56 protein-coding genes (1 of these 56 running past the window's edge) are annotated in these 54,019 nt (G+C 71.2%); 24 read left to right on the top strand and 32 right to left on the bottom strand.

Annotation, left to right across the window (positions count from 1 at the left end):
- Window positions 1-615, top strand: the 3' portion of a protein-coding gene (locus JJQ90_RS06110; RefSeq protein ID WP_216873550.1) for an ABC transporter permease. The gene continues 72 nt to the left of window position 1, outside the view; the window shows 615 of its 687 coding nt (coding positions 73-687); the start codon falls outside the window, past its left edge; the stop codon is at window positions 613-615.
- Between the two features lie 5 nt (window positions 616-620).
- Window positions 621-1,364 carry a GDSL-type esterase/lipase family protein gene (locus JJQ90_RS06105; RefSeq protein ID WP_216873549.1) on the top strand — a complete coding sequence of 248 codons (744 nt, stop codon included), beginning with the start codon at window positions 621-623 and terminating at the stop codon, window positions 1,362-1,364.
- Here the strand turns inward: JJQ90_RS06105 and JJQ90_RS06100 are convergent.
- The 4 genes from JJQ90_RS06100 to JJQ90_RS06085 form a co-directional block, all read right to left on the bottom strand.
- The gene (locus JJQ90_RS06100; protein ID WP_216873548.1) at window positions 1,342-2,151 is read right to left on the bottom strand and encodes an FkbM family methyltransferase; all 810 of its coding nucleotides are present in this window, start codon (window positions 2,149-2,151) and stop codon (window positions 1,342-1,344) included. The two genes, JJQ90_RS06105 and JJQ90_RS06100, sit on opposite strands and share 23 nt — an antisense overlap.
- Before the next feature lie 77 nt (window positions 2,152-2,228).
- Window positions 2,229-2,906, bottom strand: coding sequence for a hypothetical protein (locus JJQ90_RS06095; protein ID WP_216873547.1), 678 nt, complete (start codon window positions 2,904-2,906; stop codon window positions 2,229-2,231).
- A gap of 59 nt (window positions 2,907-2,965) precedes the next feature.
- Window positions 2,966-3,703: a Crp/Fnr family transcriptional regulator gene (locus JJQ90_RS06090; RefSeq protein ID WP_216873546.1), complete on the bottom strand. Its 738-nt coding sequence runs from the start codon at window positions 3,701-3,703 to the stop codon at window positions 2,966-2,968.
- Between the two features lie 278 nt (window positions 3,704-3,981).
- Window positions 3,982-7,038 (bottom strand): serine protease, encoded by a 3,057-nt coding sequence (locus JJQ90_RS06085; protein ID WP_216873545.1) that lies wholly within the window; start codon window positions 7,036-7,038, stop codon window positions 3,982-3,984.
- Window positions 7,039-7,055: 17 nt separating this feature from the next.
- Here JJQ90_RS06085 and JJQ90_RS06080 point away from each other — a divergent pair, with 17 nt between their 5' ends.
- A complete protein-coding gene (locus JJQ90_RS06080) occupies window positions 7,056-7,373 on the top strand; it encodes a CU044_2847 family protein (protein ID WP_216873544.1) in 318 nt (105 codons plus the stop codon).
- Window positions 7,374-7,428: 55 nt separating this feature from the next.
- Here JJQ90_RS06080 and JJQ90_RS06075 read toward each other — a convergent pair whose 3' ends face one another.
- From JJQ90_RS06075 to JJQ90_RS06030, 10 genes are all read right to left on the bottom strand, one after another.
- Window positions 7,429-7,899 carry a DUF2939 domain-containing protein gene (locus tag JJQ90_RS06075; RefSeq protein WP_377097950.1) on the bottom strand — a complete coding sequence of 157 codons (471 nt, stop codon included), beginning with the start codon at window positions 7,897-7,899 and terminating at the stop codon, window positions 7,429-7,431.
- A gap of 549 nt (window positions 7,900-8,448) precedes the next feature.
- Complete coding sequence (locus JJQ90_RS06070; protein ID WP_216873542.1) at window positions 8,449-9,063, bottom strand: ABC-type transport auxiliary lipoprotein family protein; 615 nt, start codon at window positions 9,061-9,063, stop codon at window positions 8,449-8,451.
- Window positions 9,060-10,076: an MlaD family protein gene (locus JJQ90_RS06065; protein ID WP_216873541.1), complete on the bottom strand. Its 1,017-nt coding sequence runs from the start codon at window positions 10,074-10,076 to the stop codon at window positions 9,060-9,062. The genes JJQ90_RS06070 and JJQ90_RS06065 overlap by 4 nt, the downstream gene beginning before the upstream one ends.
- Window positions 10,076-10,810, bottom strand: a complete 735-nt coding sequence (locus tag JJQ90_RS06060) for an ABC transporter ATP-binding protein (protein WP_329959395.1) — start codon at window positions 10,808-10,810, stop codon at window positions 10,076-10,078. The genes JJQ90_RS06065 and JJQ90_RS06060 overlap by 1 nt, the downstream gene beginning before the upstream one ends.
- A 53-nt stretch (window positions 10,811-10,863) precedes the next feature.
- Window positions 10,864-11,955, bottom strand: a complete 1,092-nt coding sequence (locus tag JJQ90_RS06055) for an ABC transporter permease (protein ID WP_230410349.1) — start codon at window positions 11,953-11,955, stop codon at window positions 10,864-10,866.
- A gap of 204 nt (window positions 11,956-12,159) precedes the next feature.
- Window positions 12,160-13,416: a flavin monoamine oxidase family protein gene (locus tag JJQ90_RS06050; RefSeq protein ID WP_216873540.1), complete on the bottom strand. Its 1,257-nt coding sequence runs from the start codon at window positions 13,414-13,416 to the stop codon at window positions 12,160-12,162.
- 14 nt (window positions 13,417-13,430) lie between these two features.
- Complete coding sequence (locus JJQ90_RS06045) at window positions 13,431-14,177, bottom strand: TrmH family RNA methyltransferase (protein WP_216873539.1); 747 nt, start codon at window positions 14,175-14,177, stop codon at window positions 13,431-13,433.
- Between the two features lie 29 nt (window positions 14,178-14,206).
- A complete protein-coding gene (locus tag JJQ90_RS06040; RefSeq protein WP_216873538.1) occupies window positions 14,207-15,319 on the bottom strand; it encodes a 2OG-Fe(II) oxygenase family protein in 1,113 nt (370 codons plus the stop codon).
- Between the two features lie 67 nt (window positions 15,320-15,386).
- A complete protein-coding gene (locus JJQ90_RS06035) occupies window positions 15,387-16,409 on the bottom strand; it encodes an Ldh family oxidoreductase (protein ID WP_216873537.1) in 1,023 nt (340 codons plus the stop codon).
- 19 nt (window positions 16,410-16,428) lie between these two features.
- Window positions 16,429-17,400 (bottom strand): Bug family tripartite tricarboxylate transporter substrate binding protein, encoded by a 972-nt coding sequence (locus JJQ90_RS06030; RefSeq protein WP_216873536.1) that lies wholly within the window; start codon window positions 17,398-17,400, stop codon window positions 16,429-16,431.
- Between the two features lie 137 nt (window positions 17,401-17,537).
- Between JJQ90_RS06030 and hemN the strand changes: the two genes are divergently transcribed.
- Complete coding sequence (gene hemN / locus JJQ90_RS06025) at window positions 17,538-18,875, top strand: oxygen-independent coproporphyrinogen III oxidase (RefSeq protein ID WP_216873535.1); 1,338 nt, start codon at window positions 17,538-17,540, stop codon at window positions 18,873-18,875.
- A gap of 152 nt (window positions 18,876-19,027) precedes the next feature.
- Here hemN and JJQ90_RS06020 read toward each other — a convergent pair whose 3' ends face one another.
- From JJQ90_RS06020 to JJQ90_RS06010, 3 genes are read right to left on the bottom strand one after another with little or no spacing between them, the layout of a single operon-like run.
- Window positions 19,028-19,597 carry a hypothetical protein gene (locus tag JJQ90_RS06020; RefSeq protein ID WP_216873534.1) on the bottom strand — a complete coding sequence of 190 codons (570 nt, stop codon included), beginning with the start codon at window positions 19,595-19,597 and terminating at the stop codon, window positions 19,028-19,030.
- A 52-nt stretch (window positions 19,598-19,649) separates the two neighbouring features.
- Window positions 19,650-20,795: a thiolase family protein gene (locus JJQ90_RS06015; RefSeq protein ID WP_216873533.1), complete on the bottom strand. Its 1,146-nt coding sequence runs from the start codon at window positions 20,793-20,795 to the stop codon at window positions 19,650-19,652.
- Complete coding sequence (locus JJQ90_RS06010; RefSeq protein ID WP_216873532.1) at window positions 20,792-21,184, bottom strand: Zn-ribbon domain-containing OB-fold protein; 393 nt, start codon at window positions 21,182-21,184, stop codon at window positions 20,792-20,794. Before JJQ90_RS06010 ends, JJQ90_RS06015 begins: the two co-directional genes overlap by 4 nt.
- A gap of 130 nt (window positions 21,185-21,314) precedes the next feature.
- Here JJQ90_RS06010 and JJQ90_RS06005 point away from each other — a divergent pair, with 130 nt between their 5' ends.
- A complete protein-coding gene (locus JJQ90_RS06005; protein ID WP_216873531.1) occupies window positions 21,315-22,079 on the top strand; it encodes an SDR family NAD(P)-dependent oxidoreductase in 765 nt (254 codons plus the stop codon).
- Here the strand turns inward: JJQ90_RS06005 and JJQ90_RS06000 are convergent.
- On the bottom strand, window positions 22,076-22,681 hold the full coding sequence (locus tag JJQ90_RS06000; protein ID WP_216873530.1) for a TetR/AcrR family transcriptional regulator: 606 nt from the start codon (window positions 22,679-22,681) through the stop codon (window positions 22,076-22,078). The two genes, JJQ90_RS06005 and JJQ90_RS06000, sit on opposite strands and share 4 nt — an antisense overlap.
- A gap of 136 nt (window positions 22,682-22,817) precedes the next feature.
- Here JJQ90_RS06000 and JJQ90_RS05995 point away from each other — a divergent pair, with 136 nt between their 5' ends.
- Together JJQ90_RS05995 and JJQ90_RS05990 are read left to right on the top strand one after the other, a co-directional pair.
- Complete coding sequence (locus JJQ90_RS05995; protein ID WP_216873529.1) at window positions 22,818-23,594, top strand: class II glutamine amidotransferase; 777 nt, start codon at window positions 22,818-22,820, stop codon at window positions 23,592-23,594.
- A gap of 224 nt (window positions 23,595-23,818) precedes the next feature.
- Complete coding sequence (locus tag JJQ90_RS05990) at window positions 23,819-25,411, top strand: ABC transporter substrate-binding protein (RefSeq protein ID WP_216873528.1); 1,593 nt, start codon at window positions 23,819-23,821, stop codon at window positions 25,409-25,411.
- Window positions 25,412-25,547: 136 nt separating this feature from the next.
- Here the strand turns inward: JJQ90_RS05990 and JJQ90_RS05985 are convergent, their stop codons facing one another.
- Window positions 25,548-26,585: a YihY/virulence factor BrkB family protein gene (locus JJQ90_RS05985; RefSeq protein ID WP_329959384.1), complete on the bottom strand. Its 1,038-nt coding sequence runs from the start codon at window positions 26,583-26,585 to the stop codon at window positions 25,548-25,550.
- 158 nt (window positions 26,586-26,743) lie between these two features.
- On the opposite strand from JJQ90_RS05985, the gene JJQ90_RS05980 reads away from it, so the two are divergent.
- From JJQ90_RS05980 to JJQ90_RS05960, 5 genes are read left to right on the top strand one after another with little or no spacing between them, the layout of a single operon-like run.
- Window positions 26,744-27,571, top strand: a complete 828-nt coding sequence (locus JJQ90_RS05980) for an ABC transporter permease (protein WP_216873527.1) — start codon at window positions 26,744-26,746, stop codon at window positions 27,569-27,571.
- Entirely contained in the window at window positions 27,568-28,251 is a 684-nt protein-coding gene (locus tag JJQ90_RS05975; protein WP_216873526.1) for a P-loop NTPase family protein, read from the top strand. Before JJQ90_RS05980 ends, JJQ90_RS05975 begins: the two co-directional genes overlap by 4 nt.
- A complete protein-coding gene (locus JJQ90_RS05970) occupies window positions 28,233-29,252 on the top strand; it encodes an MlaD family protein (protein WP_216873525.1) in 1,020 nt (339 codons plus the stop codon). The genes JJQ90_RS05975 and JJQ90_RS05970 overlap by 19 nt, the downstream gene beginning before the upstream one ends.
- Before the next feature lie 44 nt (window positions 29,253-29,296).
- Window positions 29,297-30,178: a hypothetical protein gene (locus JJQ90_RS05965; protein ID WP_216873524.1), complete on the top strand. Its 882-nt coding sequence runs from the start codon at window positions 29,297-29,299 to the stop codon at window positions 30,176-30,178.
- A 53-nt stretch (window positions 30,179-30,231) separates the two neighbouring features.
- Window positions 30,232-31,926, top strand: a complete 1,695-nt coding sequence (locus JJQ90_RS05960) for a dihydroxyacetone kinase family protein (RefSeq protein ID WP_216873523.1) — start codon at window positions 30,232-30,234, stop codon at window positions 31,924-31,926.
- 180 nt (window positions 31,927-32,106) lie between these two features.
- Here the strand turns inward: JJQ90_RS05960 and JJQ90_RS05955 are convergent, their stop codons facing one another.
- The gene (locus JJQ90_RS05955) at window positions 32,107-32,559 is read right to left on the bottom strand and encodes a GNAT family N-acetyltransferase (protein ID WP_329959383.1); all 453 of its coding nucleotides are present in this window, start codon (window positions 32,557-32,559) and stop codon (window positions 32,107-32,109) included.
- Entirely contained in the window at window positions 32,556-33,131 is a 576-nt protein-coding gene (locus JJQ90_RS05950; RefSeq protein WP_216873521.1) for an NUDIX hydrolase, read from the bottom strand. The genes JJQ90_RS05955 and JJQ90_RS05950 overlap by 4 nt, the downstream gene beginning before the upstream one ends.
- 139 nt (window positions 33,132-33,270) lie before the next feature.
- Between JJQ90_RS05950 and JJQ90_RS05945 the strand changes: the two genes are divergently transcribed.
- Genes JJQ90_RS05945 through JJQ90_RS05935 form a run of 3 tightly spaced genes read left to right on the top strand, consistent with a single transcriptional unit; the run spans window position 33,271 to window position 34,991 of the window.
- Complete coding sequence (locus JJQ90_RS05945; RefSeq protein ID WP_216873520.1) at window positions 33,271-33,717, top strand: YHS domain-containing (seleno)protein; 447 nt, start codon at window positions 33,271-33,273, stop codon at window positions 33,715-33,717.
- A gap of 52 nt (window positions 33,718-33,769) precedes the next feature.
- Window positions 33,770-34,363 carry an RNA polymerase sigma factor gene (locus JJQ90_RS05940; RefSeq protein WP_216873519.1) on the top strand — a complete coding sequence of 198 codons (594 nt, stop codon included), beginning with the start codon at window positions 33,770-33,772 and terminating at the stop codon, window positions 34,361-34,363.
- Window positions 34,350-34,991 (top strand): NrsF family protein, encoded by a 642-nt coding sequence (locus JJQ90_RS05935; protein WP_216873518.1) that lies wholly within the window; start codon window positions 34,350-34,352, stop codon window positions 34,989-34,991. Before JJQ90_RS05940 ends, JJQ90_RS05935 begins: the two co-directional genes overlap by 14 nt.
- Before the next feature lie 16 nt (window positions 34,992-35,007).
- Here JJQ90_RS05935 and JJQ90_RS05930 read toward each other — a convergent pair whose 3' ends face one another.
- Entirely contained in the window at window positions 35,008-36,723 is a 1,716-nt protein-coding gene (locus JJQ90_RS05930) for a DUF6311 domain-containing protein (protein WP_216873517.1), read from the bottom strand.
- 218 nt (window positions 36,724-36,941) lie between these two features.
- On the opposite strand from JJQ90_RS05930, the gene JJQ90_RS05925 reads away from it, so the two are divergent.
- On the top strand, window positions 36,942-37,694 hold the full coding sequence (locus JJQ90_RS05925; protein WP_377097930.1) for a superoxide dismutase: 753 nt from the start codon (window positions 36,942-36,944) through the stop codon (window positions 37,692-37,694).
- Window positions 37,695-37,730: 36 nt separating this feature from the next.
- Here JJQ90_RS05925 and JJQ90_RS05920 read toward each other — a convergent pair whose 3' ends face one another.
- Entirely contained in the window at window positions 37,731-38,063 is a 333-nt protein-coding gene (locus JJQ90_RS05920; RefSeq protein WP_216873516.1) for an NIPSNAP family protein, read from the bottom strand.
- Window positions 38,064-38,215: 152 nt separating this feature from the next.
- Between JJQ90_RS05920 and phnC the strand changes: the two genes are divergently transcribed.
- Genes phnC through phnE (JJQ90_RS05900) form a run of 4 tightly spaced genes read left to right on the top strand, consistent with a single transcriptional unit; the run spans window position 38,216 to window position 41,854 of the window.
- Entirely contained in the window at window positions 38,216-39,049 is an 834-nt protein-coding gene (phnC, locus tag JJQ90_RS05915; protein WP_216873515.1) for a phosphonate ABC transporter ATP-binding protein, read from the top strand.
- A gap of 51 nt (window positions 39,050-39,100) precedes the next feature.
- On the top strand, window positions 39,101-40,066 hold the full coding sequence (gene phnD / locus JJQ90_RS05910; RefSeq protein WP_216873514.1) for a phosphate/phosphite/phosphonate ABC transporter substrate-binding protein: 966 nt from the start codon (window positions 39,101-39,103) through the stop codon (window positions 40,064-40,066).
- A gap of 5 nt (window positions 40,067-40,071) precedes the next feature.
- A complete protein-coding gene (gene phnE / locus JJQ90_RS05905; RefSeq protein ID WP_216873513.1) occupies window positions 40,072-40,980 on the top strand; it encodes a phosphonate ABC transporter, permease protein PhnE in 909 nt (302 codons plus the stop codon).
- 43 nt (window positions 40,981-41,023) lie between these two features.
- Window positions 41,024-41,854 carry a phosphonate ABC transporter, permease protein PhnE gene (gene phnE / locus JJQ90_RS05900; protein WP_329959382.1) on the top strand — a complete coding sequence of 277 codons (831 nt, stop codon included), beginning with the start codon at window positions 41,024-41,026 and terminating at the stop codon, window positions 41,852-41,854.
- A 170-nt stretch (window positions 41,855-42,024) separates the two neighbouring features.
- Here phnE (JJQ90_RS05900) and JJQ90_RS05895 read toward each other — a convergent pair whose 3' ends face one another.
- Window positions 42,025-42,807 carry an enoyl-CoA hydratase/isomerase family protein gene (locus JJQ90_RS05895; protein WP_216873512.1) on the bottom strand — a complete coding sequence of 261 codons (783 nt, stop codon included), beginning with the start codon at window positions 42,805-42,807 and terminating at the stop codon, window positions 42,025-42,027.
- Between the two features lie 101 nt (window positions 42,808-42,908).
- Here JJQ90_RS05895 and JJQ90_RS05890 point away from each other — a divergent pair, with 101 nt between their 5' ends.
- Window positions 42,909-43,424: a pyridoxamine 5'-phosphate oxidase family protein gene (locus JJQ90_RS05890; protein WP_216873511.1), complete on the top strand. Its 516-nt coding sequence runs from the start codon at window positions 42,909-42,911 to the stop codon at window positions 43,422-43,424.
- Between the two features lie 44 nt (window positions 43,425-43,468).
- On the opposite strand, the gene JJQ90_RS05885 is transcribed toward JJQ90_RS05890, so the two are convergent.
- The 8 genes from JJQ90_RS05885 to JJQ90_RS05850 form a co-directional block, all read right to left on the bottom strand.
- Complete coding sequence (locus JJQ90_RS05885; RefSeq protein ID WP_216873510.1) at window positions 43,469-44,380, bottom strand: NAD(P)-dependent oxidoreductase; 912 nt, start codon at window positions 44,378-44,380, stop codon at window positions 43,469-43,471.
- A 9-nt stretch (window positions 44,381-44,389) separates the two neighbouring features.
- Window positions 44,390-45,349 carry a Bug family tripartite tricarboxylate transporter substrate binding protein gene (locus tag JJQ90_RS05880; RefSeq protein ID WP_216873509.1) on the bottom strand — a complete coding sequence of 320 codons (960 nt, stop codon included), beginning with the start codon at window positions 45,347-45,349 and terminating at the stop codon, window positions 44,390-44,392.
- A gap of 106 nt (window positions 45,350-45,455) precedes the next feature.
- Window positions 45,456-46,214, bottom strand: coding sequence for a potassium channel family protein (locus JJQ90_RS05875; RefSeq protein WP_216873508.1), 759 nt, complete (start codon window positions 46,212-46,214; stop codon window positions 45,456-45,458).
- 23 nt (window positions 46,215-46,237) lie between these two features.
- Entirely contained in the window at window positions 46,238-47,116 is an 879-nt protein-coding gene (locus tag JJQ90_RS05870; RefSeq protein WP_216873507.1) for a 3-hydroxybutyryl-CoA dehydrogenase, read from the bottom strand.
- Between the two features lie 183 nt (window positions 47,117-47,299).
- Window positions 47,300-48,226, bottom strand: a complete 927-nt coding sequence (locus JJQ90_RS05865; RefSeq protein WP_216873506.1) for an electron transfer flavoprotein subunit alpha/FixB family protein — start codon at window positions 48,224-48,226, stop codon at window positions 47,300-47,302.
- Window positions 48,227-48,228: 2 nt separating this feature from the next.
- On the bottom strand, window positions 48,229-48,978 hold the full coding sequence (locus JJQ90_RS05860; RefSeq protein ID WP_216873505.1) for an electron transfer flavoprotein subunit beta/FixA family protein: 750 nt from the start codon (window positions 48,976-48,978) through the stop codon (window positions 48,229-48,231).
- Window positions 48,979-49,250: 272 nt separating this feature from the next.
- A complete protein-coding gene (locus tag JJQ90_RS05855) occupies window positions 49,251-49,445 on the bottom strand; it encodes a twin transmembrane helix small protein (protein ID WP_216873796.1) in 195 nt (64 codons plus the stop codon).
- 60 nt (window positions 49,446-49,505) lie between these two features.
- Window positions 49,506-50,705: an MFS transporter gene (locus JJQ90_RS05850; RefSeq protein WP_216873504.1), complete on the bottom strand. Its 1,200-nt coding sequence runs from the start codon at window positions 50,703-50,705 to the stop codon at window positions 49,506-49,508.
- Window positions 50,706-50,825: 120 nt separating this feature from the next.
- Between JJQ90_RS05850 and JJQ90_RS05845 the strand changes: the two genes are divergently transcribed.
- From JJQ90_RS05845 to JJQ90_RS05835, 3 genes are all read left to right on the top strand, one after another.
- Entirely contained in the window at window positions 50,826-53,159 is a 2,334-nt protein-coding gene (locus JJQ90_RS05845) for a mechanosensitive ion channel domain-containing protein (RefSeq protein WP_216873503.1), read from the top strand.
- A 131-nt stretch (window positions 53,160-53,290) separates the two neighbouring features.
- Window positions 53,291-53,587 carry a hypothetical protein gene (locus JJQ90_RS05840; protein ID WP_216873502.1) on the top strand — a complete coding sequence of 99 codons (297 nt, stop codon included), beginning with the start codon at window positions 53,291-53,293 and terminating at the stop codon, window positions 53,585-53,587.
- Between the two features lie 51 nt (window positions 53,588-53,638).
- Window positions 53,639-53,881, top strand: coding sequence for a hypothetical protein (locus tag JJQ90_RS05835; protein ID WP_216873501.1), 243 nt, complete (start codon window positions 53,639-53,641; stop codon window positions 53,879-53,881).
- Window positions 53,882-54,019 lie beyond the last annotated feature (138 nt).

Genomic DNA, 54,019 nt, shown 5'->3' with positions numbered 1-54,019 from the left:
GCGCCGATGCTCTATGAGCTGCGGCTGCCCGATGGCTTCGCGCTGATCCGCTACGCCAACGGTCTCGATGGCCCGGCCTCGCTGCGGTCCGATTTCGACCTGCCGCGCGAACTGGGCACGGAGGATGCGGCGCGCATTTCCCATTATTTCGTGGTGGAGAATGCGGCGGGCAAGACGCTGGACCTGCGCATCACCCATGCCGGCGCCACCACCGCCCATCCCTTCCGGGTCAATGCCAATACCTTCAACACCGTGCTGCTGATGCGGGAGGGCAATCAGGTGGTGGCCCGGCTGCTGGAGGACACCACCGAATACAACCGGCTCCGCGCCCGGCTGACCTTCTACAACGCGGCGCCGAACTGCCCGACGGCAACGCTGGCCCTCGACCCCAGCGGGCGCGCCGTGATCCCCAATGTCCCGGTCCCCGGCATGCAGGCGCGCACGGTGGCGCCGGCGGCGGCCCGGCTGCGGGCGCAATGCGGGGCGCAGCGGGTCGGCCCGCTCGACCTCGGCCGGCTGGAGGCGGGGCAGATCGCCAGCCTCTGGCTGATGTCGCCGGGGGGGCGGACCATCCTGTTCACCTCCCGCGACCTTATCGCGCCGCCGGGCCGCTGAGCAGTATGCGCCGCGCCCTTGCCGCCCTCGGCCTTGTGCTGGGCCTGACCGCCGGTTCCGCTGTCGCAGCGCCGGGCTGCCCTGCCATTCCCGCCCCCGCCGCCTTGCCGCGGGAAGCGCAGGCGGAGGCGATGGAATTTCCCGGCTGGCGTGGCCGGGTGGCGGAGATCGACCAGTACCTGTCCCGCATCGACCGGAGCCAGGCCGATCTGGTGTTCCTGGGGGATTCGCTGACGCAATCCTGGGAACCCACCATGTATGCCCAGTTCTTCGGGCATCGCCGCGCGGTCAACCTGGGCGTCTTCGGCGATTTCACCCAGGGCATGCTGTTCCGCCTGCGCGCCGGGCAATGGGGCAATCTGCGGCCGAAGCTGGTGGTGCTGCTGATCGGCACCAACAATTCCGCCGCCGGTTCGCGGCCCGAGGATACGGCGCTGGGTGTGGCGGAGATCATCCGCTTCATCCATGGCCAATCGCCCCGCACCCGCATCCTGCTGGTCGGCACCCTGCCGCGCGGCGCCGATCGCAACGACCCGGTGCGGGCGGTGAATGCCCGGCTGAACGCGCTGATCGCCCGCTGCGCCGATGGCCGCAGCACCGTCTATATCGAGCCCGGCCCACTGCTGGTCATGCCGGATGGGCAATTGACCGAGCATGTGGCCTTCGACCGGCTGCACCTGACCATGGTCGGCTACGCCATCCTCGGCGCCGCCATTACCCCGCAGATCAACCGGATGCTGGCGGAGTAGAAGCCTCCCCCAGATCCACCAGCAACTGCTGCGCGCGGGCCGCGCGGCGGAGCGGCGGCTTGTCCTCCGGCACGGCCAGGAAGTCCCACAGGCCGGGGATGCTGTCGGCGCGCAGGAAGCGCTCCTTGGTCAGCAGCGGATTGCCGATGATGTCGAAGATCATGTAGCGGCGCTTCGCGAACCAGTCGAAGACCTCGCCGGGGTTCACGCCATAGGCGTCGTAGGAACGGTGGCCGAATTCGAAGCTGATCGCCGGGCGCAGCCGGTCCACCAGCCCTTCCGCCCCCCGCAGCGCGTCGAATTCACCACCCTCGATGTCGATCTTGATGAAGGCGAGCCGTGGCAGATCGCCCAGCAAGGTGTCCAGCTTCACCTTGCGCACCCGGATATGTTCCGTCCGCATATTCGGCTGGTCGTATTCGCGCTGCTGCAGGCCGCTATAGCCGGGGCTGTCGAGCGCCAGCACGTAGCCGGCCTCCCCATCGCTGTCGCCCACCGCGCATTCATGCAGCGTCACATGTTCCCGCCCTGGCCGGGCCAGGAAGGGGCGCAAGGCGGTGGCCATGCCGGGATTGGCCTCGAAGGCATGCAGCAGGCCGCCTTGGCCGCGAATGGCCTCGGCCATCGGCATGGTGTGGGTGCCCTTGAAGGCGCCGACATCCACCGCGATGTCGCCGGGCTTCAGGAAGCCGAGGTAGAAGCGCCGCAGCAGCCCCTCGAAATCCACCGGCCGTCCGGCTCTGCTGCGTTCCCGCAGCGCGGCATAGGCTTCGGCGAGGGAGGCCATGGCTTGCTCCTGCGGCGGTTCACGATCTGGACATTCGACAGTAGCGTGGCATGGGGCGGGCCGGGGGGCCTATCGTCCTATCGAAAGACCAGATTGACCAGGGCGCAGGTGTCGACGCGGCGGCGTTCCTCGTTGCGGCCGTCCATCCAGACGATGCGCACATCGTTGAGGCAGTCGTTCAGCGGCAGCCGGATCGCCAGGTGCCGCCCCGGGGGCAGAACCTCCGCGCCCAGCCGGTCGGCGCCCCAATTGTTCTCCTGCACCGAGGAGACATAGACCTCCCGCATCACCTGTCCGCCATGGTTGACCAGGTTGAAGGAGGGATTGCCGCTGGCGGAGGGGGGTGCCAATGGGGGCTGTCCGGGTCCGGGCCGGGCAGGGGCGCCGCCACCGAAGACCATCTCGGCCAGGGCGCAGGTATCCTGCCGCCGCCGTTCCTCCGGCCGTCCATCCGCATAGACCACCCGCACATCCTGCAGGCAGCCGGCGTCGGGACCGATGCGAATCGGGAAGCGGCCGCCTGAGGGCAGGACATTGCTCTCCAGCCAGTCATGCCCCCAGTAGCGATCCTCGGAGGGCGAGACATAGATCTCCCGGATCGTCTGGCCGCTGCGATTCACCAGTTGGAATGAGGGATCGACCTGGGCCTGGGCCTGGGCCAGCATCGATTGCGGCGCGCCGCATGCCAGCAGCAGCAGGCAGCAGAGCAACTGGGCCAGCCTGATCGGCAGGTGACGCAGGGCGAGGTGGCGCATTGCTTCAAGTCCGTCCCAGGATCCTGGCCAAGGCTAGCGCAGGCGCGGCCGGAGGGAAATCAGCCCGCCAGCGTCGTCGGCGCCAGCATGCCGCCCTGGGTGCCGCCGCCCCAGCCGGCCAGTTCCTCCAGCGCCTTGCGGTTCAGGATTTCCAGCCGGCCCTTGTGCAGCGTCGCCACGCCATCCTTGCGCAGCGCCGCCAGCGCCCGGTTGGCATGTTCCACCGAAAGCCCCAGCGCATCGGCCAGATGCGCCTGCTTCAACGGCACCGCCGCGCCGCGCGGGTCACCACCGCCGCGCCGCAGCAGCCGGCCATGCAGTTCCAGCAGCAGATGCGCCACCCGCCCGGCCGCGTCGCGCCGGCCCAGGCTGGTGAGCCTTTCCCGCATCCGCGCCCGGTCCCGGGTCAGCCCCTCGACATAGGACAGGGCCAGGCCGGGATCATGGCCCATGAAGGCGCAGAGCCGTTCCTTGGACAGGATGCAGAAGGAGGCATCGGTCAGCGCCTCCACCTCCGCGGCATCCTCGGTGCGTTCCACCAGGTCGCCGGGCAGGTGGAAATCCAGCACCTGGCGACGGCCGTCATTCGTCGCGGTCCAGGTGAAGGCCCAGCCGGCATACATGGTGAAGACGCCGTCCATGATGGCGTCCCCCGCCCGCACCAGCCGCACGCCGGAGCGGATTCGCGCAATCTCGCCCACCCTGGCCTGCGGGATCACCCGGAACAGCGCGAAGGGCCGCACCGTGCAGGCGGCGCAGCTTCCGGGCAGCGGTGTGAGGTTCGCGTTGCGGCTCATGAAATGGTGCGGTCCTGGTGGCGCGCGGCAGCCGTCCTAGAGTTGCAACCCTAGGCGCACCTACCCGCGATGGGAATATACAAAGCGGCATCGCAGGTGTGGATTGTCCGCGGCGCTGGTCTAGCCTGCGCGGAACAGGGGAGGAAAGACCGTATCCGGCTCCGGCTTCGGCCAGGATCGGCGGACAAGACCGTCCTTGACCGGGGACGGCGCCGAAAAGCGCGCGGAGGCGCGGTCGGCTTTCCCGGAATGGGCGCGCGCGGGGCCTCGGGGCGACGTCACGGGCCGGGCGGCCCAAGCCGAGCCAGCGCCGCCTCAATCTTGGGGATCCACTGTCGCCGCCGGTGATCCAACCGATCCGCCTCCGCCAGCGGCCGTAATATGGCCAGCGCCGCTTCCAACTCTGCCCGCCCCTCGGCACCGCGCAATTCCCCAAGACGCAAGAGCGGCACGACGGAGGCCAGACGTGCCTGGATGTCGCCGGGGTTCCGCCGTAGCGCAGCTTGGTAGATGTCCAGCGCCTGCGCGAAGCTCTCGGCCGCTTCTGCCCGGCGCCCCTCACGCACCTGCACATCGCCGATCTTTTCCAGTGAGACGGAGAGGTCGCGCTGCCATTCGGCATTCGCTGGGTCGGCGCGCGCGAGGCGCTCGCGCATGGCGCGGCTGTCCTGGAAGCGGGCGAGCGCGGCGGTGAGGTCGCCCTGCGCCATCTGCACCTCGCCTATCCTGTCCAGCGACAAGGAGAGGTCGTGCTGCCATCCGGCATTCGCCGGGTCTGCGCGCGCGAGGCGGTCGCTTATGGAGAGGCCGTCCTGAAAGCTGGCGAGCGCGGCGGTGAGGTCGCCCTGCGCCACCCGCACCTCGCCGATCCTGTCCAGGGAGACGGAGAGGTCGCGCTGCCATCCGGCATTCGCCGGGTCTGCGCGCGCGAGGCGCTCGCGGATGGCGCGGCTGTCCTGGAAGCGGGCGAGCGCGGCGGTGAGGTCGCCCTGCGCCACCTGCACCTCGCCGATCCTTTCCAGCGACAAGGAGAGGTCGCGCTGCCATCCGGCATGGGCCGGTTCGGCCCGCGCGAGTCGCTCGCGTATAGCGCGGCTGTCCTGGAAGCTGGCGAGCGCGGCGGTGAGGTCGCCTTGCGCCACCTGCACATCGCCGATCTTGTTCAATGAGACTGAGAGATCGCGCTGCCATTCGGCATTCGCCGGGTCTGCGCGCATCAGGTGCTCGCCGATGGCGCGGCTGTCCTGGAAGCTGGCGAGCGCGGCGGTGAGGTCGCCCTGCGCCACCTGCACATCGCCGATCTTGTTCAGTGAGACGGAGAGGTCGCGCTGCCATTCGACATTCGCCGGGTCAGCGCGCGCGAGGCGCTCGGCGATGGCGTGGCTGTTCTGGAAGCTGGCGAGTGCGGCGGTGAGGTTGCCCTGCGCTACCTGGACATCGCCGATTCTGTCCAGGGAGACGGAGAGGTCGCGCTGCCATCCGGCATGGGCCGGGTCGGCGCGGGCGATACGCTCGAAGATGGCGCGGCTGTCCTGGAAGCTGGCGAGCGCGGCGGTGAGATCGCCCTGCGCCACCTGCACATCGCCGATCTTGTTTAGTGAAACGGAGAGGTCGCGCTGCCATTCGGCATTTACCGGGTCGGCCCGCACGAGTCGCTCGCGTATGGTGCGGCTGTCCTGGAAGCTAGCGAGCGCGGCGGTGAGGTCTCCCTGCGCCACCTGCACATCGCCGATCTTGTTCAGTGAGATGGAGAGGTCGCGCTGCCATCCGGCACGGGTCGGGTCGGCGCGTGCGAGGCGCCCACGTATTGTGCTGCTGCCCTGGAAGCTGGCGAGCGCGGCGGTGAGGTCGCCCTGCGCCACCTGTACATCGCCAATCCTGTCCAGGGAGACGGAGAGGTCGCGCTGCCATTCGACATGAGACGGGTCGGCTTGCGCGAGGTGCTGGGTGATGGCGCGGCTGTCCTGGAAGCTGGCGAGCGCGGCGGTAAGGTCGCCCTGCGCCACCTGCATATCGCCGGTCTTGATGAGGGAGACTGAGAGGTCGCGCTGCAACGCGGCATGGGCCGGCTCGGCGCCCGCGAGGCGTTCGACGATGGCAAGGTCCGCCTGGAAGCTGGCGAGCGCGGCGGAGAGGTCGCCCTGCGCCACCTGCACATCGCCGATCCTGTTCAGCGCGGCCGCTTCATCGCGTCCGCCGGCTTCCACCCGCCGCGCAGCGGCCAGCGCGGCACGGAAGGTGGTCAGCGCCGCCGTCAGGTCGCCGGTCGTCACCTGCAGATCGCCCAGGTCGATCCAGTGCCACACCTCGTCCGGCGCGAGGTCCAGCAGTTGCCACAGCGTCGTCTTGGCGGCGTCGTAGTCATAGGTCAGCCGCTGGATCGCCGCCTTCTCGGCCAGTAGCGGCAGGATCCGCTGGCGGCGGGCGGCTTCCTCCTCGGCGAGCTTGTCTGACAGCGTGGCCAGCGAGCCCGCCGTGTCGAGCCGGCCCAGCTTGGCGCGCGCGGTGCTGAGCGTGGCGGCAATGTCGCCGCCGTCATTGGTAGGCGGCAGAGGGTCCGCCGCGCGCGCGCGCGCCGCTACAAACAACGCCTTCAGCCGTGCGGGCAGTTCGGCCACCGGCGTATCCGCGACCCAGGGCTGCTCCAGCGCCTCGGCGAGTTCCGCCCGACTAATGCCGACCTCCCGCGCCGCCGGCGCGGCGGCGATGCGTTCAACGTGCCGCCGGATCGCCGTGGCCGGGATCGCGAAGGCCTCCTGCAAAGTGCTCTTGCGATCGTTCACCCCGAGTTCGGACAGGCTCAGGATCGCCGCCAGTTGCTGCCCACCGCGCTTGAAGATCGGCGATCCGCTTGAACCGCGGACGAACCAGTAGCCCTGCTCCCGCATACCCGAGAATTGTCTTCGCCCGTCCGCGCCGATCCGCTTGCGCAGCGTGCCATCCACGGTCACTTCCAGCCACGGATCGCCGCCATCGTCGCGCGGGCGTGCGACCATCGCCTGCGCTTCCGCGTCGCCAGTCTCGAATCGGTCATGCATCGCTAGTTGCAGCGCTGGGACGCCACTCGGGATCGATTCCGCCCGCAGAAGTACGAGATCGATGGGTGGTCCGGATGTCGCCATGCAGGGGTCAGCCAGTTCCAGCCGTGTCCGAACGCGCTGGTCGCCATCCCGCCGATGGGCGAACTCGGCGACCGCTTCACAGCCCTCCGCCGTCGCATCGGCCCAGACATGACGGCAGGTCACGATATGGCTGCCCTCGATCAGCACGCCGCAGCCCACGAAGCCGCTGCGCGCGCCGGTGGCATGGATTAGGATGAGGGCTGCCTCGGTCATTACGGTAGGAGAGTCGAATGTCGGCACGCATGCAAGTGGAACTGCCGGACGGACGGCGCTTGTTCATTGGTGGCGGCGGAACAACGACCGGCATGGGGGAAGTCAGTGTCGGCGGCCGTGTCGCCGCGGCCAGCGCGGAGGTATTCGAGAAGGGCCTGTCGACCCTGGCGGACCTGTTTGGAATGCTGGATTCGGCCGTCAGCCGCCTGCCGAAGCGGCCCGACACGATCGAAATGGAGTTCCGCGCCAAGATCACGGGCGAATGCGATCTCTGGGTCGTCTCTGGCGAGGGCGAGGCGGAGTTCACCGTGAAGGTGACATGGGGCGCGAAATAGCGCCGATCTCCGCCACGAGCCCCACCCGCGCTACGCCGCTGAGCCTGCGCCTGTTCTACCGCAGCCCGGTGAAGCGCACTGGTGGGGCGGGTGGCACGCGGGGGCGATCCTCCAGCCGCACACCGGTCACCTGCCAGCGCGGCGCCAGGCCCTCACCGGTCAGTTCGATGCGCAGCGCCATGGGCGCGACGCCGCCGCCGAGTGGCATCTCGAAACGGGTCAGGCCGGTGGGCAGGGTGCTGCGCAGAGCCTCCCCCGCCGCCCCGGGGCGTATGCCGCGGGCGCGTGCCACCTCGGCCAGGGCGGTGGGGGCGGCCCAGGCCTCGGTCATTTCGGCGGTCATGGCGCGCAGGAAGGCGCGCGCATCCGGGCCATGACCCTCGCCCTGCGAGGCCTCCAGCGCCTGGCGCATGGTGGCCTGAAGCGCGGGGGCGTCCACATGGCGCGCCATTTCCGCGTGATCCCGGCCATCGATGGCATGGACCAACTGCCAGGCCGTGACATAGGGCGCGCTGAACCAGGCCACGATGAGGACCGGCAGCAACGCCAGGATGGTGCGGGCGCTGCGGCCCCGCAGGCTGGGGCGGGCGGTCGGATTCGGGGCGGCGTCGAAGCTCGGCCGGGGTGGCAGGGGGGTGGGCGATGGGGTCGCGGGCAGTGCGGGCGGGTTGCGGCGGTCATATTCCGCCCAAACCTCGTCCCAATCCGCCATCGCGCTGCTTTGCCGTGCGCTCACGTCACGCCTCACTCGGAATAGTTGTGTTGCCGGCTCTTCCAGCAGCAAAGACAACCTTAAGTTGCGTCGCAACCCGCAATGCGTCCTCTAGCGGGGGGTATGGGTGGCGGCTTCGCCAACCGTGACCGTTGCTCCGCGAGAGAGGTGCCTGTGGTTCCGTCTCCGCGGTCGGAGAATGGCGCCCGAGTTATGGGAAAAAGATTAATGGGAGATAGGGTTTCGTCGTTTTTCTGAGACTGTGCGCGATTTCCCGCGCTCCCACCCAAAAGAACGCCTGGGCCGACCCGTCCGGGCGACGCGTATCAACAGATCGTGAATCCGGACCTGGCGGGCCCCGCCTCAGCGGAAGCCGGCCCCCACCAGCGGCGCCAGCGCCTGTTCCAGCCGCCCCATCGCCAGGCCAAGCGCCATCGTCACGGCCTGCGCCATGGCCGGTGCCTCCGCATCCGGCGCCAGCGGCGCCACCGCGCCAACCTCCAGCGTCTCGATGACGCGGGAGGAAAGCCGTTCCTCCCGCAGCAGCAGACCCGACAGGCCGGCGCGGGCCTGGCCGGCACTGGGCACCGCCTCCAGCATCGTCAACTGCATCTCCAGCACCAGGTCCGCATCGGCGCGGCTGCCCTGCGGGATGACGGCGGTGAACAGGCCGGAGGCCTGGAGCCAGGCGCGCAGCGCCGAATCGGCCAGGTCGGAGGGCGGGGCGAGCCATTGCTCATAGGTCAGGATCTCATAGGACCCATCCGGCCGCAGCCGGCGCAGCCCGAGATCCTGCAGGCCGGGCACCGCCCGCACCCGCCGCACCAGCAGCACCGGCGCGCGCGGTGCCGCGCCGCGGGCATTCGGCCGCTGGGGGTTCAGCGGATAGCGCCGGACCGGCACATTGGGCCGGTCCGGCAGGATGGAGCAGCCGGCCGCCAGCAAGGGCAGGGCGGCCAAAAGGGCGCGGCGGTTCATCGGCGGCGATCCGGCGTCGGGGGCGCGCCGAACAACAATTGCGAGGGGGAGGATCGCAGCTGTTCGGCGGTGGCCCGCAGGTTGGCGGTGGTGGCGCGCAGGTCGATCAGGATGGGCAGCAGTTCCGCCTGCACATCCACCGTCGTCTCCCGCGCCGCGCGCATGGTCCGTTCCATCCCCTCCACCGCGCCGGGCAGGCGTTGCGCCACCCGGCGCAGCTCCGCCGCGGCGCCGGCGGCGTTCGCCATGGCGCCGCGCAGTTCGGGGCCGCCCAGCACCGCGCGTGCATCGGTGGCGGCGGCACGGAACTCGCCCACGGCGCCGGCCAGGTCGCCGTCCTGCACGGCCGCGCGCAGCAGCGCCATGGTGGTCGCGGCCTCACGCAGGATCTGCGCGAGGTCGCCCTCGCCGGTCTGCCGGTTCAGGTTGGAGAGCAGGCCGGCCACGTCCTGGGTGATCTGGTCCACCGGGATGTCGGCCAGGCGCTGCATCAGCGCCTCCGCCGCATTGGTCACCTGGGCGACGGTGGAGGGGATGCCTGGAATGACCGCATAGCGCGGCTGCCAGGGCGGGGCGATGACGGGGAAGCGCTGGGCCTGGACGAAGTCCAGCTCCAGGTAGTTCACCCCGGTGATGCCCTGGGCGGTGATCCGCGCCCGCAACCCGCGCCGCACCGCCTCGGCCAGGTCGGGCGTCTCCCCCACCTGGCTCAGGTCGAGCGCGAAGCGCAGGAACACCCGCTGGAACCCGGCGGAATAGGAAATGCCCTCCGCCCGCGGATACTCCGCCGCCACCAGCCCGATCTGCGTCACCCGCCCGATCGCCACGCCGCGATAGCGCACCGGCGCGCCGACATCGAGGCCCTGCACCGACTCGTCGAAATAGCTTTCGAACACCTGGGTCGCCTGCAACCCGCGCCCGCCGGCCAGGAACAGCACGAAGCCGATCGCCAGCACGACGCCGACGATGACCAGCGCGCCGACCCGGGCATAGAGTGTCTTGGAACTGGCCATCACAAGGCCTCCCGTAGGAAGAAGGCCCGGACGGTCGGGTGGGTGCCGTGGTCGCGCAGCTCGCGCGGGTCGCCTTCGGCGATCATCCCCTTGGCCTCCTTGTCCAGCATGATGCAGCGGTCGCCGATGGCCAGGATGGAGGCCAGTTCATGCGTCACCACCACAAAGGTTGTCCCCAATGAACGCGACAGGTCGCGGATCAGCGCATCCAGCCCCGCCGAGGTGATCGGATCGAGCCCGGCGGAGGGTTCGTCCAGGAACAGGATGGGCGGATCGAGCGCCAGCGCCCGGGCGATGCCGGCGCGCTTCAGCATGCCGCCCGAGATCTCGGAGGGAAGCTGGTCGGCGGCCGCCGACAGCCCGACCAGGCCGAGCTTGGCCCGCGCCACCTCCCGCCGCGCCTCGGCCGGCAGGGTGGTGTGCTCGGCCAGTGGCATCTCGACATTCTCCAGCAGGGTCTGCGACCCGAACATGGCGCCTTGCTGCCACATCACCCCGATGCGCTTCAGCAGGTCGAGCCGCGCCGCGCCCTCCGTCGCCCAGATGTCGGTGTCCAGGATATCCACCTTGCCCTCGGCCGGCGGCACCAGGCCGATCATCAGCTTCAGCAGGGTGGACTTGCCGCAGCCGGAGCCGCCGAGGATGACGAAGACCTCGCCGCGCTTCACCTCGAAGCTGACATGGCGGAACAGGGTGTTGGTGCCGAAGCGCGCGGTCAGGTCGGTGGCGGTGATGACCGGGGGGCCGAAGACCGGCTTGGTCTTTTCCGGCAGGCGCTGGGTTTCGCTCACAGGCCCAGCCTTTCGAACAGCACGGCGAAGGCGCCGTCCAGCAGCACGATGGCGACGATGCCGCCCACCACCGCGGCCGTCGCCGCATCGCCGACCGCGCGCGGCCCACGCCCGGCGCCCAGCCCCGCGCGGCAGCCGATGATGGCGATCGCCAGGCCGAAGACCGCCGCCTTGAACAGCCCGCCCAGCAGGTCCTTCAGGCTGACGAAGTTGATGAGCTGCTGCGCCACCGTGGTCATCTGGAAACCCAGGATGCGCATGATGAGCGCCATGCCCGCCAGCCCGGCCAGCGTCAGCACCAGCGACAGCACCGGCATCACCAGCATCCCCGCCAGCACCCGGGGCAGCACCAGCAGCGCCATCGGATCGATGCCCATGATGCGCAAGGCCGCCACTTCCTCATTCACGCTCATCGTGCCGAGCTCGGCGGCATAGGCGGAGCCGGTCCGCCCGGCCAGTACCACGCCGGCCATCAGCGGCCCCAGCTCCCGCAGCAGGGAGATTCCGACCAGGCTGGGCACGAAGATCTCCGCGCCGAACTGGCGCAGCGGGATCGCCGACTGGAAGGCCAGGATCACGCCGAGCAGCGCGCCCAGCAGCGTCGCCAGCCCGAAGGCGCGGGTGCCGGCCTCGTCCAGGTGGCGCAGCAATTCACGCCCGCGCAGCCGCCAGGGGCGGATCAGCGTGCCCAGCGCGACCACCAGCACCTCCCCCAGGAAGGCGAGCCAGTCCACCGCATTGCGCAGCGCATTCACCACCCGCCGGCCGACGCCGGACAGGGGGGAGAAGCGGTAGGGCACGGTCTTGGGGCGGGGGGCGGCCAGCGCGTCCCGCACCCGGTCCAGCACGGCCACCACGCCGGGGCTGGCGCCCTCGATGCGGGCGCCCTCGGTGGCGCCCTGGGCGGTCAGCAGCAGGGTGGCGCCGGTGGTGTCCACCGCCTCCACCTCCGCCAGGTCGAGCACCAAGGGCGGGCCGGGCTTGCGCGCCTCCGCCATCAGCTTCGTCCAGAGCGCTGCCGCCGCCATCGTGTCGACGCGGCCGGACAGCGCCAGGATGCGCGCGCCGTCAGCCTCCCGCAGTGTCAAGCTTTCGGCCAGAACCCTGTCTCCATTCCGCACACCCAGACCCGGCCAATCTGCCGCATCGGGGCTTAGAGCATGATGACCGAAGGTGCGAAGGCACCGAAGGTCTGAATCATGCGATCAAACAAAAGGTTAGAGCGTGGAGCGTGAACGAATTTCACGCACCAGGCTCTAACGCCGTTGCCGCCAAGTCGGTTGCATCTTGCCTCAGCCGAGGGCGGCCAGGGCGGCGGCTGCCGCGGCTTCGCCGGCATACCAGGCCCCGGCAACGGTGCCGGCGAGGCGCGTATGGCAGGCCTCCCCGGCCAGGCAGAGCCGCCCGCCCGCCATGGGTGCGGCCAGAATCTGCCGTGCGCCGGCCCGGCCCACCCGGGCATAGCTATACACGCCGCGCGCCCAGGGGTCGCGTTGCCAGGCGGTGACGATCGGATCGAAATGTAACGCGGCGGCGGCCCGGGCGCCGAAGCGCAGGGCCACCTCCGCCCGCATGAAGGCCTCCAGCGCCGCATCGCCCTCCGCCTCCAGCGCTGCCGCGATGTCGCCGCCGACATGGCAGGCCAGCAGGTCGCGGCCGAAGGGGCGGGCGGAGATGGCGACCAGCGGCTCCCCGGGCGCCACCTGCCGGTCGATCGAGCTGAAGGGCGGCAGGCCGAGCGCCGTGGCGCCCCGGAAGCCCACCTTGGCGACGCTGCCCAGCGGCAGGTCGGCCGCCGCCTGAAGGACCTCCGCCGGCAGCGGCGGGTCGAAGCGGATGGTCTCCGCCGCGATCAGGCTGGTGGGCAGGGTGGCGATCACGGCGCCGGCGCGGATGGTGCCGAACACGCCCTCCGCCACCGCCTGCCGCCCACCCCAGTCCAGGCGGGTGACCGGCGCCGAGAGCCGGATCGGCAGCCCCTCCGCCAGCCGCGCCAGCAGCGTGCCGAGGCCGTCCTCCACCATCCGGTTGCCGCCATCCAGCGCATTGGCGGTGAAATCCGCCAGGCTGATGCGCCCGGGCGGGGCGGCGGAGATGATATCGGCCTGCCAGGCGCTGACTGTGGCATCCCAGGCGCCGCCCTGGGGCAGGGCCTCCGCCAGGCTGCAATCGCCGGGCTGGGCGGCGCGGGCGGCGAGCGCCGCCGTGGCGCGGTCCCAGGCCTCGCCGTAATCCGCCTGCTCCGCCGGGGTGGCGGGACGGTCGCCGACGAAGCTGAATTCCCGGCGCAGCGCGTCGGAATCGGCCAGCGCCATGCCGAGCGACCCGGCCAGGGCCACCAGCGGATTGTCCTCCGCATTATGCAGCCAGGCGGCGCCATGGTCGAAGGGCAGGCCAAGCCGATGGTCGGTGAGCACGCGGCCGCCGGGCCGGTCCCGCGCTTCCAGCACCAGCACGCTGCGCCCGGCCGCCAGCACGGCCCGCGCGGCGGCGATGCCGGCGGCGCCGGCACCGATCACCAGCACGTCGGGCTCCGAGGGAAGGCGCATCACCTGAACCGCCGCTACCCCGCCAGGGCGTGGAGCAGCACGGCGGCGGCGACCGAGACGTTCAGGCTTTCCACCTTGCCGCTGCCGGGCAGGGTGACCCGATGGGTGCAGGCGGCGGCGGTCAGGCCGGGCAGGCCCAGCTCCTCATTCCCCAGCGCCAGCACGAAGGGCTTGTTGCGCGGCAGGTCCTGCGGCGCCATGCCGCCGGCGGCAACCGCCGCCACGGTGGTGAAGCGGGGGGCGAGGGCGCGCAGGGAGACGGAGGGATTGGGCAGGCGCAGGACGGAAAGATGCTCCAGCCCGCCTTCCGCGATGCGATAGGCGGCATCCGAAAGCCCGGCCTGGCGCGGATCATCCGACAGCAGCATGCCGGTGCAGCCGAAGAAGGCGGCGGAACGGGCGATGGCGCCGAGATTGTGCGGATTGCCGATGCCATCCAGCAGCGGCAGCACCTTCGCGCCCAGCAAGGCCTGGGGGAAGGGACCTCCGCCAAGCTCCGCCACCGGGCGCGGCACGGCGATGGCCACCACGCCGCCATGGTGTTCGGTGCGGGCGATGCGCACCAGCTCCTCCGGCGTCACTTCGCGGTAGGGGCGGCGGCCGCGGGCCATGACGGCGCAGATCGGCCCGACCTCCCGCCGCCGGCTGGCGGTGTAGAACAGGCGCAGCACATCGTCCGGACGCGTCGCGAAGGCCGCGATGGCCGCCGCCGGGCCGCAGAGCCGGTCGAGGTCCGAATCCCGCCAGCCGCGTTCCGGCATCTGGCCGCGGCGATCCTCCGGCCCCTTGTTCAGGCGTCCGTCGTAACCGCCGCCTGTGGCATCGTCTGACCCAGAAATCTCGCACCCTCCTCGCGCACCGCCGCGGCGGCATCATCATACAGGAACGGCAGGAAGGCGTATCGCCGTCCGCGCGTCACCGGGCGGGCCTCATGCAGCAAGGAGCAGGAAAACACCACAGCCCCGCCGCGAGGTGCCAGATAGGTGCGGGGACCGAATTCGGGGAAATTCAGGTCTCCGCCCTCGAAATCCCCACCGGGACGGCCATCGTTCAAATTGATGGTGACGGCGAAGCGGCGATGCGCGGTGGCCTTGGTGGTGTTGTCCCGATGCGCCCGGAAGAAGCCCTTCTCGGCCGCGTCGTAGCAGGCAACGACATAGCGTTCGAGGCGGGTGACCTCATACTGGAAGGCGCGGCGGATTTCCGGGATCAGCCGGGCGTTCAGCCGGGCGCGGATCTGCGCCTTCAGCGCCTCATCCTGCAGGAAGGCGTCCTTGCGGCGCTTATGGCTGGAATCCATCACACCGATGGTGCGGCCGTCCACGTCCCGCATGAAGCCGCTCTCGCCACCGCCGATCGCCTCATATTCCGCGATCAGGCGCTGGCAGAAACCGGGTTCGAAGACGCGCGGCAGCACCAGCACCGGGGCCACCAGCGGCACCCCGGCATGGTCGCCGGGCGGCGGCACGGCCGCGAGCGTGGCCATCGCCTCCTCACCCTGCTCCAGCGACCAGACGCCGAAGACGCGCAGCATCGGGTCCAGCAGCACCCAGCCGGGCGATAGCGTGCCATCCGGCGCGACGGCGCGGAAGGCGCGGCGGGCGCTGCCGTCATCGTCCCACAGCACCCGGCGGCCCGGGCCATCCGTCATGCGGCCGGCCGCCTCATCCGCCGGATCGGTGCCCAGGATGAACAGGTAGGCATGCGTCTGGTCCAGCAGATGGGCATGGGGGGCGACCATGGCGGCAAGACGCCCCGCCAGCCCCGGCGTTTCAAAGCTGCCCGGGATCAGCACCATCAGCCAGCGCCCGGCCGTGGTGTCGAAGGCGAAGCGGGGGTTCACGGCGGAGCGGGCGTGGAAGGGCGGAATGGGCTCCCCGAGGGAGAGGGCCGGGCTCGGCATCGCAGGCTCCGTCGTAATCATTGCAGTTAGTTCAGGAATGCTTTTGGCATGACGGGCGCGGCCGGCGCTACCCGGCCTTGGACGCCAGGTCCTGAAGCTGGGCCAGCAGCGGCGCCGGCACCTCCACCCCCTCGGCCGCCGCGCGGGCGGCGAGGCTGGCGCGGCGGCTGCCGGGCAGGCGCACGCCGGGGTCGCCCTGCATGGCGGCGAGCAGGAATTCCAGCCGTTCCGCAAAACCCTCCGCCCCGCCCAGCGCGCCGGGGTCGATGGCCAGCAGGGCATGGCCGAGGCGGGGGCGGTTGCCTTCCTCGGCGAAGAAGCTGTCGGCCTCGAAGCCGAAGGCGGCGCCGGTCAAAGCGCAGCACAGCAGTTCCACCACCAGGGCCAGCAGCGCACCCTTGGTGCCGCCCATGGCCAGCATGGCCCCATCCAGCGCCGCCTGCGGGTCGGTGGTCGGGTTGCCATCGGCGTCCAGCGCCCAGCCGAGAGGGATTTTCTTCCCCGCCTTGGCCGCCAGCATGATCTTGCCGCGCGCCACCTCCGACAGCGCCATGTCGATCACCAGCGGGTCGGCACCCTGGTGGCCCCCTTGGCGCGGGAAGGCGGCGGCGACGGGGTTGGTGCCCATCAGCGGCCGCCTGCCGCCCGGCACCGGCATGGCGGCCGGGGAATTGGTGAAGGCCAGCGCCACCAGGCCCTGCCGTGCCAGCGCCGCCACCGTCAGCCCCATGGCGCCGGCATGGTTGCTGTTGGTGACGCCGATGAAGGCGACGCCCTGCGCCCGCGCCCGCCTTGCGGCTTCCGCCACCGCCAGGTCCAGCGCGGGATAGGCGAGGCCATGCCCGGCATCGATCAGCGCCGCCCCGCCGCGCTGCGCCACCACCATGGGCACCGCCGCGCCATCGGCCCGGCCGCCGGCGAGGAAGCCGGCATATTGCGGCACCCGCGACAGGCCGTGCCCGCCTTGGCCCTCCGCCTCCGCCGCCACCAGCGCGGCGGCGGTCAGCCGCGCCATCTCGGCATTGGCGCCGGCCGCCGAAAGCGCGGCGGCGGCGAGGGTCTGGGCGTCAGCCAGGCTCAGTCGGGGCATGGGGCATCATCCGGTGGTTTCACGCATCGGGCTTGATCCCGGCCTCGGTGACAAGGGAGGCCCAGCGATCCGTTTCCCGCCGCACGAATTCCGTGGACCGCGCCCGGTCCCAGCCGAGCACCTGGAAGCCGCCATCGCGGGCGCGCTGGCTGGTGGTCGGGTCGTGGATCGCCGCCTGCACGTCGCGTTCCAGCCGCGCCAGGATGGGCTCCGGCACCGCCGCATTGGTCAGCACGGCGGTCCAGTTGGTGACCTCCAGCTCCGGCAGCCCGGCCTCCCGCACCGTTGGCACATCCGGCACCAGCGGGTGGCGCTCCGCGCTGGTCACGGCGAGCGCGCGCAGCCGGCCGCCGCGGATCTGAGCCAGGCATTCCGGCAGGTTGGAGACCATCATGTCCAGGTTCCCGGCGGCGAGATCGGTGACGGAGGGCGCGCCGCCGCGATAGGGCACATGCACGATCCGGTCCCCGGCGCGCGTTACCCGGCGGAACAGCTCCAGCCCCAGATGCGGCGGCGACCCGGTGCCGGAGGTGCCGCCATTCAGCGTCCGCTCCCGCGCCTGCGCCACCAGCCCGGCGAGGTCCCGCGCCGGATTGCGCTCCGCATTCACCACCACCGCGAGCGGCAGGGAGCCGAGCACGGAGATCACCGCGAAATCGCGCCGGAAGTCGTAGGGCGCATTCGGGAACAGCGTGGCGTTCACCGCATGGGTCAGGGTGATAGCCAGCAGCGTATGCCCATCCGGCGCGGCCTTGGCGGCGGCATCGGCGCCGATCAGCGCATTGCCGCCGGCCCGGTTGTCGACCACCACCGGCCGGCCCCAGCCCTCGCCGAGCTTCTGGGCCACCAGCCGCGCCATGATGTCGGTCAGCCCGCCTGGCGGGAAGGGGACGATGTAGCGGCCGTTGCGTTCCGGGAAAGTCTGGGCGCGGACGGGCATCGGCAGCAGGCCAGCGGCGGCGAGGCCGAGCGCGGTGCGGCGTTGGAACATGGATCCTCCCATTGCGTCTTGTTGCGCAGTCGGAGAGTGCCAGGGCCGACCCCTGGATCGCGAGGAAAATCCGGCATCGGCCCGCTTGCGACAGATCAAGGCCGTGCCGCCGGCACCCGGCCTATTCTGCGCGCACGATGCAGACCCAGCCCCCGACGCTCGACACCACGCGGCTCGCCTTGGCGGAGCGTGCGGTGCCCCGCTACACCTCCTACCCCACCGCGCCGCATTTCCATGCCGGCATCGGCGCGACACAGCAGGCCGAGTGGCTCGGCGCGCTGGTGCCGGAGGCGACGCTCTCCCTGTATCTGCACGTGCCCTATTGCGCCGCCATGTGTGCCTATTGCGGCTGCCACACCAAGGTGACGCGGCAACAGGCGCCGATCGACGCCTATATCGCGGCGTTGTTGGCCGAAATCCACCTGATCGCCGCCGCCACGCCGGCACGGCGGGTGACGCATCTCCATTGGGGCGGCGGCACGCCGAGCATGCTGGGCGTGGCGGGGCTGAAGCGCGTGATGGCGGCGATCGCCTGGCATTTCGACCTCGGCGCCGTCACCGAACATGCGATCGAGCTGGACCCGCGCAGCCTGACGCGTGAGCTGGCGGCCTGCCTGGCGCGCATCGGCGTGACCCGGGCGAGCCTCGGCGTGCAGGATTTCAATGCGGATGTGCAGCACGCCATCGGCCGGGTGCAGCCCTTCGATGTGGTGCAGGCCGGCGTCGGCTTCCTGCGCGAGGCCGGCATCGCCGCGATCAATTTCGACCTGATCCACGGCCTGCCGCTTCAGGGCACGGAGGGCCTCGCGCGCAGCATCGCGCTGGCGCATGAATTGCGGCCGGACCGCATCGCCCTGTTCGGCTATGCCCATGTGCCCTGGATGAAGAAGCACCAGCGGCTGATTGATGAATCCGCGCTGCCCGGCGTGGCGGAACGGCTGGAACAGGCGCAGTTGGCGCGGCAGATGTTCTCGGAATTCGGCTATGTGCCGATTGGGCTCGACCACTTCACCCGGCCGGAGGATCCGATGGCACGCGCGGCGCGGGACGGCACGCTGCGGCGCAATTTCCAGGGCTACACCACGGATGTGGCGGATGCGCTGATCGGCCTCGGCGCCTCCTCCATCGGCCGGCTGCCCCAGGGCTTCGCGCAGAACGAGACGGAGATCGGCGCCTGGCGCCGCCGCGTCGAATCCGGCCAGCTCGCCACCGCGCGCGGCCTGGCGGTGACGGCGGAGGATGTGGCGCGTGGCGCGGTGATCGAGCGGCTGATGTGCGATTTCACCGTGCGGCCGCCCGCCGATCTTCTGGCCGATGCCATGCCGGCGCTGCTGCCGCTGCAACAGGCCGGCATCCTGCTGGTGCGCGACGGGGCGGTGACGATGACGGCGGAAGGCGCGCCCTTCCTGCGCCTCGCCGCCGCCGCCTTTGACGCCTGGCTCGGCCAGGCCGGGCGGCATTCGAAGGCGGTTTAGGCGTTTTGTGCCCTCAGTCGTGCCAAGGCACGCCAAAGGCGTGACGGGCGCGGCCTCCGGCCGCTTGGCTCGCCGCACTTGCGGCGGGCCGCATTCGCGGCCTCGGCCTGCCTTGCAGGCCGCAGGTCACCCTGTCTCGAGCGTTGGCAAACCTACGCCGGAAAGCTTCTCTCAAGCTGCTCCAGCATCTTCGCCTCGGCAGGCGAGATGCGGGCGCCGAGGCCGAGGAAGCCGCCGGCGGCTTCCGCGACGCGCCGTGCGCGGCCGATCAGCGTGGCCTTCAGCAATTCCCGCGATTGCGGGTCCATGCCCGGGGCGCTGGCCTGGATATAGGCGGTCCAGGTCTCCAGCAGGCCGGGCGGCGGCGGCGCGGCCAGCCATTGGGTGAAGGACTCATGCGCGGCGCTGCCGGCGGTCACGCCGGATTCCGCCGCGGCCTCCAGCAGCGCCTTGCGCTCCGCCTCGTCCAGCGTGCCATCGGCCCAGGCCACCAGCACCAGCGGCACCAGCGACAGCGCCGCCAATGTCTCCGCCTTCACCCCCGCCGACACCAGCCTGTCGAGCAGCGCCGGTTCGCTGATGCCGGAGGCGGCGGCGAGCCTTTCGCGTTCGGATTGCGCGGCCGTTGCCGCGCGATGGCGTTCCCGCCATGCCGCCGCCTCCTGCGCGAAAAAGGCCTCTTCCAGCGCGCGGCGCCGGTCGTCGAGAAATTCCTGGCTCATTCCATCCTCCTGACAGGGCTTCACGGTCACAACGCATGAGATCGACGCGCGGTCAGTCCCGCCGCAGCACATGGCCCACGGCCACCGCGCCGAGGCCGATCATATGCGCCATCGCATATCTTGCGCGCGGCTGCTGGCGCCCTTCCGCCTCCCCACGCAATTGTCGCACAATCTCCACGATCTGGCCGATGCCGGTGGGGCCGATGGGATGCCCCATGCCGAGCAACCCGCCGGAGGGATTGACCGCGCAGGCCCCGCCGATCTCCCAGGCCCCGTCGCGCAGCCGCCCCGGCGCGGCACCCGGCGGGCAGAGGCCCAGCGCCTCGGCATAGACGATCTCCTCGATGCTGAAGGCATCGTGCAGTTCGACGATGTCGAGTTCCTCCGCCCCGATGCCGGCGGCCCGCAGCGTGTCGAGGCCGGAGCGGCGCACGATCTCCACCATCCCCACCGCGTCGCCCGCGACCGGACCTTCGGAACAGGCGGTTGAGGCGGTGACGCGGATGGCGCGCGCCCGGTCCAGCCCCAGCCGCGCGATGGCCTCCGCGCTGGCGACGATGGCCGCCGCGGCGCCTTCCCCGCGCGGGCAGCATTGCAGCGCGGTGAGGTCGCCCGCGACGGGGGCGGAGGCCAGCACCTGTTCCAGGCTGCGCGGCTTGCGGAACTGCGCGAAGGGGTTGCGCGCGGCATTGCCGTGGTTCTTCACCGCGACGCGCGCCATATCCGCCACCTCCAGCCCATGCGCGTCGCGCCAGTGCCGCGCCAGCAGGGCGAATTCCACCAGGGGTGAATCGGCGGTGGGCGACAGGCGCGGCAGCCCGTCCTTCTCCGCCGCGCGCTGCGCCGTGCCGTGCTTGTCCACGCCGAGCGCCAGCGCGATCTCCGCCTGCCCGCTCGCCACATGCAGGCAGGCCAGGCGGAAGGCAGAGGAGCCGCTGGCGGAGGCGTTCTCCACCTGCACCATCTCGATGCCCGTCGCGCCCATATGGCGCAGCATGACGCGGCCGGCGGCCATGCCGAGGGCGCCCGTGCCGATCATCGCCGCGCCGATATCAGCCCAGCTCAGCCCCGCATCCGCCAGCGCCGCGCGCAGCGCCGTCAGGCCGAGCGTGGGATAGGGCGTGTCGCTGGCGAACTGGTAGCGATGCAGGCCGATGCCAACGACATGCACCGGGCGCAACGTGGCCAGCCCGTTCATGCCGCCACCTTCCGGAAGCGGCAGGCGAGGCCACCCTCCGCCGGCACCAGCACCGCGCGCATCGGCGTGCCGGGCGGCAGCGCGGCCTCGTCCAGCCCTTCCACGAGCCCCTGCACGACCGGGCCTTCCGCCAGGCGCAGCCGCGCCACCAGGACGGGCGGCACCAGCCCGGGCAGCACCGGCTGGTGGATGGCGATGCAGGTCAGCAGGGTGGCGTGGCCGGACAGCGTCACCTCCTCCAGCGCCTCCGCCGGCCGGCCGGTGGTGGTGCAGCCGTAAGGGGAGGGCGGGAAGGTCAGCGCGCCGCTCCCCGGCTCGCGCAGCGCCCGCAGCAGGGCGAAATCCGCCTCTCCGGCGGGGGCGTAGAGGCGGGGCTCCAGCAAATCCAAGGCGTCTCTCCCGGCCGGTCGTGCTGCCGGCATGGGGCAGCATAGCCATGCCGGGCGAGGGGCAGGCAAGCCGGGCCTTGACCGCCCCGGAGGACGGCCGGATCGTGACGGCTGGCCGTGGGAGCAGGACATGCCGGATCCATCGCATCGCTTCGCCGGCCGCATCGGCCTGGTCACCGGCGCCGCCTCCGGCCTCGGCCGGGATGCCGCCCTGGCCCTGGCGGCGGAGGGTGCGCGGCTGGTGCTGTTCGATCTGGATGCGGCGGGGCTGGAGGCGGTGGCCGCCCGATGCCCGGGCGCGGTGACGGTCGCGGGGGAGGTGTCGCGCGCCGCGGATATCGAGCGTGCCGCGGCGGCGCTGGATGCGCTGGGGCCGGCCAGCCTGCTGGTCACCGCCGCCGGCCTGCTCGGCCCGACGCGGCCGCTGGCGGAGGTGGAGGAGGCGGAATGGGACCGGCTTTTCGCGGTGAATGTGAAGGGCACCTGGCTGGCGCTGAAGGCCCTGCTGCCGCGCATGGAAAAGGCCGGTGGCGGCGCGGTGGTGACGGTGGCCAGCGGCTCCGGCCTCGTCGGCAATGCGATCTTCCCGGCCTATTCCGCCAGCAAGGGCGCGGTGGTGCTGATGACGCGCAGCGTCGCCGTCAGCCACGCCATGCAGGGCATCCGCGCCAATACCGTCTGCCCCGGCCAGATCGAGACGCCGATGCTGCGCGGTGTCTTCGAACAGCTTGGCGAGCGCGCCGCGGGGGTCGAGGCGATGTTCCGCGCGAAAAATCCCTCCGGCCGTTTCGGGGAGGTGGGGGAGGTGACGGCGGCGGTGCTGTTCCTGCTGAGCGACGCCGCCAGCTATATCAACGGCGCCGCCCTGCCCATCGACGGCGGCAGGCTTGCCTAGGCGCGGGTTGCCCCGGATGTGCCCGGCGGGTCGAGCAGGCTGAGCGCCTGGCGCAGCGCGCCCTCCATCACCGCCCGGTCGGGCCGGCCGCGCGCCAGCACGCGCAGGCCGAGCAGCAGCGTCATCAGCAGCCGCGCCACATCGGCTGCATCGCGCCCGGCATCGATGCTGCCATCGCGCTGGCCGGCTTCCATCTGCCGGCGGAAGAACCCCTCCAGCTCCGCCAGCCGGGCGGCGACGACGCTGGCGATGCCGCGATCCCGTGGCGCCACTTCCAGCGCCGAATTCACCAGCAGGCAGCCCAGCCGGTCCCGCAGCGACCGCGCGATGATCTCCCGCAACAACCCCTCGATCGCCGCGCGGGGTGGTTGCGTCGCCTCCAGCTTGGCGATGCGTTCGCGCATGCCGAATTGCAGGTAGCGGTCCAGGCAGCGGGCGAACAGGCTGCGCTTGTCGCCGAAGGCGTTGTAGAAACTGGCCTGGCCGAGCCCCATCACCTGGCCCAGGTCGCGCACGCTGGTGCCGGCATAGCCATGCCGCCAAAAATGGCGCATGGCCACCTCGATCACGGCATCCTCGTCGAAGCTGCGCGGGCGGGACATGTCTGGGCGGATTGCCTCACGGCCGGTGCGGCGCAGCATAGGCGGCGGGCGGTGGCGCGGCAATCGGAGGCCGCTTGCCCTTCGCGCGCCGCGGCCGCACCCTGCGCGGCTGTCACCGCCCTGGATCGCCGCGCCGATGTGTCGCTTCCTCGCCTATCTCGGCGAACCCATCTTCCTGTCCGACCTGGTCTGCGCCCCGGCGCATTCGCTGATCCACCAGTCGATGCATGCCGATGAGGGCAAGACCCCCACCAATGGCGATGGCTTCGGCCTGGGCTGGTACGGGGAGCGGGAGGAGCCGGGGCTGTATCGCGAAATCCGCCCGGCCTGGTCGGACGAGAATCTACGCTCGCTCTGCGCCCAGGTGCGCTCCCGCCTGTTCTTCGCCCATGTCCGCGCCTCCACCGGCACGGCGACCACGCGCGCCAATTGCCACCCCTTCGGCCTCGGCCGGCAGATGTTCATGCATAACGGTCAGGTCGGCGACTATGCGCGGATCAAGCGGCGGATGGAGGCGCTGATCCCCGACACGCTCTACGAGCATCGCCTGGGCACCGGCGATACCGAGGCGATCTTCCTCGCCGCCCTGGCCGATGGGCTGGCGGAGGATGCGGTGGGTGCCACGGCGCGCACGCTGGGTCGCGTGCTTGGGCTGATGCGCGATGCCGGCAGCACGCAGGCGCTGCGCTTCGCCGCAGCGCAGAGCGACGGCACGGCGCTGACCTGCTTCCGCTGGTCCTCCGATGGCAGGCCGCCCTCGCTGTACTGGCGCCGCGTGGCGGGCAATGTGCTGGTGGTGTCGGAACCGGTGGATGAGCGCAGCGCCGGATGGGTGCCGATCGCGCCGAATCATGTGCTTGTGGCGCGGCCGGGCGGCGAGGTGCGGGTGCTGCCCTTCGAGGTGGCGGCCTAGGGGCTGTGGACAGTTGGGGCCGGGATGCGGCCGGCGAGGGATTTTTCGTGCTGGCAAGGCGGACAGCGGAGCCGATGGCTATCCATCGGCGAGCATGGCCAACGCAGCCAGCGCGGAAAAGCACCGCCGGACGCGCCCGCAACCCAACTGTCCACAGCCCCTGGCACTTGTCCCATCTGTAACACCCGGTCCATAAAGCGGAACAACCCGGGGGACCACCACCCATGCTGACCCGCTTCGCCGCCCTGTTGCTGGGCGCCGGCCTTCTCGCCGGCCCGGCCCTGGCGCAGACCATCCCGCCCGAGCGCGTGCTGCGCATGGTGCCGAACGCCGACCTGCAGACGCTGGACCCGATCAACACCACGGCCGGCGTGGTGCAGTCCCATGCGCATATGATCTACGACCAGTTGTTCGGCCGCGACGCGCAGCAGCGCCCGCAGCCGCAGATGGTCGGCGCCTACAGCGTCTCCGACGATGCCCTCGTCTGGCGCTTCACGCTGCGCGACGGCCTCGCCTTCCATGACGGCGCGCCGGTGACGGCGGAGGATGTCGTGGCGTCCCTGCGCCGCTGGGGCGCGCGCGACCCGCATGGCCGGCAGATCCTGGCGATCACCGTCAGCCTGACGGCGGAGGCCGATGGCAAGACGGTCGTCTGGACCTTGAACCGCCCCTACGGGCTGATGCTGGATGCGCTGTCAAAGCCCGCCGGCAACATGCCCGCCATCATGCCGGCCCGCATCGCCGCGACCGACCCCTTCACCGCGATTCGCGACGCCATCGGCAGCGGCCCCTTCATCTTCGTGCGTGAGGAATGGGTGCCGGGCAGCACCGTGGTCTATCGCCGCAATCCGAACTACGTGCCGCGCAGCGAACCCGCCTCCGGCACTGCCGGCGGCAAGGTGGTGCATGTCGATCGCGTGGAATGGCAGAACATTGCCAATGCGCAGACCTCGACGCTGGCGCTGATCCAGGGCGAGATCGACTACATCGAAAGCCCCGGCGTGGACTTTCTGCCGATGCTGCAGCGGCGGGGGATGCGGATTGTCCGCACCAATACGCTGGGCGCGCCGGGCATGATCCGGATGAACCACATCCACCCGCCCTTCAACGACCCGCGCGCGCGGGAAGCGCTGATGCTGCTGGTGAACCAGGAGGAAATCCTCCAGGGCATGTTCCCGGACCCGGCGCTGTATCAGGTCTGCCACGCCTTCTTCGTCTGCGGCAGCCCGCAGGAGACGAATGCCGGCGTCCCCGCCGGCCTCGGCAGCCCGGCGGCGCGGGAACGCGCGCGGCAGTTGCTGCGCGAAAGCGGCTATGACGGCACGCCCATCGTCATGATGGACCCGACCGACAATCCCTTCGTCCACACCGCGACTCTGGTGCTGGCGCAGCAGATGCAGTCCGTCGGCTTCCGCACCGATGTGCAGGCCACCGACTTCGCCTCCATGGCCGGTCGCCGCGCCAATCGCCGCCCGCCGAGCGAGGGCGGCTGGCATATCGGCCTGACCTTCTGGAACGGCCTCGGCGCCTCTGACCCGGTCGGCAATGTGCCGATGCAGGCGAGCTGCGACCGGGCCTGGCCGGGCTGGCCCTGCGACGCGGCGCATCAGGCGCTGATCGATGCCTTCCCCTATGCGGCGAATGCCGAGGAGCGGAAACGCATCCTGGATGAGCTGCATGCCAGCGCCTACCGACTGGTGCCCTATGTGCCCTATGGCCAGTGGTACCTGCCCTCCGCCGTCACGCCGCGCATCTCGGACGTGCTGGCCATGCCGGGCATCATCATCGCCTGGAACATCCGCAAGGCGGCGCGCTGAGCTTGTACCAGCGCGCCCGAAAAGGCTGACCTGCGGCTGGCGTCTCGCCGGCCGAGGCCGCGAATGCGGCCCGCCGCTTATGCGGCGAGCCAAGGCCCCGGAGGGGCCGCCCGGCGCCTGAGGGCCTGAAAAAGCATCACGCCACGCTATCCGCCATCACCGCGCCGCGCTGCCCCATGGGCTGCTCCGGGGCGGTGGTGGTGTCCTCTGCCGTCTGGTGCTCCATCTCGGCGTTCAGCTCCGCGCCCAGCAGCACCACGGTCGCGGAAATCCAGATCCAGGTCATGAAGCCCACCACGGCGCCCAGCGAGCCGTAGGTCTCGTTGTAATTGCCGAAATGCGCGACGTACCAGGAGAAGGCGGCCGAACCGCCGAGCCAGGCGAGGGAGGCGAAGGCGCTGCCCCAGCTCACCCAGCGCCAGCGCGCCGTCTCCCGGCTCGGGCCCCAGCGGTACAGGCAGGCCAGCACCAGGCTGGACAGCACCAGCAGCAGCGGCCAGCGGCCGAAGCTCAGCCAGGCCTCCGCCCGCCCATCCAGCCCGACGAAGCCCAGCACCACCGGCACCGCCACCACGCCGAGCATGGTCAGGATGGCGAAGCCGATCATGCCCAGGGTGAACAGCAGGGTGATAGCGGTCAGCTTGATGAAGCCGCGCTTCTCGCGTTCCTCGTAGACGATGTTCAGCGCATCGAACAACGCCTTGGCCGCCTTGTTGGACGACCAGAGCGAGACGGCAAGGCCAGCCAGCGCGCCCAGGCCCAGACTGCCGCCGGCGGATTGCGCCACGCGCTGCACCTGTTCCTCGATGATCTGCATGCCGCCGCCGGGGACGATATCCGACAGGGCGTTCAGATGCCCCTGAACCGTCGCCGGGTCGGCCACCAGCCCGTACAGCGAGACCAGCGCCGCCAGCGCCGGGAACATCGCCAGCAGCACGTAGAAGGTGATGCCGGCGGCCTCCATCATCAGCCGGTCCTCGCTGGCCTGGGACGCGGTACGGCGCAGGATGTGCCACCAGCCGCGCGGCGGAATCGCGGAAGGCCTGGCGGCTGCCTGCCCATTGGCCGGCGCGCTGCTGCCAGGGATGCCGCGTGGCATCGGCCTGGGCCGCGGCGCGCGCCGCGTGGAATCATAGGCCAGCAATCCTGCCAGCGCGGCGACCGCGATCAGCACGCTTCCATCCGCACCCCGTTGCACCACCTGCCGTCCCGGCATACCCACACCCCCGTCATCGAACCTTGCAGCACTAGAAGACGGCTGAAGTGGCATCGGTTCCGGAAACTTTCCGCGACCGCGGGCGCTGATCGAAACGGGCTGGCAGGGGAAGTGGGATGGCGAAGGCGAGGGTGACGGCGCAGCCGCGTCTGCTGCCGGTCTGGCTGTTGCTGGAGACGCTGGGCGGGCCGACCCGCCGCGGCTTCCAGCTTATCCTGGCCATTGCCGCCCTGGCACTCGGCGTGCTGCTGGAGGGTCTGCGCCCTTCGGTCTGGCGCCGCACCCTGCGCACGGAGCTGCGCCGCAGCCTGCACCAGGCCATCGCGGGCGGCTTCGGCACCGTCGTCATCACCGCCAGCCTGGTCGGCTTCGGCGTGGTCTATCAGGCGATCCGCTGGCTGAGCTTCGCGGGGCAGGAGGATTACACCGGCGGCCTGCTCGTGATCGTGCTGGTGCGGGAGGTAACGCCGGTGCTGGTCGGGCTGATCCTGCTGGGCCGCAGCGGCAGCGTCACCGTGGTGGAATGCGGCGCCGCCAAGGCCAGCGGCCAGCTCGATGTGCTGGAGGCCCAGGGCATCGACCCCTTTGCCCTGCTGGTGCTGCCGCGCGCGGTGGCCATGGCGGCGGCGGGCTTCACGCTGGGGGTCATCTTCCTGGCCGTGTCGCTGGCCTCAGGCTATCTCACCGGCGTCTTCTTCAGCCTGGTGCAGGCCTCGCCCATGGAGCAGCTCGACAATCTGCTGGGGGCGGCGGCGATTCCGGAATTCGTGCTCTTCGCGGTGAAGCTGGTGCTGATCGGGGCGCTGGTGGCGCTGGTCTCCAGCATCACGGGCCTGTCCTCCACGCCCGCCGAATCCCCCTCCCACCTCCTGCCCCGGGCCTTCGTGCGCGGGCTGCTCGGCATCCTGGCGATCAGCGCCGGCTTGAGCGTGGCGGTGGTATGAGCGCGGTGCTGGAGATCGAGGAGGCCCGCCCGGCCGCGCAGGCCTCGCCGATCACGGGCGCCGTCACCCTGCGGTTGGCGCCGGGCGAGTTGGCGCTGGTGCAGGCGGATGATCCGGCCATGGCGCGCGCGCTGGTGCTCCTCTGCACCGGGTTGACCCCGCTGGCCTCCGGCCGGGTGCGCTTCCTCGGCGAGGACTGGACAGGGCTGGCCCGCCCGGTGGCGGAGGGCCGGCGCGGCCGTATCGGCCTGGCGCCGGGCGATGGCGGCTGGCTTCAGCATCTGACGGTGGCGGAGAGCATGATGCTGCCGCGCCGGCACCACGACAAAACGCCGGACACGGATCTGCGGGCGGAGGCGGTGGCGCTCTGCCGGCATTTCGGCCTGCCCGGCCTGCTGCTGCGCCATCCCTCCGAAATCCCGCGCCCGGCCCTGGCGCGGGCCGGCTGTGCCCGGGCGCTGCTCGGCACGCCGGATCTGATCCTGCTGGAAAGCCCGCTGGACCGCGAGGTGGCGGATGCGTTGGCGGATCCGCTGCTGGCGGCGCTGCGCCCGGCGCTGGACCGGGGGGCTGCCGTGCTGTGGTCGACCCGGTCGCGGCGCGCCTGGCAGGAGCCGGGTTTCCCGGCCACGCAATGGTGGCGGTTGGAGGAGGAAGGGCTGTGTCCGGCAACGCCGTAACCCATGAGGACCGGGTCCGCCTGCGCCATACCGACCGCTGGGTGGGCGCGCTGGTGCTGCTCGCCCTGTTGCTGTTCCTCGGCGCGCTGGCGCAGCGCGGGGTGCTGCGCGACTGGTTCGACGATGGCAGCACGCTGATGGTGCTGCTGCCGGAGGAAGGCGTCGCTGGCCTGTCGGTGGGGGCGGATGCGGAGGTGCTGGGCATCCGCGCCGGCTCCGTCCGCCGCATCATCGTCGACCCCGAGCGCCGCATCCGCGCCGAGCTGCGCATCGAGGAACAGGCCAAGCCCTTCATCCGCCGCGATTCCACCGCCGTGGTGCGGCGGCGCTTCGGTGTCGCGGGTCCGGCCTATCTCGACATCCAGCGCGGCCGGGGGGAGGAGCTGAACTGGGACCGCGCCTGGATCCGCGCGACCAGCGAACGCGCCCCGACCGAGACCCTCGGCACGCTGCTGGACGAATTGCAGGAGCGTGTCTTCCCGGTGCTGGAGGAACTGCGCACCGGCACCGCCGCCTTCGCCGCCGCGACCCAGCGCCTGGAACGCGGGGAGGGCACGATCGGCCGCCTGCTGAACGACGACACCCTGATCCGGGAGGCCGAGGCGGCCACGGCCCGCGCCGCCCAGGTGATGGCGAATATCGAGGGCGCGAGCGTCGAGCTGCGCCAGCTCACCGCCGGGCTGCGCGGCGCCGATGGGCGCGGCGGGCCGGGCACGCTGCCGGGGCTGGTGGCGCGGGCCGAAAGGGTACTGGCACAGGCGGAGCGCGCCACCGCGGATATCGCCCGCGCCAGCCCCGCCTTGCCGCAGATCACCGCCAATGTCCGTGACGGCACGGATGGCCTGCCGGCCGTGATGGTGCAGGCGCAGGAGGCGGCGCGGCAGATGGAGCTGCTGCTGCTGCAATTGCGGCGGCACTGGCTGCTGGGCTCCGGCGGTGGCGAGGTGACCCGGCCTGTCGGCACTGTGGCCCGCCCGGCGGTGGAGCGGCTGCGACCGTGAGAGCGGATGCGGTTGCGACCGTGAGATCGGATGCGGCTGCGACCGTGAGAGCAGCGGTCCTTGCCCTGCTGGCGCTCACCGCCTGTGGCGGTCGCGCGCCGCCGCCCGGCCCGCCGCGCGATGCCGTGCTGGACCGCGCGGCCGATGCCGCCGGGGCGGCGCTGGACCAGGAACAGCCCCGGGCGGCGGCGCGGCTGTTTGCCCAGGGGCTGGAACGGGCGCGGCAGCGCGACGATCCCGCGGCGATCGATTCCATGGCCTTTGGCCAGGCCATCGCCGAGCTGGAGCACGGCCAGGCGCCGGCGGCGCTGAGGGTGGCCCGGCAGGTGCGGCTGGATCTCGCCCGGCGCGGCCGTGGCGCCTCCGCGGGGCTGATGCTGGCGGAGGCGACGGCGCTGTACCGGCTGGGCCAGCGGGCGGAGGCCGGGGTGCTGGCCCGCTTCGTCGCGGCGCGCGGGGCCGAAAACCCGGAGGCGGCGCTGCGGGCGCAGTTCCTGCTCGGCCTGATGGCAGCGGAAGCGCGCGACCTGCCGGGCCTGGCGGCGGCGCAGGCCGCCATCGGCCAGCCCGATCAGGCGGCCTACCAGGCCGATGCGGCGGAGCTGGCGGCCCAGGCGGCCCTGCTGCGCGGCGCGCCCCAGGCGGCCTGGTCGCTCGCCCAGCAGGCGGAGGCGCTGCGGCGCGACGCGCTGGATTATCGCGGCCTGTCACGGGTGCTGGCGCTGCGCGGCGCCGCGGCCCGGGCGCTGGGCGCCACGGCCGAGGCCGCCGACCTGCATCTGCGCGCGGCCGAAGGCGCGGCCGGGCGCGGCGAGGTGGCGGATGCCCGGCGCTGGCTGGCCGAGGCCGAAGTTTTGGGCAGTGGCGATCCGGCCCTTCTGGCGGCCATCGCCCGGGTGCGCGCGCTGCTGCCCGCGCCCGTTTGACGCCGCGCATGGGTGGGGCCGATCCTGCCCGCTGCAAATCAGGGGAAACGCCGATGAAAAAGCTCGTCAACGACCCGCGCAATGTGGTGCGCGAGATGCTCGAAGGGCTGGTCGCCCTGAACCCCGGCCTGGCGCTGTTGGAGGCGGAGGATGTGGTGGTGCGCGCCGGGCTGCCGGCGCCGGCCGATCGCCCCGTGGCGGTGATCTCCGGCGGCGGGGCGGGGCATGAGCCGGCGCATGCGGGCTATGTCGGGACGGGCATGCTGGCGGGCGCGGTGGCGGGCGATGTCTTCACCTCGCCCTCGGTCGACGCCGTGCTCGCCGGCATCCGCGCCGCCGCCGGGCCGCGCGGGGCGCTGCTGGTGGTGAAGAACTACACCGGCGACCGGTTGAATTTCGGCCTCGCCGCGGCCCTGGCGACGGCGGAGGGCCTTCCGACGAAGGTCGTGGTGGTGGCCGATGACGCGGCGCTGCGCGACACGGTGGACCCCGAGCGCCGACGCGGCATCGCCGGCACCGTGCTGGTCCACAAGGTGGCCGGCGCGGCGGCCGAGGCCGGCGGCGACCTCGATACCGTGCTGGCGGAGGCGGAGGCCGCGGCCGCCGCGGTGGTCTCCATGGGCGTCGCGCTCGGTGCCTGCACCGTGCCGGCGGCCGGCACGCCGGGCTTCACCCTGGGCGAGTCGGAGATGGAGCTGGGCCTCGGCATCCATGGCGAACAGGGCGTGCGGCGGGCGCCGATAGAGCCCGCCGATGCCATCGTCGCCACCATCCTCGACACGCTGGTGATGGATGCCGGGCTGGCGGCGGGGGACCAGGTGGCGCTGCTGGTGAACGGCCTCGGCGGTACCCCGCCGATGGAACTGTCCATCGTCGCCCGCGCCGCCTTGGCCGGGCTGGCGGCGCGGGGCATCGCGGTGCCGCGCGGCTGGGCCGGCAACTTCATGACGGCCTTGGAAATGCCCGGCTGCTCGATCAGCCTGATGCGGTTGGATGCGGGCCGGCTGGCGCGGCTGGACGCGCCGGCTTTGGCCCCCGCCTGGCCCGGCGGTGGCATGCTCGCCCCGGCCGCGCGCGTCGCCGCGCCGCCGGAGCCCGAGGCCGCGCCCGCCACCGCCCCCGGCCCGCTGGCACCGGAGCTGCGCCGCCTGGCCCTCGCCGTGGCAGCGGCGCTGGAGGCGGAGGAGGCGTCGCTGACGGCGCTCGACAGCCATGCCGGGGATGGCGATCTTGGCCTGTCCATGGCGCGCGGCGCGGCGGCGATCCGGGCGCTGCCGGAGGCCGCCTTCGCCACCCCCGCCACGGCGCTCACCGCCATGGCGCAGGCGGTGCGGCGGGCCATCGCCGGCAGTTCCGGCCCCTTCTACGCCACCGCCCTGCTGGCCGCCGCCCGGGCGCTGCCGGAGGCACCGGACCATGCCGACTGGGCGCGCGCCTTCCGCGACGCCGTCGCCGCGATCGGCGAACTGGGTGGCGCCCGGCCCGGCGACCGCACCATGCTGGATGCGCTGCACCCCGCCGCCGAGATTTTTGCCGCCTCCCCCGGTCCGTTGACGGAGGCCTGGCAGGCGGCGGTGGCGGCGGCGGCCGATGGGGTATCCGCGACCGTCACCATGCGCCCGCGCCTCGGCCGTGCCGCCTATCTCGGCGACCGTGCCCTGGGCCAGCCGGATGCGGGGGCGAGCGCCGTGCTGGTCTGGATGCGGGCGATCACGGCGCAGGTACATACCAACGGCCCTTCCGCGTGACCGCTCCAGGGCCCCTCATACGGTCATGCCGGAGACACGCTTGCGGCGTGACGCGGAAACCTCCGGTTTCCTTGGCTTCGTCGCGCCGAAGGCGCGCCTTCGGCGCGACGCACAAGCTGCGGCGGCCGTTCGGCCGCTCGGACCGGTCAAGGGACCGGCCCGCCGGTATTGGCCGAATATCTACCCGATCTTGCGGTCGTAGGTGATCCAGGCGGTCCGCACCGCCAGCCGGTCATAGACGCCCCGGCCGCGGTAATTGTCATCCGCCGTGATCCAGCGGATCACGCCCCAGCCGCGCTGCCGGCCGATCTCCGTCACCGCCTCGATCAGCGCATCGGCGATGCGCCGGCCGCGCGCGGCGGGGTCGACGAACAGGTCGTCCAGATAGCCGCCGGTGCCGGCGGCGAGCGGCCGGGGGAATTCGCGGTAATGGGCGAGGCCGATGGCCTGGCCCGCCGCATCCTCCGCCACCAGCGCCTTCACCGGATGCGCCGGGTCCATGATCCAGCCCCAGACCCGCGCGCGCATCTCCGCCGTCTGCTCGACCTTGTAGAAGCGGGCATAGCCGGCATAGAGCGCATCCCAGGCCGCCTGATGGCGCGGCGCCAGAGGGGTGATGGTGATGTCGGTCACGCGCATTCTCCCAGGCTGATCCGCCCGGCGGCGGCCAGGCCGACCAGGATGCCGCCGACATGCATGGACTGGCCGATCAACCCCTGCGGCAGGCCCTTCAACATCTCCGCCACCTCCAGCAATTCCACCTGGATCGTCTCGCCCGGCTCCGGCGCCGGCGGGGCGACCGGGCGAAGGCCGGTGGCCAGGACGATGTGCAGCCGGTTGGTCTGGATCGCCGGATTGGCGTGGCCGGCATAGAGGTAGCGCCATTCGCCGCCGCCATAACCGGTTTCCTCCAGCAATTCCCGCCGCGCGGCGGCGATGGGGTCGGCGTCCTCCGCATCCATCACCCCGCCGGGCAGTTCCAGCGACCAGCTTTGCGCGCCATGGCGCCATTGCCGCACCAGCACCAGCCGGCCGTCTTCGGTCAGCGCCACCACGGCGCACCAGTCGGGGTAGTCCAGCACATACCAGGGCGCGATCTCGGCCCCGGCGGCGGTGCGCAGCCGGTCGGCGCGCAGCCTGATCCAGCGGTCCTCGACCAGGATTTCGGAATGGGTGGTGGTCCAGGGCGGGGCATCGGTGTCCATGCGCCACCCTCGCTTGCCGGCGCGGGGCGCTGCAAGGGGCCGGGGCGGTACAAGGGGGGCTGCGGTCGTCATCGGGCCGTAACCATGCCGGCCTGGGCCGCGAAGCGACGGGGGAATGCCACAGCCGAGGTCCAACCCCATGCGCCGCCGCCACCTTCTCGCTTTGGTTCCCGCCCTGCTGGCGGCCTCCGCCAAGGCCGATGGCCTGCCCCGCAACGTCAACCACAAGGCCGGCGTGGCGCTGGATGGCTACGACAGCGTGGCCTGGTTCACCGAGGGCCGGCCGCGCCGGGGCAACCCCGCCTTTCAGGCCGAACATGCCGGCATCGCCTGGCATTTCGCCTCCGCCGCGCATCTCGCCCGTTTCGAGCGTGATCCGGCCGCCCATATGCCGCGCTTCGGCGGCTTCTGCGCCTTTGGCGTGGCGCGCGGCTACAAGGTGGATATCGACCCCGAGGCATGGCACATCCGCAACGGTGTGCTCTACCTGAACTACGATCTGGGAGTGCAACGGCAGTGGCTGCGCGACATCGACCGCCAGATCGCCCGCGCCGAGGCCAATTGGCCTCGCCTGGCCCATGCCTGACATGTCCTCCGGTTGCCTGGCCCCCCCTGACCTGGCTCTCGATGTGCCGCGCATGGCGCTAGGCGACAGTGCCCGGCGCTCGGCGCAGGAGGAACGCTGGGGCGGCCTGCTGGCCGCCGCCCAGGCCGGCGATGCCCGCGCCTATGACAGCCTGCTGCGGGAGGTGACGCCGCGCCTGCGCCAGATCGCCCGCGCCCGCATCCGCGACGCGGCGGAGGTGGAGGATGCGGTGCAGGACGCGCTGATGACCATCCACGCGCTGCGTCATACCTACGACCCGACCCGGCCCTTCGGCCCCTGGATGAGCACCATCGCCAGCCGCCGCGCCATCGACCGGCTGCGCCGGCGGGGCCGCGGCGCCGGCCGGGAATCCAATATCGACGACCTGCCGGAATCCGCCGCCTCGGTCGCGCCGGTGGCGGAGGAACGCATCGCCGCGCGCAATCTGCGCGATGCGGTGGCGGAATTGCCGGAAAGCCAGCGCACGGCGCTGCGCCTGGCGAAGCTGGAGGATCTGTCGCTGACCGAGGCCTCGGCCCGTTCCGGCCTCAGCGTCGGCGCCTTGAAGGTGGCGACCCACCGGGCGATGCGCTCGCTGCGCCGCCGCTTCGGTGTCGGAGAAGGAGACGACCGTGCGGACCGATGACCTGATCAGCCGCCTGTCCCAGGGCCTGGCCCCGGTGCGCCGGGTGACGCCGCCGATGCAGGCGGCGCTGGGCTGGCTGGCCCTGGCCTTCGTCGTGGTGGCGGCGGGCGTGGCGCTGTCCGGCTTCCGCCACGACCTGGAACAGCGGCTGATGCTGATGCATGAGCAGGTGAACATGGCCGCCGCGCTGGCCACCGGCGCGGCGGCGGCGGTGGCCGCCTTCCACCTGGCGCTGCCCGACCGCAGCGAGCGCTGGGCGCTGCTGCCGCTGCCCTTCGCCGCCTTCTGGGTCTCCGGCCTCGGCTGGGGCTGCCTGACGGAATTCGTCGAGCGCGGCTGGCCGGCAATGCATGTCAGCCTGGGCTGCATGAGCTTCATCATCGGCTTCGGCGTGCCGCTGACGCTCGGCATGCTGTGGATGACGCGCCACGCCGCCCGCATCCGCCCCGGCCCCGTCGCCGCCCTGGCCGGGCTGGCGGCGGCGGCCATCGCCTCCGTCGGCCTGTCCCTGGTGCATCACCTGGACGCGGCGGCGATGGTGCTGATCTGGCACGGCGGGTCCGTGCTGGTGGTGATGCTGCTCGCCCGGCTCTGGGGCGCGCGGGCGATGCGCGCCATGGAGCGGTGAAAGGTGGGACCCTTCCTCAGCGCCCGACGAACCAGCCCGGGGCAAAAACCTGCAACCCGTCCTTCACCGCCAGCAGGTCCCGCTGCGGGTTGGCGCGGGCGGCGACCAGGGCCAGCGTCTCGGCATCGCGCAGCACATAGAGCGTCCCCGGCTCCCACCGCCCGGCGACCAGGGCGGCGCGGCCGCGGCGTTGCAGGCGGCGCAGCGCCGCGGGGTCGACGCGGGAGTGGTAGGCGGCATCGGTCAGGATGCCGCGCGGCGCGGCGAAACGGGCGAGCGGTTCCCAGGACGGTCCGAAATTCGCCGCCGGCACCGCCCGCAGCCGCTGGTAGCGGCGGCCGGCCTCCTCCCAGAAGGGATCCGGCAGCCGCTCCGCCGCCACCGCCGGCGCGGCGGCGACCAGGGCGCGGAAGCGGCCCATGCCCGCCTGGATGTCGACGACCTGCACCAGCAGCAGCGCGCCCAGCAGCAGCCGTGCCCTGACCACCGGCAGCCGGCGGACCAGCACGACCACGCCGCAGAACAGCGCGGTATAGGCCAGCGGCCAGAAGAAACGCTCGGAGGCGCGCAGCATATCGGCCACCCGCTCCAGCGGCCCGGGCAGGTCGAATTGCAGCACCACATGGCCGGCGATGGCGAGGTGGTTGGACATGGCGAAGCCCAGCATGCCCAGCAGCATCAGCACCAGCATCGGATAGCGGCGGATCGCGCCACGCAGCGCGCCACGCGGCGCCAGCGCCAGGGCCAGGGCGAGCAGCACCAGAATGCCGGCGCCGAGATAGGAACCCCCCGCCTCCCAATGCCGCAGCCCCGGCAAAGCGGGCAGCAGGCGGCCCCATTCCGTCGCGTCGAAGGGTGCGGTCAGGTCGAGCTGGGAATGGCCGTAATGCACCCCCATGGGCACCACGTCGCCCGCCAGGGTGAAATACCCCGCCAGCCACAGCGCCCCGCCCATCGCCGCCGGCACCATCAACAACTGCGCGCCGAGGGACTGCCAGGCCAGGCCCGCGCGGGCGCGGCCGAACCAGTCCGCCACCCAGAGCCCGCCGCACATGGCCATGACATAGGGGTTGAGCATGGCAACCACGCCAAGGCAGCCCGCCCATTGCAGCGCCTGCCGGCGCGGCACCGGCCGCAGGCAGAGCCAAAGCGCCCAGAGCATGGCCCATTGGGACACCAGGGCGAAATGCCCACCCATGCGGTTCAGCAGCAGCGGCTGCCAGACGAACAGCAGCGCGGCGAGCGCCCGGCTCGGCGCATCCTCCACCTCCAGCGACAGCAGTCGCCAGGCGAAGGCGCCCTGGAGCGCGGCGCTCAGCACCATCCAGGGACCCCAGTATTGCGGGATCTCGACCAGCGGGCGCAGCGCCTTGGCCAGGAAGGCCATCAGCGGCACCACATCGACGTAGAAGATGGCGCTGGAGAGTTCGAGCCCGTAATCCGGGTTCAGCCCCGGCGGCCAGGACCAGGGGGCCGGGGCGAAATAGGTCCAGGCCATCAGATAGGCGACCGGGTCCGGCCCCAGCGTGCCATGCAGCAGCCAGCCGAGGTCGTTGATGTCGAGGATGCGCGGCCCCAGGGTGGCGATCGCCGCCAGCCCGCCGCCGAGCACCGCCAACAGCAGCATGGCCCGGCGCAGCAGCGCCGATTGCGCCGGGCGGGCCGCCTGGGCCGCGGCAAGGGGCGCGGCGGGAACCGGAGTCGCGGAGGCGACGCTTTCAGCCTGGATCATGCCTTGCCACCCATGGGACCGCAGCTCCTTCTGGCGTCCCATTCCGGCGCGCCCGTGGTCGGGCTGCGGCGCTTCCTGGGCAGCCCTGCCTCCCTCGCAAGGCTCACTATCTTGTGAGGCTAGGCCGGGGCGGGGATGGGAGCAACCTCCGCCGCCTCAGGCGCTTCCTCTCCCGGATGCGCCACGCATCAGATCCGCCAAACCCAGGGAACGCCAGAATGAAACTTCAACGCCGCAGCCTGCTCCGGGGCCTTGCCCCGCTTTCCGCCGCCATGGCCCTGCCGGTCGGGGTCACCCTCGGGGCCACCCCGCGCGCCGCGCTCGCCCAGGCACCGGCCCCCACGGGTCCCTATATCCAGGCGGCCATGCCCTATGCCTTCGGGGCCAATGAGGCGGCGATCGATGCCCGGACCATGGAACTGCACTACCGCTTCCACCATGGCGGCCAGGTGGCGGGGCTGAACAATGCGCTGCGCGAGCATGGCCAGCTTGCCGCCCTGCCGCTGGACGAACTTCTGGGCAAGCTGGGCGAGGTGCCGGAGGCGGTGCGCACCGCCGTGCGCAACAATGGCGGCGGCCATGCCAACCACACGATGTTCTGGGAGATCATGGGCGGGTCCGGCGGCGAGCCTCAGGGGGAGCTGGCCGAGGCCATCACCCGCGATTTTGGCGACCTCGCCACCTTCCGCACGCGCTTCAACGGCGCCGCCAATGGCGTGTTCGGCAGCGGCTGGGCCTTTGTCACGGTGAACCGCGAGGGTCGCCTGGCCTTGGTCACCAAGCCGGGCCAGGACAGCCCGCTGATGGACGGCCAGCGCGTACTGATGGGGAATGACGTGTGGGAGCACGCCTATTACCTGCGCTACCAGAACCGCCGGGCCGAATACACGGGCAATTGGTGGAGCGTGCTCGACTGGCAGAAGATCGGCGCGCGCTATGCGGCGGCCAAGGCGGGCACGCTGACGGTGTGATGCGGCGGGGCGGGGCCTCGCGCCCCGCCCATTCCGTTACTTTGCGGCCTGGAAGGCGTTGAAGAAGCCGGTCGGCCTGATGATGCGGTTTTCCATCTTCACCAGCAGGTTCTTGGCGCCAGCCTCGGCCAGGTAGTCGCCCCAGGCCGGGTCTGCCGCCATGGCGGTGCGGCGACGCTCCCGGTCGCCCTGGTCGGCATAGCCCCACATATGCACCACGGTGTTCAGCGCGCCTTCGACCGTGGTGTACCAGCCCAGGCAATTCTCCAGGTATTTCAACTGGATCGGCCAAGCCTTCGATTCATACAGCGCGACGAATTCCGGCAGCTTGTTGGGCAGCGTGGTGTAGATGCGCAGGTCGACGATCATTCGGCTTCTCCCGTTCCGCCGCCAGCATGCCGCGCGCGGGCCGGGGCGCAAAGCCGGCCAGCGGCGGGGATTCGCTGCAACTGCTTCATCATCGCTGTGTCACGGGGACGTCATGGGGTGCTTGTATAGCCCGGTTTGAGAAGGGGCATTCCATGCTGGAACTGCGGGGCCTGACGCGGCGCTTCGGCGCCGTCACGGCCGTGAACGATGTCAGCCTGACGATACCGGACGGCCAGATGGTCGGCGTGATCGGCCGTTCCGGCGCTGGCAAATCCACCCTGCTGCGCATGGTCAACCGGCTGACGGAGCCCTCCGCCGGCCAGGTGCTGTATGGCGGGCGGGACATCACCGCGCTGCGGGGCGCGGAGCTGCGCCGCTGGCGCACCGACTGCGCCATGATCTTCCAGCAGTTCAACCTGGTGCAGCGGCTGGATGTGCTGACCAATGTGCTGGTCGGCCGGCTGAACCACCGCCCCGGCGTGATGGGCACCGTCACCAGCCTGCTGAAGATGTTCACCGCCACCGAACGCGCCATGGCGCTTCAGGCGCTGGACCGCTTCGACCTGGCGGAGGTCGCGCTGCAGCGCGCCGATACGCTCTCCGGCGGCCAGCAGCAGCGCGTCGCCATCTGCCGCGCCCTGTTGCAGCAGCCCCGGCTGATGCTGGCGGATGAGCCCATCGCCAGCCTGGACCCGCGCAACGCCAAGACGGTGATGGACGCGCTGCGCCAGGTGAACCGGGAGGACGGGATCACCGTGCTCACCAACCTGCATCACCTGAACACCGCCCGGCAATATTGCGACCGCATCGTCGCCATGCAGGCCGGCCGGGTGATGTTCGACGGCACGCCCGCCGAGCTGACCTCCGCCCGGGTGCAGGAGATCTACGGCGTCACCGAGGATGAATTCGAGGAACAGGCGCAGGAAGCCGTCAACCCGGCCGCGCGCCAGTCCCAGACCGCCAAGCCCGGCCTCGCCCTCGCCTGAGGCGGCGGCGTGGTCGGCGGAATCCCCAAGCTCCCCCTGGAGAGAACCGCCATGATCACCCGTCGTCTTCTGGTTGCCGGCGCCGCGCTGGCGCCCTTCGCCGCTGTCGCCCAGACCGCTGCCCCCGCCATGCCGGCCGCCGGCCGCCGCGCCTGGGCGCAGCAACTGCCGCAGCTTCGCCTCGGCCTGCTGGGTGGCGAGAACGAGCAGGATCGCCTCGGCCGCTATGAGGCCTATCGCGCCCTGCTGGAGACCACCTTCGGCATCCCCGTCCGCCTGTTCCCGGCCGCCGACTATGCCGGCGTGATGCAGGCCTTCAGCGCGAAGCAGATCGAGGGCGCGGCCATGGGTGCCTCCGCCTATGCCGGTGCCTGGCTCGACACCAATGGCGGCGTCGAGCCGCTCTGGGTGGCGCGGGAGGCCGATGGCGGCATCTCCTACGTCGCGGTGATGGTGGTGCGCACCGATAGCGGCATCACCAACCTGGAACAGATGCGCGGCAAGGCGCTGGCCTGGGCCGATGCCAATTCCACCTCGGGCTACCTGGTGCCGCGCTCCGAGCTGCGCGCCGCCGGTATCGGCACGGAAAGCGGCCAGTATTTCTCCCGCACCGGCTTCGGCGGCGGGCATGAGCAGGCGGTGGTGGCGGTGCTGCAGCGCCAGTACGACGCGGCGGTCACCTGGGCCTCGGGCCAGGGCGAGGTCAGCCAGGGTTTTACCCGCGGAAACCTGCGTGCGATGGTGCAGAAGGGCATGCTCAACATGGCTGACCTGCGCATCATCTGGACCTCCGCGCCGATCCTGAACGGGCCGATGACGGTCCGGAAGGACCTGCCGGACGCCTTCAAGAAGGACTTCACCGATTTCCACCTGGCGCTCGCCACCAGCCACCCGCAGATCTACGCGCAGGTCGAGCGTGGCGGCGGGCAGGGCTATGCGCCGGTGACGCATGACATGTTCGAGCCGATCGTGCGCCTGCGCCGCGAAGAGGCGGCCGAACGCCGCCGCCGGTCCTAACACCGATGGATGCCGCGCTGCCCCTGACCGCCTCCGCCCGCGGCGCAATCGCCCGGGGTGAGGCAGAATTCCAGGCGGCGCGGCAACAGCGGCGGCGCGCCACCCTGCTATGGGGCGCCATCCTGCTGGTCTGCCTGCTGCTGGCCGCGCGGCTGTCGGAGATGACGCCGCAGGCGCTCGCCGATGGCCTGCCTCGCATCGGCGAATATTTCTGGCGCATCCTGCCATCCCTGCGGTGGGAGACGCTGTTCGCGGACTGGGAGACGGAGGGCAGCCTGGCCGGCTGGTTCTACCGGCTCGACAAATGGGCCTGGCTGATCTTCGAGACCAGCCAGATGGCGCTGCTTGGCACCGTCTTCGGCACGCTGATCGGCTTCGCGCTGTGCTTCGTGGCCGCGCGCAACCTGGCGCCGACCCCCTGGGCCTTCCACCTGGCCCGGCGCTTCCTGGAATTCTGCCGCACGGTGCCGGAGATCGTCTTCGCGCTGATCTTCGTCTGGGCCTTCGGCATCGGCCCGATGGCCGGCATCCTGGCGATCATCATCCACACCGCCGGCGCAAATGGAAAACTCTTCGCCGAGGTGGTGGAGAATGCCGAGACGTCGGCCATGGAAGGCGTGCGGGCTGCCGGCGGCAACTGGTTCCACCGCGTGCGCTTCGGCGTGCTGCCGCAGGTGGCGCCGAACTTCCTCAGCTACACGCTGCTGCGCTTCGAGATCAATGTGCGCGGCGCCAGCGTGCTGGGCTTCGTCGGCGCCGGCGGAATTGGCGAGGAGCTGTATCACGTGATCTCCTTCAACTATTACGAGGAGATCAGCGCCATCATCGTGCTCATCATCCTCAGCGTGGCGTCGATCGACATGATTTCCGAAAGGCTTCGCCGGCAGTTGTCGGCCGGCGCGGCGCGGGGCTGACGGACATGGCGATCGCAACTCCCACGCCGGGCCAGATCAAGCAGTGGCAGGCGCGCATGCCGGCCGCCTTCGGGGTCAGCCCGGCGACGCGGGCGCTGCGCTGCGCTGGGTCGGCGGGCTGGCGGTGCTCGGCTGGTTCGCCTTCCTGTTCTGGTGGTTCCAGATCACGCCCATCCGGCTGTGGAACGGGCTTTCGGGGCTGGGCACCATCGTGGTGCTGATGATCCCGCCCTCGCCCGGTGCGCTGTGGCTCGATATCCTGAAGGGCATCGCCGAGAGCGTCGCCATGGCCTTCCTCGGTACCTTCATCGCCGCGGTCATCGCCGTGCCGCTGGGTTTTCTCGGCGCCGGCAATGTGGTGGTGAACACGCTGGCGCATTTTTCCATCCGCCGGGTCTTCGACGGCTTCCGGGGCGTCGACCAGTTGATCTGGGCACTGGCCTATGTGCGCGCCGTCGGCCTCGGCCCGCTGGCCGGCGTGCTGGCCATCGCCACGGCGGATATCGCCGTATTGGCAAAACTCTATGCCGAGGCGATCGAGACGGCGGAGCGCAAGCAGGCGGAAGGCATCGATGCGGTGGGCGGCAACAAGCTGCTGCGCACCCGCTTCGGCCTGCTGCCGCAGGTGCTGCCCATCATGATCGCCCAGGCGCTGTATTTCCTGGAAAGCAACACGCGCTCCGCCAGCGTGCTCGGCATTGTCGGCGCCGGCGGCATCGGCCTGGCCATCGCCGAACGCATCAGGATCCGCGCCTGGGACGAGGTGGCCTTCATCATCATCCTGATGCTGGTGACCGTGGCGATCATCGACCAGATCTCGGCCCGCATCCGCCGCAAGCTGATCGGCGGGCGGGACACGCTGGCCCCGCGCTGATGCCGGCGGGCCGGTCTCTTGACCGGTCCGAGCGCCCGAATGGGCGCCGCCGCTTATGCGTCGCGCCGAAGGCGCGCCTTCGGCGCGACGAAGCCAAGGAAACCGGAGGTTTCCGCGTCACGCCGCAGGCGTGCCTCCGGCACGACCGACTGAGGGCGGCCCGAGGCGGATTACCGCCCCTTGAACACCGGCTTGCGCTTCTCGATGAAGGCGCGCGTCGCCTCCCGGAAATCCTCCGTGTACGGAAAGCTCTTGCCGGCCTCGTAATCCTCGGCCGTCAGCGGCAACTCGCCGCGCAGGCGCTGCAGGGCGCGCTTGTGGAAGCGATTGGCGAGCGGGGCGCCCTGGGCGATGCGGTGCGCCATGGCCACCGCCTCCGCCTGCACATCCTCATCCGGCACCAGGCGGGACAGCAGGCCCTTCTCATAGGCCTCGGCGCCGGTGAAGACGCGGCCTTCCACCAGCAGTTCCATGGCGACGGCATAACCGACGGACTGCAGGATCGGGTCCAGCTCCTCATAGGCGTAGAAGATGTTCAGGTTGCGGGCGGGGATGCCGATGCGGGTGGCCGGGCCGCCGACGCGGAAATCGGCCATCGTCGCCAGCCCCGCGCCGCCGCCCATGGTCCAGCCACGGCAGGCGGCGACCACCGGGTGGCGGCAGGCGCGCAGCGACTGGAAGCTGCGGCCGATCTCGGCGCCATAGACCGCCTCGCGCTCCGGCGTCCCGCGCTCGGTCTCGAAGGCGGCGATGTCGGCGCCGGCGCAGAAGGCATCCTCGCCCGCGCCCCGCAGCACGACGCAGCGCAGGCTGTCATCGGCGGAGCAGGATTCCATGGCCTCGGCCAGGGCGATCCACATGGGCAGGTCCATCGCATTGCGCTTGGCCGGCCGGTCGATGGTGAGGATGGCGACGGCGCCATCGCGCGCCTGGGTGATGAGGGGGTGTGGCATGGCGGCGACCGTAACGCCGGCGCGCGGCCTCGGCCAGAGGGGGGCACGCAACCTCCGCTGCCGCCGCCCGTTCTTCCCTCGACCGAACGGAGAGACCGCCCATGACCCAGACACGCACCGACCAGGAAGCCCGCGACAAGGTGTGGGAGCTGATTCGCGACATCGAGGTGGCGACCATGGTGACCCTCGACGCCGATGGCCATATGCGCGGCCGCCCGATGCGCGCCGTGGCGCTGAAGGAATTCGACGGAACGCTGTGGTTCTTCACCGCCGCCGGCTCCCCGAAGGCGGCGGAGATTCGCCAGGATGAACGGGTGCTGCTGGCCTATGCCGAACCGTCCGACCAGAACTATGTCTCCGTCTCCGGCACCGCCCAGGTTGTCCGCGACGTGGCGCAGCAGAAGGCGATGTGGTCCGAGCCGCTGCGCACCTGGTTCCCGGGCGGTCCGGAAGACCCCAGCGCAGCGCTGCTGAAGGTGGAGGTGGAGGGCGCCGAATACTGGGACGCGCCCTCCTCCACCCTTCTGCACGCCTATGGCTATGTGAAGGCGCGCATCACCGGTGAACCGCCGAAGGCCGGCGAGAACGACAAGGTCGCCTTCAAGCGTCCCGCGTAGGTCTGTTCAGAGCCGGGTGATTCACGCTTCCGGCCATTCGGCCTTCAGCGATCACCCGGCACCCCGGAAAGCTCCGCCACAAGCGCCCCCACCGAGGCGCTGTCCAGCCCGCCACGGCCGGAGGTGCAGAGCGCCTCCAGCATCTGCGCCGTCAGCGCCGTGGCGGGGGCGAAGACGGCGTGGTCGCGCATAGCGGTGGCGGACAGGCGCAGGTCCTTCCGCATCAGCTCCGCCCGGAAGCCCGGGGCGAATTGGCCGGACAGCATGCGGGCGGCGTGGTTTTCCATGACGAAGCTGGCGGCGCTGCCGCCCTGCAGCGCCTGGCGCATCTTCTCGCCGTCCAGCCCGGCCTTGGCGCCGAGTGCGAGGGCTTCGGCCACGGCCAGCATGGTGGTGGCGACGATGAGCTGGTTGGCGGATTTGCAGACCTGCCCGGCGCCGGCCGGGCCGAGATGGGTCAGGGTCTTGCCCATGGCCCGGAAACAGGGCTCGGCGCGGGCGAAACCGGCCTCGTCACCGCCGATCATGCAGGTCAGCGTGCCTTCCAGCGCGCCCTTCGGCCCGCCGGACACCGGGCTGTCCAGCAGCACCGCGCCGGCTTCCTCAGCCAGTCGCTGGGCGAAGCCCGCTGCGGCGGCGGCCGAGATGGTGGAGAAATCCACCACCACCGTGCCGGGTGCCACGCCCTTCGCCACCCCTTCCGGCCCGAACAGCACCGCCTCCACATCCGGCGTATCCGGCAGGCAGAGCGCGATGAACCGCGCGCCCCGCGACGCCTTCGCCGGAGTTTCCGCCCAGCCCGCCCCGCCGGCCTCCAGCGCCGCCGCCTTGCCGCGGCTGCGGTTGGTGACGGTCAGGGCGTAGCCGGCCTTGGCCAGGTTCGCCGCCATGGCGGCGCCCATCACGCCGAGGCCGATGAAGGCCACGGGGGCGGGCGGCTGGATCGTCTCGGTCATGCTGGGTCCTCAACTGCGGCGCATCGCGGCGCGGATATTGTCGAGCAGCGTGTCCATGTCCCGCTGGAAGTCGGCGCCATTGGCATAGCCATCGGCCTCCCCGGTCTGCTCCATGAAGCGCTGCCAGCCGGCCGCCGACATGCCCTGGCGGAAGCGGTCATGCAGATAGGTCACCATCTCCGGCGTCATGCCGGCCGGGCCGACCCAGCCCTTCATGTTGTCCGCCACCAGCTCGACGCCCAGTTCGCGCAGCGTCGGCACCTGCGGATAGGCCGGCATCCTCTGGGCGGAGGCGCAGGCCAGCGGCAGGATGTCGCCGGAGGCCGCCAGGCCGCGCAGCTCGTCGGAGGCCTGCACCACCAGGTCCACCTGCCCCGCCAGCAGCGCCTGCTGCTGCGGCCCGCCGCCGGTATAGGGCACGTGCAGCAGCTCCGACCCCGTGGCCCGGCCGAGCATGATGAAGATGGAATGCGACAGGGTGCCGACGCCGGCCGAGCCATGGGTCAGCGCCTCCGGCCGCACTTTTGCTGCCTCGATCACCTGCTGCATGGTGGTGAAGCGGCCACCCTTGCCCCGGGCGCAAATGAAGTGGGCGTTGCGGGTCAGGCGGATGACGGAGGTGAAGGACCGCTTCGGGTCATAGGGCAGGTCGCGATGCGCGGGCAGGGAGGTGCTCTCCGACCCGCCGGCGATCAGCAGCGTGTGGCCATCGGGCGCCGCGCGGCTGACCGCCTCGGCGGCGATCGCCCCACCCGCGCCGGGCCGGTTCACCACCACCAGCGGCTGCGGGAACAGCGGCGCGGCGGCCTCCGCGATGGTGCGGGCGATGATGTCGGAGCCGCCGCCGGGCGCAAAGCCAACGATGAGCTGGATCGGGCGGGTCGGCTGCCAGCCGGATTGCGCCCTGGCCCGGGTGACGAAGGGCACAGCGAGGGGGGCGGCGAGCAGGCCGCGGCGGCTCAGTCTCATGGTTGTTCTCCCGGTTGCGGCCGTCTGCGCGGCCATCCGGGAAACATGCCGTTCCTGCCAACTGTCGGCAACCTCGCGGGTGCCAAGCGGGGTCTCCAGGCGGGGTTCAGTCGCCGTCGTCGGGGATGTTGAGCTGGACGCCGCAGGCCTTGCAATGCACCGCATCCGTATCGTGCCGGCCGAGGCCGCAGCTGGGGCAGCGGAAGCTGACCTTGACCGGCCGGAACAGCGCCTGCGCCAGCCGCAGGAACAGGGTGACGCCGGCCAGCATGATCAGCACGGTCAGCAACCTGCCCCAGGTGCCTTCCAACGTGATGTCGCCGAAGCCAGTGGTGGTGAGGGCGGCGACCGTGAAATACAGCGCATCCGCCCAGTTCGCGATGTCGGGGTTGCGGTTGTATTGCGTGGCATGGACGATGCCGGTCATCACGGAGATGAACACCAGCAGGTCGGCGGCGGCGATCGGTGCCTCCGGATTGCGGCGGAAGATCGGCAGGTCGCGGCGCAGCTTGGCCAGCAGCCGCGCCGAGCGCAGCAGTCGCAGCGTCCGCAGGCTGCGCAGGAAGCCCCAGCCCGGGGCGAAGGGCGCCAGCAGGAAGGCGGAGACGGCCACCACATCGGCGATTCCAGCCGGATGCATCAGGTCCCGCCAGGGCCGCGGGCTGGCCCGCAGGCGCAACACCAGCTCCGTCCCCAGCACCAGGCCGAAGGCAAAATCCACCAGCCGCAGCACCGGCCCCTGTGGCAGGAAGGATTCGAAGATCACCCAGGCCAGCGCCGCCAGATCCAGGGCCAGAAGGCCATAGCCGGCACGAATGCCGACCCGACCGGCGACCCTGTCGAAGGCGCCGATCGGCTCGGGCATGGGCTAGTGTCCTGCCCGCGGCATCAACGCGTCGGCTTCGGGGGGGTCACGCTGTAGTCGTAGAAGCCGCGGCCGGATTTGCGGCCCAGCCAGCCGGCCTCGACATATTTCTGGAGCAGCGGGCTCGGCCGGTATTTCGGGTCGCCCATGCCTTCCTGAAGCACGCGCAGCACCGCGAGGCAGGTATCCAGGCCGATATAATCCGCCAGTTCCAGCGGCCCCATCGGGTGGTTGCAGCCCAGCTTCATGCCGGCATCGATGGAGGCGACATCGCCCACCCCCTCATGCAGGGCGAAGCAGGCCTCGTTGATCATCGGCAGCAGGATGCGGTTGACGATGAAGGCGGGGTAGTCGGCGGCATAGGCCACCGTCTTGCCCATGCGTTCGGCCAGTGCCGCCACCGCTGCGACCGTCGCGTCCTCGGTCGCCAATCCCCGGATGACCTCGACCAGCTTCATCAGCGGCACGGGGTTGAAGAAATGCATGCCGACGAAGCGGCCCGGCCGGTCGGTCGCTGCCGCCAGCCGGGTGATCGGGATGGAGGAGGTGTTGGAGGCCACCAGCGCATCCGGCCTCAGATGCGGCGTGAGGGTGGCAAAGATCTTGTGCTTGATGTCCTCGCGCTCGGTCGCGGCCTCGATCACCAGGTCGCAATCGCCGAAGGCGGCGTAATCCGTGCTGGTGGAGATGCGGGCGAGCGCCGCGTCGCGATCCGCCTGGGTCAGCGTGCCCTTGGAGACCTGGCGGTCCATGTTCTTCGCCAGCGTGGCCATGCCCTTGTCGAGGGCGGCCTGTGCGACGTCGAGCATGACCACGGTCAGGCCCGACTGCGCGGCGACATGGGCGATGCCATTGCCCATCTGGCCGGCCCCGATGACGCCGATCTTTTGCAACTCTGTCATCGTGGTCTCCGCAGGTGCCCCCTCTCCACCCAACGGGGGGAGAGGGATGGGGTGAGGGGGGCTGTTGAGGACGGAGAGATCGCGCATCCACGGCGTGCCCTGCCGTCTCGTCAGGTGCGTGGGGGCAGAGCCCCCCTCACCCAACCCTCTCCCCCTGTCAGGGGGAGAGGGCTTTTAGAAAGGCTACTTCTGGTCCAGGGCCGCTTCCAGCTCCGGGATGATCTTGAAGACATCGCCGACCAGGCCGTAATCGGCCACCTGGAAGATCGGCGCCTCCTCGTCCTTGTTGATGGCGACGATCACCTTGCTGTCCTTCATGCCGGCCAGGTGCTGGATCGCGCCCGAGATGCCGAAGGCCATGTAGAGTTCCGGGGCCACGATCTTGCCGGTCTGGCCGACCTGCATGTCGTTCGGCGCATAGCCCGCATCGACCGCGGCGCGGGAGGCACCGATGGCGGCGCCGAGCCGGTCGGCGATGCCGTCCAGGATCTTGAAGTTGTCGGCCGAGCCCATGGCGCGGCCGCCGGAGATCACCACCCGCGCGGCGGTCAGCTCCGGCCGCTCCAGCTTCACCAGCTCGGCGCCGACGAAGGAGGAGACGCCCGGATCGGTGGCGGCGGCGGCGGCTTCCACCGGGGCGCTGCCGCCCTCGGCCGGCACCGGGTCGAAGCTGGCGGCGCGCACCGTCAGCACCTTCTTGGCATCGGCCGTCTTCACCGTCGCCAGCGCATTGCCGGCATAGATGAAGCGACGGAAGGTGTCGGCACCCTCCACGCCGGCGACGTCGGAGATGATCTGCACGTCCAACAGGGCGGCGACGCGCGGCATCACATTCTTGCCGGCGGCGCTGCCCGGGGCGAGCAGATGGTCATAACCGGGGGCGAGGGAGACCAGCAGCGCCGCCACCGGCTCCGCCAGCCCTTCGGCGGTGGGGCCACCCTCGGCGACCAGCACCTTGGCGACGCCCGGAAGCTGTGCGGCGGCGGCGGCATCGGACTGCGCCAGCACCAGCACATGCACATCGCCGCCCAACTTCTGCGCCGCCGCGACGGCGCTGCGGGTGGGGGTGGAGACGGTTTCGCCGCGATCGGCGAGCACGAGCACGGTCATGGTCAGATCACCTTCGCTTCGTTGCGCAGCTTGTCGACCAGCTCGGCGACGCTGGCCACCTTCTTGCCGGCCTGGCGCTTCGGCGGTTCCTCCACCTTCAGCACGGTCAGGCGCGGGCTGGCATCGACGCCGAGATCGGCCGGCTTCACCGTCTCGATCGGCTTTTTCCGAGCCTTCATGATGTTCGGCAGGGAGGCGTAGCGCGGCTCGTTCAGGCGCAGGTCCGCGGTGACGATGGCCGGCAGTTTGAGGGAGACGGTCTCAAGGCCCCCATCGACCTCGCGGGTCACCTTGGCGGCGCCGTCCGCGATCTCGACCTTGCTGGCGAAGGTGCCCTGGCCCCAGCCCATCAGCGCCGCCAGCATCTGGCCGGTGGCGTTCATGTCGTCATCGATGGCCTGCTTGCCCATGATGACCAGTTCCGGCGATTCCTTGGCGACCAGCGCCTTCAGGATCTTCGCGACGGCCAGCGGCTCCACCACCCCATCCACCTCGACCAGGATGCCGCGATCGGCGCCCATGGCGAGCGCGGTGCGGATCTGTTCCTGGGCCGCGGTCGGGCCGACGGAGACGGCGATGATCTCGGTGGCGACGCCCTTTTCCTTCAGGCGCACCGCTTCCTCGACCGCGATCTCGTCGAAGGGGTTCATCGACATCTTGACGTTCGCCGTCTCGACGCCGGAGCCATCCGCCTTCACGCGGACCTTGACGTTGTAGTCCACCACCCGCTTCACGGGGACGAGGATTTTCATTCTGTGCCGGGTCCCTGGTCGTTGCGCGGCGCGCAGTCTCGGCGCCGGTCGCCTTTCGCAACTGCGAAAGACGTGACGAAAACGGCGCCGACCATAGGGCCGGTGCTTCGCGCGGGCAAGGCAGCCTGCCCATACCTCGACGTCCCTTCGCGTACCGCTCCGGGCCGCCCCTCACACGCCGGGCGCCGCGCATCCGCGCATCTTGGCTTCGCCGCATTGGCGGCGGCGCCCATTCGGGCGCTCAGACCGGTCATGCGACCGGCCTGCCACGCCTAACCCCGCGCCATCAGCAGCAGCAGGAACAGCACCAGGGTCACGCCCTGCATGGTCACCCGCCAGCGCATCAGGCGGTTGGAGCGGGCGCCGCCTCCGGCCTCGCTGCGCGCCAGGCCCAGCATGCCGGCCAGCATCACGCCAAGGGTGGCGAACATGGAGACGCCCACAAGGACGGTGAGGAAGGTTGTCATGGACGCCAAGATGGCACGTCCCGCGACGGGGGCAAGCCGGCGGGGCTATTCAGGGCCTTGCTATTTCCGGGCACCGGCAATGGCCACCGCGCCGACCAGCACGGCGACGACGCACATGGCGAAGCCGGCCGCATAGCCGCCGGTCAGGCCGATCAGCGCGGAAAAGGCCGGCGGGGCCACCAGCATGGTCATGCCGAAGGCGAAGGACAGCGCCGCGGTGGCGCCGCCCACCTGGCCGGGCGGGGCCAGCCGCGCGGCCTCGGCCAGCATCACGCCGTTCCAGCCGATGGCGGTCGCGCCCATCAGCATGCCGGCGGCGATCACCAGCACGCCGGGCCAGTCCGGCGCCGCGAAGACCAGCGCCACCCCGGCCACCGCCGCCCCCAGACCGCAGATGGCCATGACCGGGGAGGCGCCGAAGCGGTCCGCCAGCACCGCCCAGAAGATGCGCCCGACCACCCCGGCCGCCTGGGCCAGGGCCAGCCGCAACCCGGCCTCCGCCAGGCTGGTGCCGAGGCTGGCCACCTGGAAGGCGACGAAGAAGGTGGAGAAGCAGAACTGCGCGATGCCGTAGCCGCAGGCCATCACCGTCAGCCGCGCCAAAGCCGGGTCGGTGCGCAGCAGCCCGACATTGGCCGCCGATTCGCGCAGCACCGCCAGCAGCCCGGCACTCGCCCCCGGCCGGTCGCGTTCCCCGTCCAGCCCCGCGCGCAGCGGCTGGATCAGCAGCGCCACCAGGAAGGCGATGCCGGCCATGCACAGGATCGCGACGCGCCAGCCGGCCAGAAGCGCGATGGCCGGCGCCAAAGCGGCGACCACCATGGCCCCCAGCGGCACCCCGGCCTGCTTCAGGCTGAACACCAATGCGCGACGTCGCGCCGGCGTGTGGGCGGCGATCAGATGGCTTCCTCCCGGCGTCACCGGCCCATGCCCCATCCCGGCCAGCACGGCGGAGGCCGCCAGCGCCACGGGATGGCCGAGCGCCGCCAGGGCGATGCCGCAGCCCAGCACCACCATGGCCACCTGCAACATCCGCACCCCGCCCCAGCGGCGGATCAGCGGCCCGGTCAGCGGCCCGGTCACCAGCGCCCCGGCATAGACCAAAGCGGTGTGCAGCCCGGCCAGGCTCGCCGGCACGCCGGTTTCCGCCGCCATGGCCGGGGCCAGCACAGGCACGGTCAGGAAGGCCCCCATCCCGGCCAGATGCGCCGCCATCAGGGCCAGCATGATGCGGGGCAGGGAGGGGGAGGTGGGGCTCACGCGCCCATCCTCCGCTGGGACGCGCTGCGCCGCAACATGGCGGCGCGCATTTCCCTTGGGTGCGATGCCGCAAGGATCAAGGGTTGACCGGCGAGGGTCGAAAAGGGTTCACCCTGCCGCATGCGCGTCCTTTTCCGTCTTCTCCCCCTGCTGGCGCTGCTGCTTGGCGGCCCGGCCCTCGCCCAGACCCCGGCGGCGCCACCAACCGCCGCAGCCCCGGCCTCGGCGGAGCTGGATCGGCTGCTCGCCACGCTCCGCAACGACGCGGCGCGCACGGAACTGCTGCGCAACCTGGAGACGCTGCTGGCCGCCCAGCGCGCCGCCGCCCCGGCAGCGGGCACGAGCACGGGCACCCCCACGACCGGCGCGGCCACGCCGCCCGAGGCAAGTCCGGCCGCGCCGCCGGCCGCGGAAGCGCCGGCGCTGCTGGCGCCGAACACGCTGGGCGCGCAATTGCTGATGGGCGCCTCCCAGCGCCTGCAGGGCATCTCCGAAAGCCTGGTGGCGGCGGCGGAAGCGGCGACGGACCTGCCTTCGGTCGCGCGCTGGGCCTCCGACCTGGCACGCGACCCGGTCACCCAGACCCGCGTCATCGACGCCGCCTGGAAGCTGATGCTGCTGTTCGGCGCGGGCCTGCTGGCCGAATGGCTGGCGCGGCGCAGCCTGCGCCGCTGGTCGGAGCGGCTGGATTCCATGGCCCCTGCGGCAGAGGACCCCTGGACCTGGATGCGCCGGGTGCCGCTGGTGCTGGCCCGGCTGGTGCTGGACCTCCTGCCGCTGGTCGCCTTCGCCGTCATCTCCTACGGCATGATCGGCGCGGTGCGGCCGCTGCCGACCACCGAACTGGTGCTGCTGACCGCCAACAACGCCTATATCGCGCTGCGGGCGGTGATGGCGGTCTGCCGCATGCTGTTCTCCCCGGCGTCGAGCCATCTGCGGCTGGTGCCCTGCCTGGACGAGACGGCGGCCTATGTGACCGTCTGGGTGCGCCGCATCGCCAGCATCGCCATCTTCAGCTACGCGGTGGCCGAGGCCGGGCTGCTGTTCGGCCTGCCCTGGGCCGCCTATGACGGCATCCTGCGGCTGGCGGCGCTGGTCGTCTCCCTGCTGCTCATCATCGTCATCCTGCAGAACCGCGGCGCCATGGCCGATCTGCTGCGCGCGCCCGAGCTCCGGCCCGGCGACCAGCCGGACCGCATGCGCCGTCTGATGCGCAGCCTGCGCGACCGGCTGGCGGAGATCTGGCACCTGATCGCCATTCTCTGGCTGATGGCGCTGTGGGGTGTCTGGGCGCTGGAGGTGCGGGACGGGTTCGAGCGGCTGCTGCGCGTTTCCGTCATCACCCTGGCCATCCTCGGCATCGCCAAGCTGGCGGATGAGCTGCTGCGGCGGGCCATCAACCGCGGCTTCAGCGTCGGCCATGACCTGGCGCGCCGCTATCCGGGGCTGGAGGCCCGCGCTAACCGCTACCTGCCGGTGCTGAAGGGCATCGTCAGCGCCCTCATCATGGTCATCACCCTGCTGTTCCTGCTGGAAGCCTGGGGCGTTTCCGCCTTCGCCTGGTTCGCGCGCGGCCAGCTCGGCGCCCGGCTGCTGGCCTCCCTGATCTCGGTGGGGCTGACGGTGATCGTCGCCATCACGGTGTGGGAAGTGGCGAATGCCGCCATCCAGCGCTACCTGGTCCGCCTGTCCCGCGATGCCCAGGCGTCGCGCAGCGCCCGGGTGCGCACCCTGCTGCCGATGCTGCGCACCATCCTGTCCGGCACCATCATCGTCTTCGTGGCGCTGAACGTGCTGACCGAGATCGGCGTCAATGTCGCCCCGCTGATCGCCGGCGCCGGCGTCATCGGCCTGGCCATCGGCTTCGGGTCGCAGACCCTGGTGCGGGACGTCATCACCGGCATCTTCCTGCTGTTCGAGGATGCGGTCGCGGTGGGCGACGTGGTCTCGGTCGGCGGGCTGGCCGGCGTGGTGGAGCAATTGTCCATCCGCTCCATCCGCCTGCGGGCGCAGGATGGCTCTATCCACATCATCCCCTTCAGCGCCGTCACCACCGTGACCAACATGACGCGCGACTTCTCCTTCGCCGTGCTGGATGTCAGCGTCGGCTATGGCGAGGACACCGACCGGGTGGTGGAGGTGATGCGGGACGTGGCGGCGGATATCCGCGCCGACCCGAAGTTCAACCCGATCATCCGCGACGAGCTGGAGGTGCTGGGCGTCGAGCGGCTGGCCGATTCCGGCGTGCTCATCCGCGCCCGCATCAAGGGCGAGCCGATGGCGCGCTGGAGCATCGGGCGCGAGTTCAACCGCCGCATCAAGCAGCGCTTCGACCAGCTCGGCATCGAGATTCCCTATCCGCACCAGAAGCTGGTCATCGAGCGCCAGCAGCCGCGCCATCCGGCGGAGGAAGGAGAGGACTTCCCCGCCGCGCCGCAACCCGCTAAGAGCTAGGGTGTGATGACCTTCCGGATCCTCACGGGCCGAATTACCGGCCCGGCCGCCTGACCCCACACCCCCAGGGTGTGGTCGCGCGCGGCCGGGTGCCTTCACGGTCCTTCGTTCCCGATCCGGAGTCTCTCCCCATGTCCTTCTACGATCCCGAGCCGCTTTGCGCGGCGCGCTTCACCGTCACTGCCGATGCCTTTCCCGGCCTGCTGCCGCGCGTGCTCGAGCCTTTCGCCAAGCGCGACCTGACCCCCGACCTGGTCCGCGCGACGCGGGAAGGGGAGGTGATGCGGGTGGAAGTGGCGCTGCACGCCATGCCACTCTGCATGGTGCATCTGGTGGCCGGCAATCTCGGCCAGATCGTCGGTGCCCGGCGGGTGGAGGCGATGGAGGGCCGGGTGGTGCGGAACCTCGAACTGGCAACGGCGGCGTGACCGGCCCGGCCGATTGAACCGCGGGGGTGCCAGGGCGATATGAGGGGTATCATGATGTACCTCCTCGCCTTGATCGTCCCGCCGCTCGCCATCCTGATGTCGGGCAAGCCCTTCCAGTCCGTGTTCAACGGGCTGCTGTGGATCGGCGGCCTGCTGTTCATCCTGCTGCCCTTCGTCGCCGGCCAGGCAGCCTGGGGCATCGCCGTGATCTGGGCGCTGGCCGTGGTGCACGGCCGTCGCAGCGAGGCGCGCGACCGGCAGTTGGTGGAGGAAGCGCTGCGCCGGCGGGGGTGACCGTCCCGGGCCGCAACGCAAAAAGCCCGCCTTGCGGCGGGCTTTCGCTATCTGCCGACGATGAGGGGGGGCTCACGCCCGCATTCTCAAAGCCTGATGGACAGTTTTTAGGGTCGATCAGCCGGAAATTCAACACGC

The sequence above is a fragment of the Falsiroseomonas oleicola genome (genome assembly GCF_019029495.1).
Lineage (GTDB): Bacteria > Pseudomonadota > Alphaproteobacteria > Acetobacterales > Acetobacteraceae > Falsiroseomonas > Falsiroseomonas oleicola.
The sequence above is the reverse complement of the archived record's forward strand: the minus strand, read 5'-3'. Positions and strand labels throughout refer to the sequence as shown.

What these genes read in the sequence shown, in the direction of transcription:
- JJQ90_RS05875 (WP_216873508.1), bottom strand. Translation starts at nt 46,214, where the DNA reads ATGCCCGAGCCGATCGGCGCCTTCGACAGGGTCGCCGGTCGGGTCGGC.
- JJQ90_RS05835 (WP_216873501.1), top strand. Translation starts at nt 53,639, where the DNA reads ATGATGTACCTCCTCGCCTTGATCGTCCCGCCGCTCGCCATCCTGATG.
- JJQ90_RS05980 (WP_216873527.1), top strand. Translation starts at nt 26,744, where the DNA reads ATGGCGAAGGCGAGGGTGACGGCGCAGCCGCGTCTGCTGCCGGTCTGG.
- JJQ90_RS06095 (WP_216873547.1), bottom strand. Translation starts at nt 2,906, where the DNA reads ATGCGCCACCTCGCCCTGCGTCACCTGCCGATCAGGCTGGCCCAGTTG.
- JJQ90_RS05865 (WP_216873506.1), bottom strand. Translation starts at nt 48,226, where the DNA reads ATGACCGTGCTCGTGCTCGCCGATCGCGGCGAAACCGTCTCCACCCCC.
- JJQ90_RS05920 (WP_216873516.1), bottom strand. Translation starts at nt 38,063, where the DNA reads ATGATCGTCGACCTGCGCATCTACACCACGCTGCCCAACAAGCTGCCG.
- JJQ90_RS05975 (WP_216873526.1), top strand. Translation starts at nt 27,568, where the DNA reads ATGAGCGCGGTGCTGGAGATCGAGGAGGCCCGCCCGGCCGCGCAGGCC.
- JJQ90_RS05930 (WP_216873517.1), bottom strand. Translation starts at nt 36,723, where the DNA reads ATGATCCAGGCTGAAAGCGTCGCCTCCGCGACTCCGGTTCCCGCCGCG.
- phnE (WP_216873513.1), top strand. Translation starts at nt 40,072, where the DNA reads ATGGATGCCGCGCTGCCCCTGACCGCCTCCGCCCGCGGCGCAATCGCC.
- JJQ90_RS05995 (WP_216873529.1), top strand. Translation starts at nt 22,818, where the DNA reads ATGTGTCGCTTCCTCGCCTATCTCGGCGAACCCATCTTCCTGTCCGAC.
- JJQ90_RS05845 (WP_216873503.1), top strand. Translation starts at nt 50,826, where the DNA reads ATGCGCGTCCTTTTCCGTCTTCTCCCCCTGCTGGCGCTGCTGCTTGGC.
- JJQ90_RS06105 (WP_216873549.1), top strand. Translation starts at nt 621, where the DNA reads ATGCGCCGCGCCCTTGCCGCCCTCGGCCTTGTGCTGGGCCTGACCGCC.
- JJQ90_RS06040 (WP_216873538.1), bottom strand. Translation starts at nt 15,319, where the DNA reads ATGCCGAGCCCGGCCCTCTCCCTCGGGGAGCCCATTCCGCCCTTCCAC.
- JJQ90_RS05855 (WP_216873796.1), bottom strand. Translation starts at nt 49,445, where the DNA reads ATGACAACCTTCCTCACCGTCCTTGTGGGCGTCTCCATGTTCGCCACC.
- JJQ90_RS06085 (WP_216873545.1), bottom strand. Translation starts at nt 7,038, where the DNA reads ATGACCGAGGCAGCCCTCATCCTAATCCATGCCACCGGCGCGCGCAGC.
- JJQ90_RS06020 (WP_216873534.1), bottom strand. Translation starts at nt 19,597, where the DNA reads ATGAGCCAGGAATTTCTCGACGACCGGCGCCGCGCGCTGGAAGAGGCC.
- JJQ90_RS05940 (WP_216873519.1), top strand. Translation starts at nt 33,770, where the DNA reads ATGGCGCTAGGCGACAGTGCCCGGCGCTCGGCGCAGGAGGAACGCTGG.
- JJQ90_RS06045 (WP_216873539.1), bottom strand. Translation starts at nt 14,177, where the DNA reads ATGCCGGAACGCGGCTGGCGGGATTCGGACCTCGACCGGCTCTGCGGC.
- JJQ90_RS06065 (WP_216873541.1), bottom strand. Translation starts at nt 10,076, where the DNA reads ATGGCCAGTTCCAAGACACTCTATGCCCGGGTCGGCGCGCTGGTCATC.
- JJQ90_RS06035 (WP_216873537.1), bottom strand. Translation starts at nt 16,409, where the DNA reads ATGCCCCGACTGAGCCTGGCTGACGCCCAGACCCTCGCCGCCGCCGCG.
- JJQ90_RS05860 (WP_216873505.1), bottom strand. Translation starts at nt 48,978, where the DNA reads ATGAAAATCCTCGTCCCCGTGAAGCGGGTGGTGGACTACAACGTCAAG.
- JJQ90_RS06030 (WP_216873536.1), bottom strand. Translation starts at nt 17,400, where the DNA reads ATGTTCCAACGCCGCACCGCGCTCGGCCTCGCCGCCGCTGGCCTGCTG.
- phnC (WP_216873515.1), top strand. Translation starts at nt 38,216, where the DNA reads ATGCTGGAACTGCGGGGCCTGACGCGGCGCTTCGGCGCCGTCACGGCC.
- JJQ90_RS06015 (WP_216873533.1), bottom strand. Translation starts at nt 20,795, where the DNA reads ATGAACGGGCTGGCCACGTTGCGCCCGGTGCATGTCGTTGGCATCGGC.
- JJQ90_RS05950 (WP_216873521.1), bottom strand. Translation starts at nt 33,131, where the DNA reads ATGGACACCGATGCCCCGCCCTGGACCACCACCCATTCCGAAATCCTG.
- JJQ90_RS05925 (WP_377097930.1), top strand. Translation starts at nt 36,942, where the DNA reads ATGAAACTTCAACGCCGCAGCCTGCTCCGGGGCCTTGCCCCGCTTTCC.
- JJQ90_RS06050 (WP_216873540.1), bottom strand. Translation starts at nt 13,416, where the DNA reads ATGCGCCTTCCCTCGGAGCCCGACGTGCTGGTGATCGGTGCCGGCGCC.
- JJQ90_RS05880 (WP_216873509.1), bottom strand. Translation starts at nt 45,349, where the DNA reads ATGAGACTGAGCCGCCGCGGCCTGCTCGCCGCCCCCCTCGCTGTGCCC.
- JJQ90_RS06080 (WP_216873544.1), top strand. Translation starts at nt 7,056, where the DNA reads ATGTCGGCACGCATGCAAGTGGAACTGCCGGACGGACGGCGCTTGTTC.
- JJQ90_RS06100 (WP_216873548.1), bottom strand. Translation starts at nt 2,151, where the DNA reads ATGGCCTCCCTCGCCGAAGCCTATGCCGCGCTGCGGGAACGCAGCAGA.
- JJQ90_RS05960 (WP_216873523.1), top strand. Translation starts at nt 30,232, where the DNA reads ATGAAAAAGCTCGTCAACGACCCGCGCAATGTGGTGCGCGAGATGCTC.
- JJQ90_RS06070 (WP_216873542.1), bottom strand. Translation starts at nt 9,063, where the DNA reads ATGAACCGCCGCGCCCTTTTGGCCGCCCTGCCCTTGCTGGCGGCCGGC.
- JJQ90_RS05885 (WP_216873510.1), bottom strand. Translation starts at nt 44,380, where the DNA reads ATGACCGAGACGATCCAGCCGCCCGCCCCCGTGGCCTTCATCGGCCTC.
- phnD (WP_216873514.1), top strand. Translation starts at nt 39,101, where the DNA reads ATGATCACCCGTCGTCTTCTGGTTGCCGGCGCCGCGCTGGCGCCCTTC.
- JJQ90_RS06005 (WP_216873531.1), top strand. Translation starts at nt 21,315, where the DNA reads ATGCCGGATCCATCGCATCGCTTCGCCGGCCGCATCGGCCTGGTCACC.
- JJQ90_RS05990 (WP_216873528.1), top strand. Translation starts at nt 23,819, where the DNA reads ATGCTGACCCGCTTCGCCGCCCTGTTGCTGGGCGCCGGCCTTCTCGCC.
- hemN (WP_216873535.1), top strand. Translation starts at nt 17,538, where the DNA reads ATGCAGACCCAGCCCCCGACGCTCGACACCACGCGGCTCGCCTTGGCG.
- JJQ90_RS06000 (WP_216873530.1), bottom strand. Translation starts at nt 22,681, where the DNA reads ATGTCCCGCCCGCGCAGCTTCGACGAGGATGCCGTGATCGAGGTGGCC.
- JJQ90_RS05895 (WP_216873512.1), bottom strand. Translation starts at nt 42,807, where the DNA reads ATGCCACACCCCCTCATCACCCAGGCGCGCGATGGCGCCGTCGCCATC.
- JJQ90_RS05840 (WP_216873502.1), top strand. Translation starts at nt 53,291, where the DNA reads ATGTCCTTCTACGATCCCGAGCCGCTTTGCGCGGCGCGCTTCACCGTC.
- JJQ90_RS05890 (WP_216873511.1), top strand. Translation starts at nt 42,909, where the DNA reads ATGACCCAGACACGCACCGACCAGGAAGCCCGCGACAAGGTGTGGGAG.
- JJQ90_RS05945 (WP_216873520.1), top strand. Translation starts at nt 33,271, where the DNA reads ATGCGCCGCCGCCACCTTCTCGCTTTGGTTCCCGCCCTGCTGGCGGCC.
- JJQ90_RS05870 (WP_216873507.1), bottom strand. Translation starts at nt 47,116, where the DNA reads ATGACAGAGTTGCAAAAGATCGGCGTCATCGGGGCCGGCCAGATGGGC.
- JJQ90_RS06090 (WP_216873546.1), bottom strand. Translation starts at nt 3,703, where the DNA reads ATGAGCCGCAACGCGAACCTCACACCGCTGCCCGGAAGCTGCGCCGCC.